Source organism: Hymenobacter gummosus (assembly GCF_003970915.1).
GTDB lineage: Bacteria > Bacteroidota > Bacteroidia > Cytophagales > Hymenobacteraceae > Solirubrum > Solirubrum gummosum.
Map to the genome: position 1 here is coordinate 565,813 of NZ_RXOF01000002.1, position 54,868 is coordinate 620,680.

At 66.2% G+C, this 54,868-nt stretch carries 51 protein-coding genes (2 of these 51 running past the window's edge); 26 read left to right on the forward strand and 25 right to left on the reverse strand.

Annotated features, from left to right (window positions below; all coding sequences use genetic code 11):
- The 3 genes from EJV47_RS05805 to acs all read left to right on the forward strand — a co-directional run.
- Positions 1-3, forward strand: the end of a protein-coding gene (locus EJV47_RS05805) for a M28 family peptidase (RefSeq protein WP_243651025.1). It extends 921 nt beyond the left edge of the window; the window shows 3 of its 924 coding nt (coding positions 922-924); the start codon falls outside the window, past its left edge; it ends in the stop codon at positions 1-3.
- A 384-nt stretch (positions 4-387) separates the two neighbouring features.
- The gene (locus EJV47_RS05810; protein ID WP_126692182.1) at positions 388-1,878 is read left to right on the forward strand and encodes an MFS transporter; all 1,491 of its coding nucleotides are present in this window, start codon (positions 388-390) and stop codon (positions 1,876-1,878) included.
- A 445-nt stretch (positions 1,879-2,323) separates the two neighbouring features.
- Entirely contained in the window at positions 2,324-4,243 is a 1,920-nt protein-coding gene (acs, locus tag EJV47_RS05815; protein ID WP_126692183.1) for an acetate--CoA ligase, read from the forward strand.
- A gap of 227 nt (positions 4,244-4,470) precedes the next feature.
- Here acs and EJV47_RS05820 read toward each other — a convergent pair whose 3' ends face one another.
- The 3 genes from EJV47_RS05820 to fahA form a co-directional block, all read right to left on the reverse strand.
- The gene (locus EJV47_RS05820) at positions 4,471-5,010 is read right to left on the reverse strand and encodes a hypothetical protein (RefSeq protein ID WP_126692184.1); all 540 of its coding nucleotides are present in this window, start codon (positions 5,008-5,010) and stop codon (positions 4,471-4,473) included.
- A gap of 26 nt (positions 5,011-5,036) precedes the next feature.
- Entirely contained in the window at positions 5,037-6,191 is a 1,155-nt protein-coding gene (locus EJV47_RS05825) for a zinc-dependent alcohol dehydrogenase (protein ID WP_126692185.1), read from the reverse strand.
- 345 nt (positions 6,192-6,536) lie between these two features.
- Positions 6,537-7,814 carry a fumarylacetoacetase gene (gene fahA / locus EJV47_RS05830; RefSeq protein ID WP_126692186.1) on the reverse strand — a complete coding sequence of 426 codons (1,278 nt, stop codon included), beginning with the start codon at positions 7,812-7,814 and terminating at the stop codon, positions 6,537-6,539.
- 216 nt (positions 7,815-8,030) lie between these two features.
- On the opposite strand from fahA, the gene EJV47_RS05835 reads away from it, so the two are divergent.
- Both EJV47_RS05835 and EJV47_RS05840 read left to right on the forward strand, forming a co-directional pair.
- The gene (locus tag EJV47_RS05835; protein WP_126692187.1) at positions 8,031-8,528 is read left to right on the forward strand and encodes a GNAT family N-acetyltransferase; all 498 of its coding nucleotides are present in this window, start codon (positions 8,031-8,033) and stop codon (positions 8,526-8,528) included.
- A 48-nt stretch (positions 8,529-8,576) separates the two neighbouring features.
- The gene (locus EJV47_RS05840; RefSeq protein WP_126692188.1) at positions 8,577-8,960 is read left to right on the forward strand and encodes a hypothetical protein; all 384 of its coding nucleotides are present in this window, start codon (positions 8,577-8,579) and stop codon (positions 8,958-8,960) included.
- 79 nt (positions 8,961-9,039) lie between these two features.
- Here the strand turns inward: EJV47_RS05840 and EJV47_RS05845 are convergent, their stop codons facing one another.
- Both EJV47_RS05845 and EJV47_RS05850 read right to left on the reverse strand, forming a co-directional pair.
- Positions 9,040-9,369, reverse strand: coding sequence for a NifU family protein (locus EJV47_RS05845; protein WP_126692189.1), 330 nt, complete (start codon positions 9,367-9,369; stop codon positions 9,040-9,042).
- Positions 9,370-9,534: 165 nt separating this feature from the next.
- A complete protein-coding gene (locus EJV47_RS05850; RefSeq protein WP_126692190.1) occupies positions 9,535-10,635 on the reverse strand; it encodes an Mrp/NBP35 family ATP-binding protein in 1,101 nt (366 codons plus the stop codon).
- Positions 10,636-10,995: 360 nt separating this feature from the next.
- On the opposite strand from EJV47_RS05850, the gene dnaG reads away from it, so the two are divergent.
- Positions 10,996-13,107: a DNA primase gene (gene dnaG / locus EJV47_RS05855; protein WP_126692191.1), complete on the forward strand. Its 2,112-nt coding sequence runs from the start codon at positions 10,996-10,998 to the stop codon at positions 13,105-13,107.
- A 91-nt stretch (positions 13,108-13,198) separates the two neighbouring features.
- Here the strand turns inward: dnaG and EJV47_RS05860 are convergent, their stop codons facing one another.
- Positions 13,199-13,726, reverse strand: a complete 528-nt coding sequence (locus EJV47_RS05860) for an Imm26 family immunity protein (protein WP_207895834.1) — start codon at positions 13,724-13,726, stop codon at positions 13,199-13,201.
- Positions 13,727-13,739: 13 nt separating this feature from the next.
- A complete protein-coding gene (locus tag EJV47_RS05865; protein WP_126692193.1) occupies positions 13,740-14,903 on the reverse strand; it encodes a metallophosphoesterase in 1,164 nt (387 codons plus the stop codon).
- A gap of 177 nt (positions 14,904-15,080) precedes the next feature.
- On the opposite strand from EJV47_RS05865, the gene EJV47_RS05870 reads away from it, so the two are divergent.
- The 4 genes from EJV47_RS05870 to EJV47_RS05885 all read left to right on the forward strand — a co-directional run bounded on the left by EJV47_RS05870 (position 15,081) and on the right by EJV47_RS05885 (position 19,698).
- Positions 15,081-16,100: a potassium channel family protein gene (locus EJV47_RS05870; RefSeq protein ID WP_243651026.1), complete on the forward strand. Its 1,020-nt coding sequence runs from the start codon at positions 15,081-15,083 to the stop codon at positions 16,098-16,100.
- A gap of 308 nt (positions 16,101-16,408) precedes the next feature.
- Positions 16,409-17,641: a glycosyltransferase family 4 protein gene (locus EJV47_RS05875; RefSeq protein ID WP_126692194.1), complete on the forward strand. Its 1,233-nt coding sequence runs from the start codon at positions 16,409-16,411 to the stop codon at positions 17,639-17,641.
- Positions 17,638-18,813 (forward strand): glycosyltransferase, encoded by a 1,176-nt coding sequence (locus EJV47_RS05880; protein ID WP_126692195.1) that lies wholly within the window; start codon positions 17,638-17,640, stop codon positions 18,811-18,813. The genes EJV47_RS05875 and EJV47_RS05880 overlap by 4 nt, the downstream gene beginning before the upstream one ends.
- 258 nt (positions 18,814-19,071) lie before the next feature.
- On the forward strand, positions 19,072-19,698 hold the full coding sequence (locus EJV47_RS05885; RefSeq protein ID WP_126692196.1) for a helix-turn-helix domain-containing protein: 627 nt from the start codon (positions 19,072-19,074) through the stop codon (positions 19,696-19,698).
- Between the two features lie 11 nt (positions 19,699-19,709).
- On the opposite strand, the gene EJV47_RS05890 is transcribed toward EJV47_RS05885, so the two are convergent.
- A complete protein-coding gene (locus EJV47_RS05890) occupies positions 19,710-20,237 on the reverse strand; it encodes a DUF6896 domain-containing protein (RefSeq protein WP_126692197.1) in 528 nt (175 codons plus the stop codon).
- A gap of 218 nt (positions 20,238-20,455) precedes the next feature.
- Between EJV47_RS05890 and EJV47_RS05895 the strand changes: the two genes are divergently transcribed.
- Positions 20,456-21,712, forward strand: coding sequence for a bifunctional 3,4-dihydroxy-2-butanone-4-phosphate synthase/GTP cyclohydrolase II (locus EJV47_RS05895; protein ID WP_126692198.1), 1,257 nt, complete (start codon positions 20,456-20,458; stop codon positions 21,710-21,712).
- 85 nt (positions 21,713-21,797) lie between these two features.
- On the opposite strand, the gene EJV47_RS05900 is transcribed toward EJV47_RS05895, so the two are convergent.
- Positions 21,798-23,825, reverse strand: coding sequence for an FG-GAP-like repeat-containing protein (locus EJV47_RS05900; RefSeq protein ID WP_126692199.1), 2,028 nt, complete (start codon positions 23,823-23,825; stop codon positions 21,798-21,800).
- Positions 23,826-24,014: 189 nt separating this feature from the next.
- Between EJV47_RS05900 and EJV47_RS05905 the strand changes: the two genes are divergently transcribed.
- Positions 24,015-24,809 (forward strand): hypothetical protein, encoded by a 795-nt coding sequence (locus tag EJV47_RS05905; protein ID WP_126692200.1) that lies wholly within the window; start codon positions 24,015-24,017, stop codon positions 24,807-24,809.
- A 46-nt stretch (positions 24,810-24,855) separates the two neighbouring features.
- Here the strand turns inward: EJV47_RS05905 and EJV47_RS05910 are convergent, their stop codons facing one another.
- The 7 genes from EJV47_RS05910 to EJV47_RS05940 form a co-directional block, all read right to left on the reverse strand.
- Entirely contained in the window at positions 24,856-25,347 is a 492-nt protein-coding gene (locus tag EJV47_RS05910) for a hypothetical protein (RefSeq protein WP_165903631.1), read from the reverse strand.
- An 83-nt stretch (positions 25,348-25,430) separates the two neighbouring features.
- Entirely contained in the window at positions 25,431-26,195 is a 765-nt protein-coding gene (locus EJV47_RS05915; RefSeq protein WP_126692202.1) for an ABC transporter permease, read from the reverse strand.
- A 144-nt stretch (positions 26,196-26,339) separates the two neighbouring features.
- Positions 26,340-27,242, reverse strand: a complete 903-nt coding sequence (locus EJV47_RS05920; RefSeq protein ID WP_126692203.1) for an ABC transporter ATP-binding protein — start codon at positions 27,240-27,242, stop codon at positions 26,340-26,342.
- A 289-nt stretch (positions 27,243-27,531) separates the two neighbouring features.
- The gene (locus EJV47_RS05925) at positions 27,532-29,292 is read right to left on the reverse strand and encodes a M14 family metallopeptidase (RefSeq protein ID WP_126692204.1); all 1,761 of its coding nucleotides are present in this window, start codon (positions 29,290-29,292) and stop codon (positions 27,532-27,534) included.
- Positions 29,293-29,549: 257 nt separating this feature from the next.
- Entirely contained in the window at positions 29,550-29,825 is a 276-nt protein-coding gene (locus EJV47_RS05930; RefSeq protein ID WP_126692205.1) for a hypothetical protein, read from the reverse strand.
- A gap of 12 nt (positions 29,826-29,837) precedes the next feature.
- Entirely contained in the window at positions 29,838-30,272 is a 435-nt protein-coding gene (locus EJV47_RS05935) for a DoxX family protein (RefSeq protein ID WP_126692206.1), read from the reverse strand.
- 120 nt (positions 30,273-30,392) lie between these two features.
- Positions 30,393-31,043 carry a hypothetical protein gene (locus EJV47_RS05940; RefSeq protein ID WP_126692207.1) on the reverse strand — a complete coding sequence of 217 codons (651 nt, stop codon included), beginning with the start codon at positions 31,041-31,043 and terminating at the stop codon, positions 30,393-30,395.
- A gap of 197 nt (positions 31,044-31,240) precedes the next feature.
- Here EJV47_RS05940 and surE point away from each other — a divergent pair, with 197 nt between their 5' ends.
- Complete coding sequence (surE, locus tag EJV47_RS05945) at positions 31,241-32,116, forward strand: 5'/3'-nucleotidase SurE (protein ID WP_126692208.1); 876 nt, start codon at positions 31,241-31,243, stop codon at positions 32,114-32,116.
- 77 nt (positions 32,117-32,193) lie between these two features.
- Here the strand turns inward: surE and EJV47_RS05950 are convergent, their stop codons facing one another.
- Together EJV47_RS05950 and EJV47_RS05955 are read right to left on the reverse strand one after the other, a co-directional pair.
- A complete protein-coding gene (locus EJV47_RS05950) occupies positions 32,194-32,466 on the reverse strand; it encodes a hypothetical protein (protein ID WP_126692209.1) in 273 nt (90 codons plus the stop codon).
- A gap of 58 nt (positions 32,467-32,524) precedes the next feature.
- A complete protein-coding gene (locus EJV47_RS05955; protein WP_126692210.1) occupies positions 32,525-32,773 on the reverse strand; it encodes a hypothetical protein in 249 nt (82 codons plus the stop codon).
- A 258-nt stretch (positions 32,774-33,031) separates the two neighbouring features.
- Between EJV47_RS05955 and EJV47_RS05960 the strand changes: the two genes are divergently transcribed.
- The 5 genes from EJV47_RS05960 (at position 33,032) to EJV47_RS05980 (ending at position 38,684) form a co-directional block, all read left to right on the forward strand.
- The gene (locus tag EJV47_RS05960; RefSeq protein WP_165903632.1) at positions 33,032-33,574 is read left to right on the forward strand and encodes a histidine phosphatase family protein; all 543 of its coding nucleotides are present in this window, start codon (positions 33,032-33,034) and stop codon (positions 33,572-33,574) included.
- Positions 33,575-33,581: 7 nt separating this feature from the next.
- Positions 33,582-34,769, forward strand: coding sequence for a hypothetical protein (locus tag EJV47_RS05965; protein WP_126692212.1), 1,188 nt, complete (start codon positions 33,582-33,584; stop codon positions 34,767-34,769).
- A gap of 194 nt (positions 34,770-34,963) precedes the next feature.
- Positions 34,964-36,157 (forward strand): RsiV family protein, encoded by a 1,194-nt coding sequence (locus tag EJV47_RS05970; RefSeq protein ID WP_126692213.1) that lies wholly within the window; start codon positions 34,964-34,966, stop codon positions 36,155-36,157.
- A 97-nt stretch (positions 36,158-36,254) separates the two neighbouring features.
- Complete coding sequence (locus EJV47_RS05975; protein WP_126692214.1) at positions 36,255-37,115, forward strand: universal stress protein; 861 nt, start codon at positions 36,255-36,257, stop codon at positions 37,113-37,115.
- 177 nt (positions 37,116-37,292) lie between these two features.
- The gene (locus EJV47_RS05980; RefSeq protein WP_126692215.1) at positions 37,293-38,684 is read left to right on the forward strand and encodes a M20/M25/M40 family metallo-hydrolase; all 1,392 of its coding nucleotides are present in this window, start codon (positions 37,293-37,295) and stop codon (positions 38,682-38,684) included.
- Between the two features lie 97 nt (positions 38,685-38,781).
- Here EJV47_RS05980 and EJV47_RS05985 read toward each other — a convergent pair whose 3' ends face one another.
- Entirely contained in the window at positions 38,782-39,225 is a 444-nt protein-coding gene (locus tag EJV47_RS05985; protein ID WP_126692216.1) for a hypothetical protein, read from the reverse strand.
- 193 nt (positions 39,226-39,418) lie between these two features.
- Here EJV47_RS05985 and EJV47_RS05990 point away from each other — a divergent pair, with 193 nt between their 5' ends.
- Together EJV47_RS05990 and EJV47_RS05995 are read left to right on the forward strand one after the other, a co-directional pair.
- Complete coding sequence (locus EJV47_RS05990) at positions 39,419-39,982, forward strand: 2'-5' RNA ligase family protein (protein WP_126692217.1); 564 nt, start codon at positions 39,419-39,421, stop codon at positions 39,980-39,982.
- 82 nt (positions 39,983-40,064) lie between these two features.
- Positions 40,065-40,736 (forward strand): hypothetical protein, encoded by a 672-nt coding sequence (locus EJV47_RS05995; RefSeq protein ID WP_126692218.1) that lies wholly within the window; start codon positions 40,065-40,067, stop codon positions 40,734-40,736.
- An 86-nt stretch (positions 40,737-40,822) separates the two neighbouring features.
- On the opposite strand, the gene EJV47_RS06000 is transcribed toward EJV47_RS05995, so the two are convergent.
- A complete protein-coding gene (locus EJV47_RS06000; RefSeq protein WP_126692219.1) occupies positions 40,823-41,698 on the reverse strand; it encodes an OmpA/MotB family protein in 876 nt (291 codons plus the stop codon).
- Between the two features lie 180 nt (positions 41,699-41,878).
- On the opposite strand from EJV47_RS06000, the gene EJV47_RS06005 reads away from it, so the two are divergent.
- The 3 genes from EJV47_RS06005 to EJV47_RS06015 all read left to right on the forward strand — a co-directional run bounded on the left by EJV47_RS06005 (position 41,879) and on the right by EJV47_RS06015 (position 45,205).
- Positions 41,879-43,666 (forward strand): S8 family serine peptidase, encoded by a 1,788-nt coding sequence (locus EJV47_RS06005; RefSeq protein WP_126692220.1) that lies wholly within the window; start codon positions 41,879-41,881, stop codon positions 43,664-43,666.
- 52 nt (positions 43,667-43,718) lie between these two features.
- Positions 43,719-44,462: a hypothetical protein gene (locus EJV47_RS06010; RefSeq protein ID WP_126692221.1), complete on the forward strand. Its 744-nt coding sequence runs from the start codon at positions 43,719-43,721 to the stop codon at positions 44,460-44,462.
- Between the two features lie 137 nt (positions 44,463-44,599).
- Complete coding sequence (locus EJV47_RS06015; RefSeq protein ID WP_126692222.1) at positions 44,600-45,205, forward strand: hypothetical protein; 606 nt, start codon at positions 44,600-44,602, stop codon at positions 45,203-45,205.
- A 598-nt stretch (positions 45,206-45,803) separates the two neighbouring features.
- Here the strand turns inward: EJV47_RS06015 and EJV47_RS06020 are convergent.
- Positions 45,804-47,156 carry a M23 family metallopeptidase gene (locus EJV47_RS06020; protein ID WP_165903633.1) on the reverse strand — a complete coding sequence of 451 codons (1,353 nt, stop codon included), beginning with the start codon at positions 47,154-47,156 and terminating at the stop codon, positions 45,804-45,806.
- Between the two features lie 595 nt (positions 47,157-47,751).
- Between EJV47_RS06020 and EJV47_RS06025 the strand changes: the two genes are divergently transcribed.
- Both EJV47_RS06025 and EJV47_RS06030 read left to right on the forward strand, forming a co-directional pair.
- Positions 47,752-48,603 (forward strand): hydroxymethylglutaryl-CoA lyase, encoded by an 852-nt coding sequence (locus EJV47_RS06025; protein WP_126692224.1) that lies wholly within the window; start codon positions 47,752-47,754, stop codon positions 48,601-48,603.
- Between the two features lie 290 nt (positions 48,604-48,893).
- On the forward strand, positions 48,894-49,631 hold the full coding sequence (locus tag EJV47_RS06030) for a (Fe-S)-binding protein (protein WP_126692225.1): 738 nt from the start codon (positions 48,894-48,896) through the stop codon (positions 49,629-49,631).
- Positions 49,632-49,843: 212 nt separating this feature from the next.
- On the opposite strand, the gene dapA is transcribed toward EJV47_RS06030, so the two are convergent.
- The gene (gene dapA / locus EJV47_RS06035; RefSeq protein WP_126692226.1) at positions 49,844-50,731 is read right to left on the reverse strand and encodes a 4-hydroxy-tetrahydrodipicolinate synthase; all 888 of its coding nucleotides are present in this window, start codon (positions 50,729-50,731) and stop codon (positions 49,844-49,846) included.
- Positions 50,732-51,018: 287 nt separating this feature from the next.
- Between dapA and EJV47_RS06040 the strand changes: the two genes are divergently transcribed.
- Positions 51,019-51,960, forward strand: a complete 942-nt coding sequence (locus tag EJV47_RS06040) for a polysaccharide deacetylase family protein (protein WP_126692227.1) — start codon at positions 51,019-51,021, stop codon at positions 51,958-51,960.
- 77 nt (positions 51,961-52,037) lie between these two features.
- Here the strand turns inward: EJV47_RS06040 and EJV47_RS06045 are convergent, their stop codons facing one another.
- The 3 genes from EJV47_RS06045 to ligA form a co-directional block, all read right to left on the reverse strand.
- A complete protein-coding gene (locus EJV47_RS06045) occupies positions 52,038-52,475 on the reverse strand; it encodes a rhodanese-like domain-containing protein (RefSeq protein ID WP_126692228.1) in 438 nt (145 codons plus the stop codon).
- A 23-nt stretch (positions 52,476-52,498) separates the two neighbouring features.
- The gene (locus EJV47_RS06050; protein WP_126692229.1) at positions 52,499-52,882 is read right to left on the reverse strand and encodes a rhodanese-like domain-containing protein; all 384 of its coding nucleotides are present in this window, start codon (positions 52,880-52,882) and stop codon (positions 52,499-52,501) included.
- Positions 52,883-52,963: 81 nt separating this feature from the next.
- Positions 52,964-54,868, reverse strand: partial view of an NAD-dependent DNA ligase LigA gene (gene ligA, locus EJV47_RS06055; RefSeq protein ID WP_126692230.1) — the 3' portion only. 141 nt of this gene lie beyond the right edge of the window; 1,905 of the gene's 2,046 nt are visible here — the last part of the coding sequence; its start codon lies off the right edge, out of view — the gene reads right to left on this strand; the stop codon is at positions 52,964-52,966.

A 54,868-nucleotide genomic window follows, 5' to 3' on the forward strand; every position in this document is an offset into this window, starting at 1 on the left:
TAGCACACCATCCGTCATCCTGAGCGCAGCGAAGGACCCTCCTCACACCCCGCACCGCCGCTGCCTGCGAAGCACAAACGCTTTTCAGTAGCCCCAGAAGCGCCGTCGCTAATGTCCTGACGTTAGTAGCGACTCTTTTATCGTTCTGGCCGATTAACGTCTGCACATTGGCATCAGCGGCGGTGCGGGGTGTGAGGAGGGTCCTTCGCTGCGCTCAGGATGACGGCCTCTTAGATGACGACTTTGTAATCGAAGTGCTTTAAAAACCCAAAGCGCAACCGTTTCTGATAGGTTTAGAAGCCCCAAATAGGAGAGTACAGGCGGGTTTGGCGCCGGGCGCGTGTACATTGGTGGGCACGTCCTGTACCCACCAAGCCCCCGCTTCCTATGCATTCCCAGCTCCCGCACCGCGCCCCGGCCACCGAGGCCCGGGCCGCCGGCCCCGCACCGGCTCCCGCCGCCCACGACAACAACGCGGTGCCCGTCGGAAAAATCTGGCAGGTCATTACCGCGTCCTCCGTCGGCACCGTCATCGAGTGGTACGACTTCTACATCTTCGGCTCGTTGGCGGCCATCATCGGGCCGGTCTTGTTCGGCACCGCGGGCAAGCCTGAGGATACCCTGCTCGGGGCGCTGGCGGTGTTCGGGGCGGGCTTCGTGGTGCGGCCCTTCGGGGCGGTGTTCTTCGGCCGCATCGGCGACATGATCGGGCGCAAGTACACCTTTCTGCTCACCCTGCTCATCATGGGCGGGGCCACCGTCGTGACGGGCCTGATTCCGAGCTACGACTCCATCGGCGTGGCCGCCCCGCTTATCGTGCTGGTGCTGCGGCTGCTGCAGGGCCTGGCCCTGGGCGGGGAGTACGGCGGGGCCGCCACCTACGTGGCCGAGTACTCGCCCGATAAGCGGCGCGGCTACTTCACCAGCTACATCCAGATAACGGCCACCGCGGGCCTGGTGCTGAGCATCCTGGTTATCGTGCTGACCAAGAAATCCATGTCGGACGCCGCCTTTAAGGACTGGGGCTGGCGCGTGCCCTTCCTGCTTTCCGCGGCGCTGATTGTGGCCTCGTACTACATCCGCCGCAAGCTGCACGAGTCGCCGCTCTTCGCCAAGGCCAAGGCCGAGGGCCGCACCAGCCAGCACCCGCTGCGCGAGTCGTTTATGAACCCGGTGAACCGCCGCCTGGTGCTCATTGCGCTGTTCGGGGCCACCATGGGGCAGGGCGTGGTGTTCTACACCTCGCAGTTTTACGCCTACTCCTTCATGCAGAGCACCCTCAAGCTCGACCTCATCGACGCCAGCATCGTGCTGGTGGCGGCTATGGTGCTGGCTACGCCCTTGTTCGTGTACTTCGGCGCGCTGTCAGACCGCATCGGCCGCAAGCGCATTATTATGACGGGCATGTTCTGCGCGGCCCTGTTTACCGTGCCCCTGTTCTACGGCCTGCAGGCCTACGCCGGCCCGCTCACCGAGGTGACGCCCGCCACCGTGGACGCCGCCGGCAAAGCAGTAGCCGTGCAGAAGGCCCTCACGCCCAACCTGCCCATGATGACCGCGCTGACCTTCTGCCTGGTGTTGTTCGTGACGATGGTCTACGGCCCCATTGCCGCCTACCTGGTGGAGCTGTTCCCGACCAAAGTGCGCTACACCTCCCTCTCGGTGCCCTACCACATCGGCAACGGCGTGTTCGGTGGCTTCGTGCCGCTGGTAGCCACCTGGATTGCCGTGTGGGCCAAGGCCCAGCCCGAAGGCTCGTTCTGGCAGCAGCACGCCAGCCTGTCGGGCCTGATTTACCCGGTGCTGATTGCGGCGGTCTGCTGGGTTATCGGCACCGCGCTGATGAAGGACGTGCGCAACGTGCGGATTATGGATTGATGCGGCACAAAGCTCCGTTCCGCGCTCCTGACCTGGTCGTCACCGCTACATCCGGCAACTTCCAACGACCGAAACCATCTGAATGGCGGTGGAAATGCTCTTATAAGCACTGGAAACCGATAAAGAAGAACGAAAACGTTCTAAGAAGTGGCGGCAAAGGACGTATAAGCGCCGAAAATCATCTTAGAGGCGGCGGAAACGGACAAAGAAGCACCGGAAACCGGCTCAGAAGCGCCGGAAACAGACGTAGAAGCACGCAGGACTAACAAAGAGCCGGTTCAGGCTTGAAAAGAATCGGGCCGGGTGAGCTGGGAAGCTGCTCGGCTCCGCGAATCGGCGCCAGCGCCCCGCCGCTGCGACTCCCGCACCACATTCTGCGACAATCCGACAACCGGGGCGCGGCGGCTTTTTCGTAAACTGCCGCCCGAATACCAACCAATACCCCATGCCAGCCAACCACCCGCGCATCCGCTCCTTCGAAGACTACCAGACGGCCTACCGCCGCAGCGTCGACGAACCCGACGCTTTCTGGGCCGAAGTAGCGGAGCCCTTCACCTGGCGCCGCAAGTGGGACTCGGTGCGCGGCGGCGAGTTTTCGCCCGCCGGCCGCAGCACCTGGTTCGACGGCGCCCGCCTCAACATCACCGAGAACTGCCTGGACCGCCACCTGGCCCAGCGCGGCAACAAGCTGGCCATCATCTGGGAGCCCAACGACCCCAAGCAGCGCCATTTGCGCCTCACGTACCGCGAGCTGCACCAGGAAGTGTGCAAATTCGCCAATGTGCTGCACAACCTGGGCGTGGAGAAGGGCGACCGGGTGTGCCTGTACCTGCCCATGATTCCGCAGCTGGCCGTGGCCGTGCTGGCCTGCGCCCGCATCGGGGCCGTGCACTCGGTCGTCTTCGCTGGCTTCAGCAGCACCGCCATTGCCGACCGCGTCAACGACGCTGAGGCCGCCTTCGTCATCACCGCCGACGGCCTGAACCGCGGCCCCAAGCAGATTCCGGTGAAGCGCGTGGTCGACGAGGCGCTGGCCCACTGCCCCACGGTGCGCAAGGTGCTGGTGGTGGAGCACCTGGGCTGGCCCGTGCAGATGCAGGAGGGCCGCGACGTGTGGTACCACGAGGAAGTGGAGGGCGTGGCCAAAACCTGCCCCGCCGAGGAAATGCAGGCCGAAGACCCGCTGTTTATCCTCTACACCTCCGGCTCGACGGGCAAGCCCAAGGGCGTGGTGCACAGCACCGCTGGCTACATGGTCTGGGCCGACTACACCTTCCGCAACGTGTTTCAGGTGGAGGAAAACGACGTGTACTGGTGCACCGCCGACATCGGCTGGGTCACGGGGCACTCGTATTTGCTCTACGGTCCGCTGCTGGCCGGCAGCACCTCGCTCATGTTCGAGGGCGTGCCTACCTACCCCGACGCCGGCCGCTTCTGGGAGGTGATTGACAAGCACTCGGTCACCATCTTCTACACCGCGCCCACCGCCATCCGCTCCCTCATGGCCGCGCCCCTCGACAACGTGCTCAGCTACTCGCTCGATTCGCTGCGGGTGCTCGGCTCGGTGGGGGAGCCCATCAACGAGGAAGCCTGGCACTGGTACCACACCCACGTGGGCAAGGAGCGCTGCCCCATCGTGGACACTTGGTGGCAGACGGAAACCGGCGGCATCATGCTCTCGGCCCTGGCCGGCATCACGCCCAGTAAGCCCGCCCACGCCGGCCTGCCCCTGCCGGGCGTGCAGCCGGTTCTGCTCACGCAGGAAGGCCAGGAAATCGAGGGCAACGAGCAGGAGGGCTACCTGGCCATCAAGGCCTCCTGGCCGGCCGTCATCCGCACCACCTGGGGCGACCATGAGCGCGCCGAGCAGACCTACTTCCGCCCGTACCCCGGCACCTACTTCACCGGCGACGGCGCCCGCCGCGACCAGGACGGCCTCTACCGCATCATCGGCCGCGTCGACGACGTCATCAACGTGTCGGGCCACCGCTTCGGCACCGCCGAAATCGAAAACGCCATTAACCAGAACCCCCACGTGGTGGAATCGGCCGTGGTGGGCTACCCCCACGACGTGAAGGGCCAGGGCATCTACGCCTACGTCATCCTGCAAAACGGCGTGCCCGACAAGGAAACCGAGCGGCAGCACATCGAAGCCAGCGTCATCGAAACCGTGGTGGCCGAAATCGGCAAAATTGCCCGCCCCGACAAGATTCAAATCGTGTCGGGCCTGCCCAAGACGCGCTCCGGCAAAATCATGCGCCGCATCCTGCGCAAAGTAGCCGAAGGCGAAACCAGCGCCCTCGGCGACACCACCACCCTGCTGGACCCGGCCGTGGTCGACGAGATTATCCAGGGCCGGAAGTAAGCGGTAGCACTGGTAGTCATTGCGAGCGAAGCGCGGCAATCGTTCCTCCAGTAGTAGAAACGCCACAACTGGCAGACACCGCAAACGGCACCGCCTGAAACCAGAGTCACTTGGTTTCGGGCGGTGCCGTTTTTGGGTCGTAGGTATTTTGCCGGCAGTGCTACTGGAGGAAGGATTGCTTCGTCCTTCGTCCTCGCAATGACTGCCAGTGCGGCCGGCAGTCGGACCTACTCCTCGTAGTACGCCCCGCGGTAGTGCTTCTGCCGCTTGGCTTTCTTCTTGCCCCCGTCGGCCGACAGCCACAAGACCAGCCCGCCGGCCACGGCCGTGAAGGCGGCCAGGCGCAGCACCAGGCCGGTGCGGTCGTGCTTCCAGGAGGCGTTGTAGCCCTTTTCCTTCCAGATGTTGGGGAATTTGCCGTGGGCAATGTCCTCGATGATGCCTTCCACCACGTTCACGCGGTCGGCCAGGATGAGCGGCAGCCAGTGGTTGTACTCATTCTCGCTCCAGCGGAAGGCCCAGCGGCGGATCATACCGCTCAGGCCCACCGGGGGCGAGGCAGTGCCAAATACGGCCGAGAGGTTGGGCCGCTCGATGGAGTGCAGCACTTCCACGTCGGCGGGCTGCTGGGTGGGCCGCTCCCAGGTGTAGCCCTGCTGCTCCACGTCGGTGCGGTTGGGCTTCATGGGGTAGGTCGGGTCGTTCTGCGGGTCGGCGTCGATGCCCCAGCCCGGCACGGATTTCGGGTCGATAACGTGCTTTTGCATGGTGTTTCGCGGGGTAGGGTGGAAGGTTAGCGGGCCGAGTCCATGACCAGCACCGGCTTGATGCAGTTGTCGAGCTTGTCGGAGAACAGGCGGTAGCCGTCGGCCACTTCCTCCAGCGGAATGCGGTGGGTAATCAGCTCCTTGGGGCGGATGACGCCGTTCTGCACGTGCTCGATCAGGCGCGGCAGCAGGCGCTTCACCGAGGCCTGGTTGGCCCGTAGGGTCAGGCCCTTGTTGAGCACGTTGCCGATGGGCACCAGGTTATCCGTCGGCCCGTACACGCCCACGATGCTCACGATGCCGCCCTTCTTCACCGAGTTAATGGCCCAGTGCACGGCCGTAGCCGAGCCGGCCTGCACCAGCAGCTTGCGGCCGGTAATGGTCTGCAGCACGTCGCCGGCGGCCTCGGCCCCCACCGCGTCGATAACGCAGTCGGCGCCCAGCCAGTCGGTTTGCTTCTTGAGGAACAGCACCGGGTCCTGCATGTCGGTCTTGAAGTTGTAGACCTCGGCCGGGGCGTAGTGCTTCACGAACTCCAGCCGGTAGTCGACGTGGTCGAGCACGATGACGCGGCCGGCCCCGAACAGCCAGGCGCAGCGGGCGGCCATAATGCCCACGGGCCCCGCGCCGAACACCACCACCGTGTCGCCGGGCTGAATGCCGGCCATTTCGGCGGCCTGGTAGCCGGTGGGCACCACGTCGGTGAGCAGCACCGCGTCGTCGGGGTCCATGCCCTCGGGAATCACCGTCGGGCCGAAGTTGGCGTAGGGCACGCGCACGTACTCGGCCTGCCCGCCGTGGAAGCCGCCGGCCGTGTGCGAGTAGCCGAAGATGCCGCCCACGGCCGTGGCCATGGGGTTCGACTCGTGACAGTTGCCGAACAGACCCTGCTGGCAGAAGCTGCAGCGGCCGCAGGCAATGTTGAAGGGCACCAGCACCATGTCGCCCACCTTGAGCTTGGTCACCTCGGAGCCTACTTCGACCACCTCGCCGATAAACTCGTGGCCGAAGGTGGTGCCCACGCGGGTGTCGGGCACGTTGCCGTTGTAGAGGTGCAGGTCGGAGCCGCAGATGCAGGAGCGCGTCACCTTGACAATGGCGTCCTCGGGGTGCTTGATTTCCGGCATGGGTTTTTGCACGGCGCGGACCCTTTTCGGGCCCCGGTAGTCCATGGCTAGCATAATGGTCGGGTTTTGGTTGGAAGAAGGAGACAGTACATACAGCCAGCCGGAGCGGTCCACATGGCCCCCACCGACTGCTATCGGCATCCACTTACTACTGTCTCCACCACGGGTGGTTATTGCCGAGCTGCCCCCTCTTCGCCTGATTTACGTGTTTACCCAGGCTTTATTAGGTGTAAATACGGTCGGTAAAGGTGGCCTAAGCCGAACGACCAGCCGACTTACACAAGGATGGTAAACAAGGTTAGGAAATGAAAAAGCAGCTGGTAAACCAGTTTACCGGCAAAGGAAAAACGGCCTCAGCGGGGAGCTGAAGCCGTTTTTGCTGAATATAATGAGTCTGCTCTATTCCGCCGGCAGCACCGTGCCGCGCACCTCCCCGAAGCCGATGCGCAGCGGCCCGCGCTGGCAGAAGCCGCGCATCACCACCGTGTCGCCGTCCTGGATGAACTTGCGCTGCGAGCCGTCGGCCAGGGTTAGGGGCTTGGTGCCGCGCCAGGTCAGCTCCAGCATCGAGCCGTAAGAGTCGGGGGCGGCGCCGCTGATGGTGCCCGAGGCGTACAGGTCGCCGATTTCCAGCGGGCAGCCGTTGGAGGCGTGGTGCGTCAGCTGCTGGGCCATGCTCCAGTACATGTCCTTGTAGTTGGTGCGGCTGATGACGGTTTCCTCGCCGCCGGCCGGGGCCAGGCTCACTTCCAGCTGAATGTCGAAGTTGTGGGCGCCGGGCTGCTGCAGGTAGGCGAGGGGCTCGGGCTCCTGTTGGGGGCCGGCCACCCGGAAGGGCTCCAGCGCGTCCATGGTCACCACCCAGGGCGAGACGCTGCTGCCGAAGTTCTTGCCCAGAAACGGCCCCAGCGGCACGTACTCCCAGCTCTGCAGGTCGCGCGCCGACCAGTCGTTGAACAAGAGCAGCCCGAAGATGTGGTCCTCGGCGTCGGCCAGCGGCACCGTCTGGCCCAGTTGCGTGGCCTGCCCCACCACCATAGCCACTTCCAGCTCAAAATCCAGCTGCTGCGAGGGGCCGAAGGTCGGCACCTGGGCATCCGGCGCCTTGCGCTGCCCGTTGGGCCGGCGGATATCCGTCCCGCTGGCCACGATGCTGCTGGTGCGCCCGTGGTAGCCGATGGGAATCCAGCGCCAGTTGGGCAGCAGGGCATTATTCGGGTCGCGGAACATGGTGCCCACGTTGGTCGCGTGCTCGATGCTGCTGTAGAAATCGGTGTAGTTTTGGGGCTTCACCGGGCGCAGCAGCTGCACCTCGCGCTGGCGCAGCAGGCAGGTGCGCATGGCCTCCTCGTTGTCGCGCAGCTCCCCGTTGTCGTGGCGCAAGAGCTGACTCACGCGCTGGCGCACGGCCCGCCAGGCCGGCCGCCCCAGCTTGATAAAGGCATTGAGGGAGCGGCGGCGGAACACCTTGGGCTGGGTGGGCAGGTCCAGCCCGCGGAAAAAGCCGAACTGACTTACCGCGTACAAATCCAGCACGTACTCGCCGATGGCCACGCCCACGCGGGTGCCCCGCTCCTCGGTGTAAAACACGCCGAAGGGCAGGTTCTGGAGGGGAAAGTCGCTGTGGGGCGGAATATCAATCCAGGAGTGCAGGGCGGGGTCGTTGGGGTTGGCCATGTGCGGAAAGCGGAAGGGTGGTGTGCGGGCAAAGGTAGAAGCAGCCCGCTAAATCCTGGCGTCATGCCCCCGAACTTGCCGCTTGACTGAGCACCGCGACTTGCCTATATTGGGCAACTGCCCTTAAATCGAGGTGGCGTTTTGAGTTTCGGCATGGCAGATGCTGGTGCCACTTCCCTTGAGGATTAATGGCCAGTCAACTTCACCCTCAGAAATATGTCGGCTTTTACGATTCGGAATGCTCACGATGACGATTTTGACCGCATATTCGAGCTGTGGCTGGAGAACCAGGCAATGGCCATTGGCCAGGCTATTGAGCAGAATCAGATAGCAGCGTTCAGGGCTGAGTTACTGCATACGTTTTCGCGTAGCCATTCGCATTATTACGTGGCCGTATCCGACGACAATAACATTATTGGCTGGCAATCCTTGACTCCGCTATTCAGCAACCCGGTTATGGATTCTCACATTTCCCAGTCGAGCACTTACGTGGATAAAGCCTTTTTTAGGCTGAATATTGCCCATGCATTGTTTGAGCATGCGTATCGGGCTGCGAAAAATAGTGGCATCAGTCATATTTATGGCTGGGTGCAGCCCAATAACAAGGCTATCCATGAAATAGCCAGTCACTTCAAGCACTACAAGCATTCAGTGCCGGGCTCCAGCAACGGGAAGGTGCCAGAGTTTAATCTATACGTAGTGGTGGTTGAATAATTAGGTTGATCAGCGCTAATTGAAGTATAAGTCAGTGCTCTGCCCGTGATGAATGATTTGGCCGCCAAGCAAAGCAGCTGGATTGGGATGCGCCAATTCTACCAAGAGCTGATTGAAAAGTATCATTGGCAGCAGGAACCAATGATTGTCCTGTTGGATCAATTGCGGCAAGCAAAATTTCATGAAAAATTCTACGCCAGTGGCTCCCACGAAGCAGTAGGTGTATCCACGGCCGCGGAGTATTTGCAGCGGCTGGTAAACAACATGGTCTACATCGTCTATAACCCGGCTGCAGATAGATTTGAACTCCATTACCAGCAGGGGCAGGGCAATACTAAGCGCACGGAAACGTGCGCACCGAAGTTTATTGCTTCTCGGTTCGAGGCAATTGAGAGTTGGTTGCGCGGGCTTGATACGAGCGGAACCGAATAAGCCCCAAACCACCGCGCCCCGCCTCCGCCGAAACCGGCAGAAGCGGGGCGCTGCTGTTCGTTCTTAGGAAAAACGACCTTTAGTTGGGCGTCGCGACGGGGTGGGGCGGCTGCGGCCGGCCTTCCTGCCCGGCGGGCTGGTTCATGGTGGCCACGTTCACGGCCTCCACGGCGCTGATTTCGGGCACGGCGCGCTTCACCGATTCTTCCACGCCGGCTTTCAGCGTCATCGGCGACATGGGGCAGGTGCCGCAGGCGCCGAGCAGCTCCAGGCGCAGCACCATGTCGGCGGTAATGTCGAGCACGCGTACGTTGCCGCCGTCGGCTTCCAGGTAGGGCCGGATGCCGTCGAGGGCCTTTTCGATGCGCGGGAGCAGGGGATGTTCCAGAACAGGGGCGGTTGCAGACATACTTGTAAGACGCGTGGCGGAGCGGCGAAGTTCGGAAAAGGACCTCAGATGTGACGGATGCAGGAACGGATGAAACAAACAAAAGGGCTCTACGGGCTATCAAGCCGGGAAAATTAGTTGCCTGCTCGTCCGTGCTAGCCGTTCCTGCATCCGTTCAATCCGCGGTCAGGATTTTACGTCGACCACCTGGGTGCGCGGGGCCACGTTGTTGCGAATCGACACGGCGCGGGCTACCGACTCGGCCAGCTGCTCGAAGATGGGGGCTACCGGCGACGTGGTTTGCAGCACGGCCGGAATGCCCTGGTCGCCGTTTTCGCGGATGCCCTGCACCAGCGGAATTTCGCCCAGCAGCGGTACCTCGTGCTTCTGCGCCAGGGCCGCGCCGCCGCCCTGCCCGAAGATGTAGTACTTGTTGTCGGGCAGCTCCTGGGGCGTAAACCAGGCCATGTTCTCGATGATGCCGAGCACCGGCACGTTGATCTGCGGCTGCCGGAACATCTGCAGACCCTTCTGCGCGTCGGCCAGGGCTACTTTCTGCGGCGTGGTCACGATGACGGCGCCCGTCACGGGCAGGGTCTGCACCAGCGTCAGGTGAATGTCGGAGGTGCCGGGGGGCATGTCGAGCAGCAGGTAGTCCAGCTCGCCCCAGTCCACCTCGGTGATGAACTGCTTCAGCGCCGACGAGGCCATGGGGCCGCGCCACACGATGGCCGACTCGGCCGGGGCCAGGAAGCCGATGCTCATGATTTTGACCCCGAACCGCTCGATGGGCTCGATGAGGTTGCGGCCGTCTTCGGTCTGGAACACGTGCGGGCGGGAGTCCTCCACGCCGAACATTACCGGCATCGAGGGGCCCGAAATATCGGCGTCGATGAGGCCGACTTTGGCGCCGGAGCGGGCCAGGGCCACCGCCAGGTTCGCCGTGACGGTGCTCTTGCCCACGCCGCCCTTGCCCGAGGCCACGGCAATGATGTTCTTGACGCCGCGCAGCACGTCGCGGTTCTGGCGCATGGTCGTCACGCGCGAAGTCATATTCACCGTCACCTGCGCGTCCTTATCAACCATGGTATGAATGGCGCGCACGCAGGCATTGTGAATCAGCTCCTTGAGGGGGCAGGCGGGCGTGGTCAGCACGACGGTGAACGAAATGTTCTGCCCGTCGATCTGCACGTCCTCAATCATATTGAGCGTGACGAGGTCCTTGCCCAGATCGGGCTCCTCGACGTAGCTCAGGGCTTTTAGTACTGCTTCTTTCGTGATGCTCATGGCAAACTGGGGGCGGCCAGTGCGGGGCCACCATCCGGCAAAGATAACCCCGAAACGGGGCGCGGTGGTGCCCCAAAACCGGAAAAGGCGCCGGCAGGTTTGGCTGGCGGCTGGTTGGGAAACGGCTGGCGCCGGTTTAGCGAGCAAAGCGAGTGTAACCGGTGCCGGATATAAAGCAGGTTTCCAACCTGCGTGGACCGTCGCCGTGTCGGCCCCGGCTGCTTGTCCGGGCGCTACCCGCAGGCTGAAAGCCTGCTTTATGACGGGCACCGGTTACACTCGCTTTGCTCGCTAAACCGGCGCCAGCAACCATCCCGGCCGCCTCGTTCGTACCTTCGCGGTCCGTTTTGCTTTTGTGCCGTGGCCCTCATCCCCAAAGAAACCATTGACCAGGTCCTCCACTACGCCGACATCGTGGAGGTCGTGGGCGACTTTGTCTCGCTGAAGAAGAAGGGCCAGAACCTGTGGGCCTGCTGCCCCTTCCACCACGAAAAGTCGCCTTCCTTCTCGGTGGCGCCGGCCAAGGGCATCTACAAGTGCTTCGGCTGCGGCAAGGCCGGCGACGTGGTGCGCTTCGTGATGGACATCGAGTCGGTGAGCTACCCGGAGGCCATCAAGTGGCTGGCCAAGAAGTACGGCGTCGAAATCAAGGAGGAGGAGCGCACCCCCGAGCAGCAGCTGGCCCAGAACGAGCGGGATTCGCAGTACATCGTATCCGATTGGGCCAAAAACCGCTACAAGACCCTGTTGCGCGACTCCGAGGAGGGCGAAAGTATCGGCTGGGCCTACCTCAAGGAGCGCGGCCTGAACCAGCAGACCATCGAAACCTTCGAGCTGGGCTACTCGCTCGATAAGTGGGACGACGTGCTGAACTCGGCCCAGCAGGCGGGCTTCGACGTGAAGTACCTGGAGAAAACCGGCCTCGTGATTAAGCGCGAGGAGGACGGCCGGCGCTACGACCGGTTCCGGGGCCGCGTCATGTTCCCGATTCACAACATTTCGGGCCGCGTCGTGGGCTTCGGGGCCCGCACCCTGCGCCGCGACGAAAAGGCCGGGGCCAAGTACCTGAACTCGCCCGAGTCGGAGATTTACCATAAATCCGACGTGCTCTACGGCCTCTACCAGGCCAAGCAGGCCATCCGGCAGGAGGAGCTGTGCTACCTGGTGGAGGGCTACCTCGACGTTATCAGCCTGCACCAGGGCGGGGTGAAGAACGTGGTGGCCTCGTCGGGCACGTCGCTCACCGAGGGCCAGATTCGCCTCATCAGCCGCTACACCGATAACGTAACGGTGCTCTACGACGGCGACGCGGCCGGCATCCGGGCGGCCCTGCGCGGGCTCGATATCATCCTGGAAAACGGCCTGAACGTGCGCGTGGTGCTCTTCCCCGACGGCGACGACCCGGACTCCTACATCCGCAAGGTGGGGGACCAGCGTTTCCGGCAGTTCGTGGAGCAGAACAGTCAGGACTTCATCAGCTTCAAGACCCGGCTGGTGGCCCGCGACGCGGCCAACGACCCGGTGAAAAAGGCCGAGGCCATCCGCGAGGTGCTGCAAAGCATTGCCAAGGTGCCCGACCCGCTGAAGCGCCAGGTATTTCTGCAGCAGACGGCCTCCACCTTCCACATCGACGAGCAGGTGCTCATCGATGCCTACAACAAGCAGGTGAAGCAGGCCGCGCCCGGTCCGCGCCCCGGCGGTGGGCAGGGGGGGAGCAGTGCCGGCGCCGGCCGCAGCGGCGGCAACAGCGCCGCCGGGCGCCCGGCGGGCAACAGTGGTAGCAGCGCCGCGGTGCAGCCCGGCGGCCAGCTCACCGGCCTGACGCCCCAGCCCGCCGCCCGCCCCACCAGCCCCGGCTACGACGACGAGCTACCGCCCGAGGCCTACGGCTTCGTGGAGGACGAGGGCGAGGAACCCACGGGCGACGCCCTGGACACCGAGCCGGTGCCCGACCTGCAGAAAACCTGCGAGCGGGAAGTGGTGCGCCTGATCTTGAACTACCCCGCCCAGCCCTTCACCGACGGCGTAACCGTGGCCGAGTACCTGCTGAGCCAGGTCGACGAGACGCCCTTCCGCACGCCCATATACGCCGATTTGCTGCACCTCTGCAACGAGGCCGTGCAGGCCGGCCGCTTCCCCGACGCCCGGGAGCTGGTGCGCCACGAGCGCGGCGACATCCGCGCCGCCATTACCGACATGGTGACCGAGCTGCACGAGCTGAGCCCGAACTGGATAACCCACCAGATTTACGTGCCCCGGGAGCTGGATCAGCTGCAGGTGGCCTGCGAAAACGCCATCCTGCGCCTGAACAAGTGCAACGTGGAGCGCGAGCTGACCGAGTGCCTGGCGACCATGAACGCACTCAACCCCAACCAGGTGGAAGAGTACCTGGCGCAGATGGCCATCTTCAAGAGCCTCAAGCAGCTGGATATGCAGCTGGCTGGGCTACTAGGCACGATTATTTCGCGGTAAGGGCGGCTCGGTTGGCCGTCATTGCGAGGCGTAGCCGAAGCAAGCCTTCCTCTCGCGGCACGACGACAAACTGGCAGAAGCAGAAGGCTACTTAGCTGTGTCCAAAATGCTTTTCGGCCAGTAGGTAAATGAAATTATAGCCCCAAGTCGATTGCACCGGTAATGCTTCTGACTGTTCAACCTTCCTGATGCCCTCCGGGCCGCTGATATATTTCCAGGGGTGTTCCTCCGGGTAGCTGGCGCGCACTTCTTGATAACCTTGCATAACCACCGCTCCGGGCTGCCAGCAGCTTTGGGCCACCGTGAATGGGAGCTGCAATTGGTCCAGTTCAAGTGGCCGGCAACCCAGAATCATCGCGTTGCGTGCGGTGATGGTCTTGATGTGAGTCAAGCCCTGTTCAATAATGCGGCTGCCTGCAATTCTTTCAGCTGTTGGCGGGTTGTCGCCGACCCAGTCCATCAGACCGGCGTAAAACTCGCGTAGCTGCTTTTCCTCGGTAGGCGGAACGTCGAGTACCCGGCCACAGGCAAACCGGCCTGATGTAAGCGAAATAGACCAGAATTGACCTGGAAGCAGGCTGCGGTTCGATTTGGGTGAAAAGGGATATGTCGTCTTCATATCGGCTAACAAACTACAACCCCTGCTTCCGCCCCTTGTCATCCACCACCGACAGCTTGCCGCCCTCAATCCACAGCGCCTGCATGAAACCCTTCACCGTGTGCTCCTGGTGCGGCAAATCGATGGCCACGACCTGCCCGGCGTAGAGCGGCGTAATTTCCTCCACGGGCGTGTGGGCAATGACCATGCGGGTGGCCCCGTACTGCCGCAGCACCGCCGCTACGTGGGCAGCCGGGGCTTTTTCCTGCGCGAGGCCGCGGTACCAGTCGGGGCTGAGTTCGGGGTTGCGGGCCAGCTTCTCGGCCGGGCTGAGGCCGGTGGTGTCGGGCGCGTCGAGGCTGCGGCGGGTGAGGGCGTTGAGCTGCGTGAGCGGCAGGCGTAGGGCGGCTACTTCGGGGCTGAGGCCGCCGTGCACGAACAAGGTCGGGCCGATGCGCTCCACCACGTTCTTGGTGCGCAGCCAGCGGCCCAGCTCGGTGTCGGCCGTGTACCACTGCTCATAGGGCACCCGCAGGGAGTCGGCGTTGACGCGGTATTTGCGGCGCAGGTAGCGGTAGTGGCCGGTGAGGTTCATCACCTCGTGGTTGCCCAGAAGGAAATGCACTTTGCCGCCCGCCTGGGCGGCTTCCGCCTCCAGCTTGTAGAGCAACCACAGGCACTCAGTCACCTGCAGGCCGCGGTCGAACATGTCGCCCACAAACACCAGGTGGCCCTGGCCGAAGGTCCAGCGGGCTTGCTGGTTTATCACGCCGCTGCCCTGTAGCAGCAGTTGCAGGCCTTTGAAGTTGCCTTCGATGTCGGATACCACCAGCATCTTGTCGGCGGCCGGGTACTCGGCGGGCTCGGGGCCGAAGGCGTGGCGCGGAAAGCGGAACCGCAGGCCGGTTTCCTGCACGAAGCAGCTCAGCGAGTCATCGGGGCGGCGCAGGGTGTCGGGCTGCACCACGCGGCCGGCGCCGAGCGGTACGATGCGCCGCCGGACGGCCGAGCCGTCGGGGAGGTAGTGCAGCAGTGGGCCGTCGGGGGAAAAGCCCGACTGGTCGGGCTTTTTGTGCTTGATGGAAAAGCCGGGGAAAAACACCACCCGCTCATTCACGCCAAAGTACACCAGGGCCAGCCCCACGCCCAGGTAAAGCAGATATAGGCCCAGCAGAGCCAGGATAATACGTTTGCGCATCAGTCAAAAAACATGGCGGCTGGCAGCCGGAGTAGCCGCCCAATTAGTAGGCAAGGATAATGCTTCGGGCTGCCTCCCACCAAGCGGCCGGGTTGAGTGATTGATTGGCGGGATAAATACGGACGCCCGCTTCCGCACAAGCCCCGCCGCCCGCTACCTTCGCCTCCACTCGCAGCTATGTGGAAACGCGCCAACCTCAGCCGGCTCATGCTGGCCATCATCCTGACGGTGCTCAGCCTGGGCATCGGCATGGCCGGCTTCATGCTTATCGAGGGCTACAGCTTCCTGGAGGCCTTCTACATGACGATTATCACCGTCAGTACCACCGGGTTCGGGGAAGTGCGGCCCCTGTCCGGCGGCGGGCGGCTGTTCGTCTCCATTTACATCATGTACAACCTGGTGGTGGTGGCCTACCTCGTGTCGGTGCTGACCCAGTATCTGTTTGACGGAGAGCTGCGCAACCTCTTGAAGATGTTTATGACCGATCAGGAAATCCGCCACATCCAGGGCCACGTCATCGTCTGCGGCTTCGGGCGCAACGGCAGCAAGGCCTACCACGAGCTGCGCGCCAACGGAGCCAAAGTGGTTATTATCGAGCAGAGCCAGGAGCTGATGCGCGCCCTGGCCGACACCATCGGCGACACGGTGCCGGTGGTCTTCGGCGACGCCACGGCCGACGAGACGCTGCGCCAGGCCGGCATCGAGCGGGCCCGGGCCTTGATTTCGGCCCTGCCCAAGGACGCCGACAACGTGTTCGTGACCCTGACGGCCCGGGAACTGAACCCGCAGCTGAAAATCATTGCCCGCGCCTCCCTGAAAACCTCCGAGAGCAAGCTGCTGCGCGCCGGGGCCGACTCGGTGGTGATGCCCGATGAAATCGGCGGCTCGCACATGGCCAACCTGGTGATGCGCCCCGAGGTTATCCGCTTCCTGGAAATGATCAGCGGCCTGGGCCCCAACCGCCTGCGCCTGGAAGAGCTGGCCTACCACGACCTGCAGCCCGAGCTGCGCGGCCGCTCCATTCGCGAGCTGGACGTCCGCTCCCGCACCGGTGCCACCGTCATTGGCCTGAAGGACCACGCCGGCCAGTTCCAGGTCAGCCCCGCCGCCGATTTCCGCCCCGCCGAGGGCGACGTGCTCCTGCTGCTCGGCACCGACGAGCAGATCATGGCCGTGGTGCGGGAATTGAGAAGGTGATTGTGGGATGAGTGGATGAGTAGGTGATTGGGTAAAAAGCACGTCATCCTGAGCCGAAGGCGAAGGACCTTCCTCGCACCCTGCACCAGCTAATAAGCGCAGCCACCAACGCCCAATCGTCCGGGCAAGGTGGCTGCGCTTTACCGTTTAGCTGATTTGCGTCTGCTCGATGACATCAGCGGCGGTGCAGGGCGCGAGGAAGGTCCTTCCTTCGTCAGGATGACGTTCTGGTTGATGCGGCTGCTGTAAGCCACCTAATCACCTCCTATTATCTTTGCGGTCCACCCGACGACTAGCCGCTCCGGTCCGTGAACGTTCTTCAACTTTGCCCCCGCGTCCCGTATCCGCCCACCGACGGCGGCGCCATTGCCATGTACGACGTGACGGCGGGCCTCGTGCGCGCCGGGCACCGCGTCACGCTGCTGGCGGCCAACACGCCCAAGCACCGGCAGGCCACCGACGCGCTGGCTCACCTCGGGCCCACTCTGCGCCTGGTGCTGGTCGACGTGGACACGGCCCTTTCGCCGCTCAAGGCCCTGCGCAACCTGCTTTTCAGCCCGCACCCCTACAACGTGGAGCGTTTCATGTCCGACGCGCTGGCCGACAAGCTGGCCGAGCTGCTGACGACGGAAACCTTCGACGTGGTGCAGATGGAAGGCACTTTTGTGGCCTGGTACGTGGACGTGGTGCGGCGCGTGGCCCCCGAAGTGCCCACCGTGCTGCGGGCCCACAACGTGGAACACGAAATCTGGGACCAGCTGGCCCAGGGCGAGCGGCAGCCGCTCAAGGCCCGCTACCTGCGCCACCTGGCCCGCCGGCTCAAAAAATTTGAGGCCCACTACCTGCCGCGCTTTTCGGCCGTGGCCGCCATTACCGAGCCCGACCAGCGCCGCCTGCGCCAGCTCGGCTGCCCCGAGCCCGTCACGTTCATCCCGGCCGGCGTCGACCTGACGCGCGTGCAGCCCGACCCCGCCATCAAGGCCCAGCCCAAAACCCTGTTCTTCCTCGGCTCCCTCGACTGGCGTCCCAACCAGGAAGGGCTGGAGTGGTTTCTGCAGCACGTCTGGCCCGGGGCCAAAAAGCGCCACCCCGAACTGCAGCTGCACGTGGCCGGCAAAAACATGCCCGACTCCATCAAGCAGCTGCGCCTCGACGGGGTGCAGGTGCACGGCTTCGTGGAATCGGCACCGCGGTTTATGCAGCAGTACGAGGTGATGATTGTGCCGCTGCTGTCGGGCGGCGGGATGCGCGTCAAGATCATCGAGGGCATGGCCCTGGGCAAGTGCATCATCAGCACCGGCCTGGGCTCGGAGGGCATTGCCGTTAAGCACCTGCACGACATTCTGGTCTGCGACGACGCCCAGCAATGGATGGAGGTGCTCAGCTGGTACTGCCACGGCGAGTTCTGCTACAAGGGCGTGGGCGAGCAGGCCCGGCGCACCGCCCAGCTGCTGTACGACAACGAGCAGGTGGTCCAGCGCTTCGTGGAGCTGTACCAGCGCGTGGGTGCGGGCCAGCGCGTAGCTTTGCCCCCCCGATGAAGCTGCTCGTCCTGCTGTCCCGCTTTCCGTACCCGCTCGACAAGGGCGACAAACTCCGCGCCTTTCACCAGCTGCGCCACCTGGCCCGTCACTTCGAGGTCTGCCTGTTTGCCCTCTCCGACGAGGACGTGACGCCCGAATCCTACGCCGCCGTGGCGCCGCTGTGCCGGGGCGGCCTGCACGTGCACCGGCTTCAGAAACCCGGTATTGCGCTGAACATGGCCCTGGCCGCTGCCCAGGCCCGGCCCTTCCAAGTCGGCTACTTCCACGATAGCGCCGCCCAGCGCCGCCTGGCCCAGGTAGTGCGCGAGTTCCGGCCCGAGCGCGGCTACTGCCAGCTCATTCGCATGGCCGAGTACGCCCGCCCGCACGCCCGGGCCGTGCCCTTCACGCTCGATTACATGGACGTGTTTTCGACCGGCATGCAGCGCTGGGCCGACAAAGCCCCGGCCTGGCAGCGCCCGGTCATGGCCCTCGAAGCCCGCCGCCTGCAGCACTACGAGGCCCGGGCCTTCGACTGGTTTCGCCACCACACCATCATTTCGGATCAGGACCGGCAGCTTATAGCCCACGAACACCGGCAACGCATTCAGGTGGTGCCCAACGGCATCGATACCGAGTTTTTCCGCCCCGAAGCCGTGGCGGCCGACGACACGTTTGAGCTGGTGTTCTGCGGCAACATGGCCTACCACCCCAACGTGGAAGCCGCCGTGTGGCTGGCCGAGGACATCCTGCCCCAGGTGCGGCGCCGCCACCCCCAGGCCCGGCTGCTGCTGGCCGGCACCACGCCCGCGGCCCGGGTGCTGGCCCTGCAGTCCGACAGCGTCAAGGTCAGCGGCTGGCTGCCCGATATCCGCACGGCCTACGCCGCGGCGCGGGTGTTCGTGGCGCCCATGCGCACCGGCACCGGCCTGCAAAACAAGCTGCTCGAAGCCATGGCCATGGGCCGCCCCAGCGTAACCACTCCGCTGGCCAACAACGCCCTCGGCGGCACGCCCGGCCAGCACCTGCTCGTGGGCGCCGACACGGCCGCGCTGGCCGACAGCGTCTGCCAACTGCTCGACCGTCCCGCGGAAGCCGCCGGCCTGGCCGCCCAGGGCCGCGAGTTCGTGCGCGAGCGGTACACCTGGGAAGGCACCACCGAGCGGCTGGCGGGGCTGCTGATGCAGTAGGCCTGCGCGTGGTGCCCCAACGCGTAAAGTCGGGGCACCACTACGTTTAAGCTGCTACTTCCGCGCCTGTCAGCAGCCCGGCCAGTACCTCCGCAGGGAGGAATTAGTAGCAAACAATTTTATTTCTGGCTGTTTGCTACAGCTGTGTAGCAAACGACTTTATTTTTTGCCATTTGCTACAAAGCTGTAGCAAACCAGTTTATCTTCGCTTGTTTGCTACACGCCGGCGCTTTGGTCCGGGCACTATCAGTTGCTTCTATGCCTCGTCCTTCAGCACCTTCAGCAGCACTGGCCGCCGCCGTGCGGGCGCATTTCGGCCTCACGCAGGCCGAGCTGGCGCAGTTTGTGGGCGTGAGCCGGGCGCTGCTGGGCCACGACGAAGCCGGGCGGCGCGTGCTGCCCGAGGCAGCCGCGCACCGACTCTGGGTGCTTGCCCGCTTTCTGCCTCCGCCCGATGGGCAGGGGCCGCCCGCCCCGGACTTCGCCGATGAGTCTGGCGCGGCCGCCGAAGCCCCTGATGCCAGGGTACTCGAAAAGCGCCGCAAGCGGCTCCGCTTCTACATCATCAAGGCCCGCTTCGAGCTGGACCAGCGCGGTGGCCGGGCCCGCGGCTACGCCCGCCGGCAGTGGGCCCTACACACGCTGCGCCCCCTGCTGGCCACCCCCGACGAGCCCGGTGCCGATGGCCGGCTGCGGTGGCTGGGTGCCACGCCCGATGCCCCCCGCGACTTGCATTGGCTGGACGGACTAACCATCCGTACCGCCGCCACGGCGGAGCCCCTCACGGCCACCGAGCGGGCCCTGCGCCAGGCCCGCCTACGCGGCCTGGAAGCCGAGCAGGCGGCGCTGGATGAGCTGCTGGGCAACCAGGAGCCGCCACAGTAGCTGCGCCCGGCTCAGTACAGCTGGTAGCAGAACCTGTCTAGTTGCGCCAGCAGCGCCGGCTCATCACCCAGCGGTACCGCATTGGGACTGAAGGTGGCCGGCTGCGGGTTGTGCCAGTCGGTGGCGAAGCAGAAGCGGGGGTAGTCCACGTCGGGCTGCACCAGCACGCCGGCCCGCGCCAGGGCCTCCATACCAGCTTTCAGGGCCAGAAACAGCGTCGTGGAGTTAGTCGCCGGGCCATGCAGCTGCTCGTAATAGTCCTGCACGAAGCCGGGGTCCAGCATATCGACGCGGGCCGCTTCGTGGCGCTCATCAAAGCCGAAGTCGAAATCCACGCAGTGGCCGTCGGGTAGCCGCACCAGGCAGCCGCTGCCGTGAAACTCGTAGCGTGCCCGGCCGGCCGGGCCCAGCGGGCCGCTGCGGTAAATGGCCAGCAGCGTGGTGCTGAAATCGTGGCGGCGCATCAGCGCTACGGCCTCTAGTACGGCGGCCTGGTACCGGCGAAGCAGGGCCACGAGTTCAGCAGTGGAGAAAGACATGGCACGAAGATAGGAGCGAGGCTAACAAGTGTTCGGCTGGCTACCGCCAACGATTCCGCCCGGGCTCTTAACTTTACAGCGCCGCTGCCGGTTGTCAGCGGGCAAAGTCGGCGGGACGGTCGTTCCGGGGCCTTGCCACTGGGTTGCGCCGTCCACAACCGAAGGACAGCGGAGCTAAAATCCGTGCAATCCGTCAAATCCGCAAAAATCCGTGATTCATGCTTGACCCCATCGAAGACGCCATTGCCGACATCCGCGCCGGCAAAGTGGTGGTAGTAGTGGACGACGAAGACCGCGAAAACGAGGGCGACTTTATCTGCGCCGCCCGCTGCGCCACGCCCGAAGTCATCAACTTCATGGCCACCCACGGCCGCGGCCTGGTGTGCGCCCCGCTCATCGAGGACCGCTGCGAAGAGCTTGGCCTGGAGCTGATGGTGGGCCGCAACACCGCCCTGCACGCCACTCCGTTCACCGTGTCGGTGGACCTGCTGAAGAACGGCGTGACCACCGGCATTTCGGCCTCCGACCGCTCCAAGACCATCCTGGCCCTCATCGACCCCGAGACCAAGCCCGAGGAACTGGGCAAGCCCGGCCACATCTTCCCGCTCAAAGCCCGCAAGGAAGGCGTGCTGCGCCGCGCCGGCCACACCGAAGCGGCTATCGACCTCTCGCGCCTGGCCGGTTTCGAGCCCGCCGGGGTGCTGGTCGAAATCCTGAAGGAGGACGGCGAAATGGCCCGCCTGCCCGAGCTGCGCGAAATTGCCGACAAGTGGAATCTGAAGCTGATTTCGGTGCAGGACCTGATCAAGTACCGCCTCAAGCAGGAAAGCCTCATCGACCGCGAAATTGCCGTGCAGCTGCCCACCCAGTGGGGCAACTTTGAGCTGGTGGCTTACACCCAGCGCAGCAACGGCGCCCAGCACCTGGCCCTGGTGAAAGGCGACATTTCGGGCCCGGAGCCCGTGCTGGTGCGCATGCACTCCAGCTGCGTAACCGGCGACATTTTCGGCTCCTGCCGCTGCGACTGCGGCCCCCAGCTGCACAAGGCCATGGAGCAGATTGAGCGCGAGGGCAAGGGCGTGCTGGTGTACATGAACCAGGAAGGCCGCGGCATCGGCCTGCTGAACAAGCTGCGCGCCTACAAGCTGCAGGAGCAGGGCCGCGACACGGTGGAGGCCAACCTGGAGCTGGGCTTCGGCATGGACGAGCGCGACTACGGCGTGGGCGCCCAGATCCTGCGCGATTTGGGCCTCTCGAAAATGCGCCTGCTCACCAACAACCCCCGCAAGCGCACCGGCCTGATCGGCTACGGCCTCGAAATCGTGGACACGGTGGCCATCGAGGTGGCGCCCAACGCCCACAACGAGCGGTACCTGACCACCAAGCGCGACAAGCTGGGCCACACCATCCTGACCAAGGACCGCGGCCCGCACCCGGCCCAGGCCGCCGCCGAGCTGCTGTCGTCGGCGGAGTAGTCCGGCGGCTGAGTCGACCGGCCCAGGCACGAAAAAGCCCTCGTTCGCGCGCGAACGAGGGCTTTTTTGCTAGGCGCAGAAGCGGCTACTCCACCAGCAGGCGTAGCGTACTGCTTTGCGTGGCGGCCTGCAGCTTCAGCGTGTAGAGAGCCGGCGCCAGGCCCGTCAGGTCGATCGGGGCCTCGCCGTTGGCGCCGGGCACGAGGCGGGTGCGGCGTACGAGCTGGCCCAGCGGGCTGTACAGCTCCGCCACTACCGGGCCGGTGCCGGCGGGCAGCTGCAGCCGGGCGCGGCCGGTAGCGGGGTTGGGAAATACCGTGGCCGGCAGCGTGGCGGCCGCGCGGCGGCTGGCTAGCACCAGGGCAAACCGGCCACTGGTAGCCGTGCCCGTGGGCGTGACGACGCTGATGAGTCCGTGGGGCACGCCCGCCGGCACGCTGAAGGTGATGGTGCCCGCCGACGTGACGGTGAACGGTACGGATACCCCGCCGACGAGCACGGTGGTGATGCCGGTTAAGTTGGTGCCCGTGAGCGTGACGAGCGTGCCCGGGGCGCCGCTGGCCGGGCTCACGTTGGTAATGGTCGGGGCCGTGGCCAGGGGGGAGTTGAGGCGCAAGCTGATTTCGCTGCGGCGGAAGTAGTCGCCCGTCATGACAAAATCTACTGTGCCGTCGTTGTTGACATCACCGGCGGCAAACAAATTAGACCACATACTTTGCCGCTGGGGGGCAGAATATGCGTGCTGCCCTTCGTTGATTTGGAGCATGACGAAGGAGCTGGATGAAGCTCCGTCGGTTCCTTCTATCATGTCAAGCCGACCGTCCCCATTGATGTCAGCCAGCACGATATTATTGACGTATTGGTAGCCGCTTACCGGCAGGTTACCCCCGGCCGTGATGCCGTTGCCAAACGTGCCCTGCCCCGTGCCCGGGTACACCTTCACGTACCCGCGGACGGTGGGATTGAGCCCGTAGTTCCAGGGAAAATTGGGCATGACCAGATCGATGATACCGTCGCCGTCCATATCCCCCAGGGCAAGTTGGGAAACGGGGTAGGAGTTGTTGACGGGAGCGGCCGACACCCAGGGGCTAAAAGTACCCTGCCCCGTCCCCAGGCAGGTAGAGATGCCCGTACTCGCACCCGGATAGAAGGAGTAGGTCAGTAAATCCAGCTTTCCGTCGTTGTTGAGGTCCTGAACGTAGAAGTTGCGCGTTTCCGGCATCGTGGCCACGAGCAGAGGCGAGGCAAAACTTCCCCGCCCGTCGCCCAGCAGCACGATTACCGCATCCAGGGTCGTACCCGTCGCCGCCTGCCGCAGGTAAAGCAAATCCTGGTGCCCGTCGCCGTTGACGTCGGCCGTGCGGGGGTGCCGGGCCTTGCGGCCCGCCGCCACGACGGTGGGCGCGGCGAAGGTGCCGTTGCCCGCCCCCAGCGACAGGGTGACGCCGTAGGCATCGTCGCCGGAAACAGTAACTAGGTCCAGGTGGCCGTCGTTGTTGAAGTCACCCAGGGCCGCGCCCTGGGGCGAGGTGCCCGGCACCAGCTGCTGCCCCGCGGTGGAGAAGGCGCCCTGGCCATTTCCCAGGTATAGCAAGCCGAAATTGGCCCCACCATCGGTTACCACCATATCCAGCCAACCGTCCTTGTTCACGTCGCCAAGGATAGGAGGAATGCCCGGCATACTCGTGCCAGCACCACTGTACGACCCCCCAGCCGTGAAGGTGTAGGTGGCCGGGCCGCCCGCCACCTGAAAGCCCATGACTTGACCGCTGCCCAAAGGCGCACCGCCGGTGCCCTGGACCGTAGCTGGAATGGTGAGCATGAGCTGCTCGCCGGGCAGCAGGGCCTGCGTGGGCTGCAGGCTGAGCGTGGCGGTGCCGTCGCCGCTGGGGGTGGCGGCGAGGGCGCCGCGGCTCGGGCTGCTGAGGCGCAGCCCGGCCGCCCCCGTCACGGCCTGTGAGAACGTAGCGTTGAGGGGACTCAGGCGCCCGACGCCGGTATTCGACCGAACGGGGCTGGTGCTGACCAGCGTCGGGGCCTGGCTCCAGCCGGGCGCCGGCAGCAGCAAGGCCCCGCCGAGCAGAAAACGGGCAATACGAGTAGCAGTGTGCATAGGTGAAAGCGAAAACAAGCGTTTGAATCAAAGAAAAACGGCGCGGCGCCCACGGCCGGAGGTGTCGCGGCCTGCCGAGCCATGGGGGCTTAACGCTACGTGCCAAGCCCGGAAAGATGACGCAACAGGCCTGATAATCCGGGGAAAGGTAACGTCAATCCCCGAATTTCTATATACATTATCAGGGCTATGAAAGCCTACATTCGGCGTGCCTTGGTAGCCGGCTTGCTGGTCGGCGGGCTGGCGGGCGGGGCGGCGGCGCAGCGCCCCCTGGTGCAGCAGTTTGCCGGCAGCCTGGTGCTGCTGACTTCCGGCGACACCCTGCGCGGCCCGCTCACCCTCTACACCGACCGCGACCTGCTGCTGGTGCAGCAGCCCGACCAGACCATCCGCACGGTGGCGGCGGGGGCGGTGGCGGCCTTTGCCGTGCGCGGCGAGCAGGCCCGCCCCGGCGACTATTTCGAGCAGACGCAGCTGCTGCCCGAGCCGCGGCGCAGCGCGTATTCGGGCGGTGGCCCGGGCGCGGTGCTGCCGCCCCGGCGGCCCCCGCTGCCCGAGGGCGCCACGCGCGTGTTTCGCTGCTTCCGCTGGAACCGCGGCTACGAGTACGCCGATTACCGCTCGCCGGCCTTCTTCGAGCAGCTCAGCGCCGGGCCGGTGCTATTGCTGCGGCGGCAGTCCTTGGTGGAGCGCCCCGTCGCCGCCACCGACCCCATGTTTCTCTCGGCCTACCCCGCCGGCGGCCTGCCGCGCGGCACGGTGGGCTACTACATCACGGCCCGCAGCGCGTTTTTTCTGGGCACGCCCGAGGGCGAGGTGGTGGCCCTGCGCAACCCGCGCCGCCACTTGCTGGCTTACTTCCGGGCCGAAGCCGGGCAGCTGGAGCAGTACGCCCGCCAGCATCGGCTCAGCTTCCAGGATTCCGGCGACCTGGCCCGCCTCGTGACCTACGCCAACGCCCTGCGCACCGGGCAGGCGCCGTAAGCTGCCGCCCCAGGGCGGCAGAACCAGGGCCAGCCGGCCAGAGCGGCTACTTCTTGTTGCAGCCGCAGCTCCAGGTCTGGGTGCTGCCGCCCGCGGCCCCGAACTCGATGTCGAGCTGGGTGGCTTTGTCGGTGGTGGTGAAGGTGGTCTTGGGCGGGCCGTGCTCGGCGAAGTAGCCCGTAATCCAGCTGATTTGCCGGGTGGCCGTGTCGTAGGTGTATCGGCCCACCACGCCGCCACCGTCGAGGTAGCGGTAGGTGCCGTTGGCGTTGAGCTGAATGGTGCCTTTGGGAATAAAATTCATGCGCCGGGAAGCGGCGTCGAAGGCATTGAGGGTGCAGAGGTAGTCGCCGTAGGCCAGCTGGGCATTGGCCACGGGAGCGGCGCCGAAGCTGCCGGCTTTGGCGGCCTCGGTGCGGGCCTGCAGGGCGGCGGCGGCGCGGGCGCGCACGGCAGCAGCTTCGGCCTCGGCGCGGGCCTGGGCGGGTGATACGGCGGCCGGCGCCTGCGCGGCAGCGGCCAGGGGAAGCAGCGCCAAAGCGGCACTGGTAAGCAGAGTAGTCAGACGCATACGCATCGGTGGCGGCCGAAAAAGCAGCCGCCGGAGGGCAAAGGTAAGGGCTACAGGTCGCGGATGCGCAGGAGCAGGGCGCTCAGCAGCCAGAAAAGCACGGCGTAGCCCAGGGCCACGGGCACCGCCTCGCCCGGCAGCAGCGCGCCGCTGGGCCCGAGCACGGTGTCGAGCGTCTGGGCGAAGGGCGAGGGCGTGAGAATGTCCAGGGCCTTCATGGGCAGAAACCGGTCGATTTCGTCGGGCAGGAAGTAGCGAATCAGCCGCTCCAGCACCCACACGTACAGCAGCAGGGCCACGATGGTGGGCGTGCTGCGGCGAATGAGCACGGCCAGCAGGGCGGCCAGGGCGAGGTAGCCCAGCAGCTGGGCCGCGTACAGCAGCAGGGGGCGGGGCGCGGCGGCCAGGATGTCAGCTGCGTTGGCCCCGGAGCGCGTTAGCCCGAAATACAGCCCCACCGCCAGCACCGACAGCAGCGCCCAGCCGGAGAGCAGCAGGGCTACCAGCAGCTTGTCGAGCACCAGCTGCTCGCGCGAGGCCCCGTCGATAACCTGCTGGCGCAGGGTACGGTACTGAAACTCATCGGTGATGAGCATGATGAGCAAAAAGGCCGGCAGCAAGGAGAAGTAGCTGGCCAGGTATACCAGGTTGGTCCACAGCCCCGGCAGCGCGTACAGGGCCTGCCCCAGCTGCTGCCCGTTCACGTTGACGCCGCCCGCGCCGGCCGCCGTGGCTGCCAGCAAGGCCGTGAACAGCAGCAGGATAATCCAGGCCGTGCGGTAGGGTAGCAGCTTGCGAAGTTCGGTGCGAAACATTCTTAATTAATAATTAAGAATGAAGAATTAATAATTGTGGCTGTGGCTGCATTGGCGGCACAGAGGCGGCTGGTAGTGTGCATACAAGGAGGAGAAAGCAGGTTCGAGGAGGAAGGCCGAGAAGCAATTCTTAATTACTCATTCTTAATTATTAATTATCTGCAAGAACTGCGTTTCCAGGCTGCGGCGCTCGGTGCTGAGGTGGGCCAGCACGAGGCCCTGGGCAAACAGGGCGCGGTTCAGCTCGGCGGGGGAGTGGCCGGGGGCCAGGGTGAGGGTGCAAGTGCCGTCGGGAGCCAGCTGCACGCTTTGAGCAAAGGGCACGGCCAGCAGGGCTTGGTGGAGCTGCTGCGGGGCGGCGTCGGGGGCCAGGCGCAGGTGCACGCGGTCGGTAGCGGCGAGGATGTCGGATACGGCACCGGCGGCGCGCAGGCGGCCCTGGTGGAGCACGGCGGCGTGGGTGCATACTTTCTGCACTTCGTCGAGCAGGTGGCTGGCCAGGATGATGGTGCGGCCCTCGGCGGCGAGGCGCTGGATGAGCCCGCGCACGTCGGCAATGCCCTGCGGGTCGAGGCCGTTGGTGGGCTCGTCGAGCACCAGCACTTCCGGCTCGCCCAGCAGGGCGGCGGCCAGGGCCAGGCGCTGCTTCATGCCCAGCGAGAAGCCCCGCACCGGCTCGTGCTGGCGCCCGGCCAAATCCACCAGCTCCAGGGCCCGCGCTATGCCGGCCGGGGAGGTGCGCTTGGTGTCGGCGCTGATCTGCAGGTTTTGGCGGGCCGAGAGGTAGGGAAAGAAGTTGGGCGTTTCAAGCAGGCTGCCCACCCGGCGCCGGCTGGCGGCCGTGGGCGCGGCGCCGAACCAGCGCACCGTGCCGCCCGAGGCGTGCAGCACGCCCAGGGCAATGCCCAGCGTGGTGGTTTTGCCCGAGCCGTTCGGGCCGAGCAGGCCGAACACACTGCCGGCGGGCACGCTCAGCGAAAGGTCCTGCACGGCGGTGGTGCGGGCGTAGCGCTTGGTCAGGTGCTCAATGTCGAGAATGGCGGGCATGGGGCAATTATCAATTAATAATGAGCAATGAGCAATGATCAGTAGTAGCCGCCCAATTTCCGTCTACAGCCGCAGCGCGGCGCCATGTTGGTAGAGAACCGGCTGCCAGAACGGTTTTGAGCTGCAGCGCAGCGGCATGGCAAAGGAGCCGCGTGGACGTCAGTAACCTCAGCAAGACCATGCCGCTGCGCTGCAGCTCGGCTTGTTGTTTTCCAGTTGGGGCGCTACCAACATGGCGCCGCGCTGCGGCTGTAGCTGCAAGTTCCATGACACCACTGCGAACTGCTCATTATTCATTTCTCATTACTAATTGCTCATTACCCGTGAGCCGTAGCACCGGGTAGCGGCGGTAGCCCGGCTCCGAGTACTCCGAGCGGCGGTACACCCACTCCAGCTGGGCCTGGGCGTCCTGGGCGAATTTTGGGTCGGCTTGCTTCTTTTCTTCCAGCTGCCGGCGCAGCTCGGGCTGCCGGCGCAATACCTCGGCGGCCAGATCCTCGAACACGTAGGGGGAGAAGTGCTCCTTGCTCTGCAGCACGCTGTCGAAGAAGCCCCAGGCGAAAAAGGAGTCCACGGCCTGGGGCTCCAGGGTTTCCATGAGGTAGCGGGCGGCGGGCTGGTCGAGGCGGGCTACGTAGTCGCCGCGGCGCAGCAGCTGGGGCTGGCGCACCGCCCGCAGCTGCACCTGGCTATGCACGTAGTGGCCCTCGAAGGGGCGGGGCGTGGTCTGGAAGTCCTCGATGTAGCGGGCTTCCACTTCCACCGTGGCGTCCTGGGTGAGGCGCCGGAGCTGCACGCCGTTGCGCTGCAGCCGCTCGATAATGGTTTCCCAGGCCTGCGGAATCAGGTAGGCGGCCGGCTTTTCGGCCGTCACGCCCGGGCGGTAGCCGTTGTAGTACTTCACCGGGCGGGTGTAGGGCGCGGCGCGGTCGTAGTACTGCCGGGGCAGGCCGCTCACCTCGCTGGGCTTGCTGCGGCTTTCGTAGCCGCGGAACTGCAGCGTTTCCACCTGCTGCTTATCCAGCTGCCAGGTCAGCGGAAACAGCGTCTGGGCGAGCAGCTGCCGGTCGGCCTCGGCGCGGGCGGCCCCGAGCGCCTCGGCGTCGCGGTGCACGAAGCGGATAACCTCGTCGAGCAGGGCGTAGGTGGACTCCACCCGCGGCCGGAAGGCTTTCAGCATGTGCGTCTCGGGCATGAAGCCGATGCAGTTGAACAAAGCCGCGTAGCCGGTGGAATAGCGCGGCGAGTCCGAGAAGCCGATCAGGCCGCTTTCGGGCGTGGGGCCGTCGAAGTCCACGTAGGGCGTCATCGGCCACTTGCGCTTTTCCATGCCCTGGTACAACGCGGGCAGCAGGCGCTGCTGCAGGTACTGGCCCAGCACCGGGTGCAGCTTGTCCTTCTGCGAGGCAATGAGCGTCATGGTGTACTGGTAGTCGGCCCCGTTGGAGGTGTGCGTTTCCACAAACACCTCGGGCCGCCACTGCTGAAACAGTTTGGCAAACGAGCGGGCGTTGCGCGTTTCCTGCTTGATGTAGTCGCGGTTGAGGTCGTAGTGCCGGCCGTTGCCGCGGAAGCCGTACTGCTCCGGGCCGTTCTGGTTGGCGCGGGTGGTGGCGTTGCGGTTGAGCATCCCGTCGACGTTGTACACCGGCACCACCACCAGCGTGAGGTTTTCGAGCTGCGCCCGGAGCTTTTTCTGCTGCAGGTAGTCGCGCACCAGCATCATGGAGGCGTCGATGCCTTCCGGCTCGCCGGGGTGGATGCCGTTCTGAATCAGCACCACGCGCCGGTTTTTGCGCCGCACCGAGCTGGGGTCCGCGTCGCCGTCGAGCGACACCACCACTTCGTGCAGCGGCTCCCCGCTGTCGGTGGGCCCGACTTCGCGCAGGGTCACTTCGGAGTAGGCCGCGTCGAGCTTTTTATAGTAGGCAATGCACTCGGCGTAGGTGGCAGTGGTGTTGCCGTTGCCCCGCTCGAAGGGCGTACGCCAGTCGGCTTGGTCGGGCGGGGTGGAGGTGAGGGCGGCGGTGAGCATGAGGGTGAGCAGCATGAAGTGGGGCGTATTCGGGCCGGCAAGATGCCACGAAGCGGCGGAACTGCGCGGGAAGTCGGGCTTCAGGCATAGTTCCCGCACAGTTCCGCCGCTTGCCCGCAGGCGCGCATCCGGGCCGCGAATCGGCCGCGCCTGCGGGCGTTTGGGGTAATGATAGTCGTGCTAACGGCGCGTTGCAAACGCGCTTCCAGTGGGCACGCGTCGCAGACGCGCGCCAGCCAGCTGGTCAGTAATGAGCCGACTCCGAAACCCGCTTACTCCCCCAGCAGCACAATCATCCCGGCGGGCTGATCGGCCGGAATGCGGGCCTGAATGGCCGCCAGCAACGGCACCGGGTAGCCGGCCGCCGGGGCCATATTCATCAGCCGCTGCCACTGCGCCGGGTGCAGACGGCCCTTGCCGTACGGGTCAGCCGTTACGCCGGCTGCCTGGCTGAACCGGTACAGCAGCTCGGTCAGCTCGTGGGTAATTTCCAGGCTGCCGAGGTGGGTGCTGTCGTGGTAATGCTGCCAGTAGACATCCAGGGCCATTGCTCCTTCGGATTAATACCGCCGCCGGCTGGGCGGAAACACCTGCTGGTCGACGCTGTACTTGCCCGGGCCGATGAACAGCAGCCCCAGGAACACGATGCCGCTTTCCACGGCGTGGGCGTAGCCGCTGAATCCGTCGCCGGCGGCCAGGTGCGAGACGGTGGCCACCAGCATGGTGGCCAGCAGCGCCCCGCAGGCCCAGCGAAACAGCAGCCCCAGGGCCAGGAGCTGCCCGCCGATGGTTTCGGCCACGGCCGCCAGCAGGCCCCAGAACGTGGGCGCAAGCGAGATGCCCAGGTGGCGCATTTCGCCGCCCAGCGCGGCCCACTTTTCCGGCCCGCCCATGAGCTTGGGGTAGCCGTGCAGCACGAACATCACGCCCAGGCCCAGGCGCAGCAGCAGCAGGCCCAGGTCGGCGTAGCGGTAACGGTTTTCGAGCAGGGGCATGGCGGCGGGCTAGGTGTGGGGTGAGGGCAGTCGGGGCAGGTGCCAGCCGACGGGTGCGGCCGGCCCAGCGTCGCCAAAGTACACAAACGGTTGCGTATTCGCACCGCCAAAAGCCAAGTGCTACTGGTAAAGTATAATGCCGGTAATGCGCGTGGCGGGCGGAATGTCGTCCTTGCGCAGCAGCCGGTCCAGGGGCAGCCCGGTCTTGTCGAGCACCCAGGTCATGCCCACCCGCTCCGACACGGCCACCAGCCGCCCCTCGGCCCGCTCGATGGTCTGCACTCCGTAGGCGCGGCGGGCCTCGCCGAAGGTGCTGCCCACCCCGATGCCCTCGGCCGTGCGGTAGCGCGCGTCCTGCAGCTGCGCGCGCCAGAGCCGGTTGCCGTTGCCGTCGATGGCCGTAACCATTTCCAGCAGCAGGGGCGGGGTGCCGGCGGGCTGGCCCTCGGGGCGGTACTCGTACACCGGGTAGTCGATGCCCTCCAGGCTGCGGGTGCTGGCGCGCCGGGTGCTGGGCGGCAGCAGCGCCAGCAGGTCGGCCTCCTTCATGTTGAGGCGCAGCGGCCCCACGTAGCCGGGGCGCAGCAGCAGGCTGGTATCCGCGGGAGCCGAACGGGGGGCGGCCGCCGCGGTATCGGCGGGCGGAGCGGGGGTTGCGGCCGGAGCGGGGGCGGGGGGCGCCGGGGCTTCGGCGGGCCGCTCGGTGGGGCCGCAGGCCGCCAGCAGCAGGGCCAGCGCGGCGGCCGGCAGGAGGGAGGAAAGGCGTAGCATGGCCCAAACCTACTTGGGTTGGCGGATTTTGGTTGGGCGCAGCGCCCCGGCCGGCGGCCGAACTGCTAGCTGCGGGCCGACTTTCTTTCCCGCCAACCCTCACCCAAGCGCCGTTCCATGCGTTAAACCCCTCCGTTCTGCTCTGCGGTCTACCTTTGCCCGCGTATCCCCGATTGTCAACCAACGCCCCGTTGCCCGTGAGTGCCGAAACCGCTGCCCCGCCCCTGATTCTGATTTCCAACGACGACAGCATTGCCGCCCCCGGTATTGCGGTGCTCATCCGGGTGATGCGCCGCCTGGGCGAAGTGGTGGTGGTGGCCCCGGCCGCCCCGCAGTCGGGCATGGGCCACGCCATTACGCTCAGTGAGCCGCTGCGCCTCGACCGCAGCCCACTGTTCGAGGGCATCGAGGCCTACACCTGCTCGGGCACCCCGGCCGACTGCGTCAAGATTGCCAAGCACCTGGTGCTGAAAGGCCGCCGGCCCGATTTGGTGGTGTCGGGCGTCAACCACGGCTCCAACGCCTCGGTAAACGTGATTTACTCGGGCACCATGTCGGCGGCGCTGGAAGCGGCCATCGAGGGGCTGCCGGCCATCGGCTTCTCGCTCTGCGACTTCTCGCACGAGGCCGACTTCTCGCACGCTGAGCCCTGGATTGAGCACGTGGCCCGCGAGGCGCTGACCAAGGGCATTCCGGCCGGCACGGCCCTGAACGTGAACATTCCCAAGAAATCGGCCGACCCCATCGTGGGCGCGCGCGTCTGCCGGCAGGCCCGGGCCAAGTGGCAGGAGGAATTCGACACCCGCCAGGACCCCTACCACCGGCCCTACTACTGGGTGCTGGGCCAGTTTCTGAACGAGGAGCCCCAGGCCGAGGACACCGACGAGTGGGCCCTGGCCCACAACTACGTGAGCATCGTGCCCTGCCAGTACGACTTCACCCACCACGCCGGCCGCCAGCAGCTGCAGCAGGCCTGGGCCCTGCAGGTGCCCGGCCGCCCCACGCCCGCCGAGCCCGCCCAGCCCAAGCCCGTCAGCCCCGGCGACTACGGCCCGGCCAACCCCCAGGGCTAATTCCACGCCCCAGAAAAAGCGCCCCGACCAGCCGGCCGGGGCGCTCTGGTTATGCACCGGAAATCAACGGGGCCAGCTTACTGCTGGGTCTTGCTCCGGGTGGTTGTGGTCGACGACTTAGTTTGCGTGGTGCCGCTCGGGGTGGTGTGCGTCATCGTGCGGTGGTGCTGCGTGGCCGATTTGTACTGGCCCGAGGTTTTGGTCTGCCCGCTCGGGGTGGTCATAGTCTTGGTGCGGGTCGACGTCGAGCCGGTTTTCGTCGTGGTAGTCGACTTGACGGGCGTGGTCTGGGCCGGGGCGCTGGCGGCCGTCAGCAGGGCGGCGGCCAGCAGCAAAAAGTACTTATTCATGGCGGTGTGGGAAAGAGGTGTGCCCCTTCAACGCAGCTGCCCGGCCGCGGGATGCGGGCTACTGCTCCACGGTTTGGGTGGTCGTGGAGGTTTTCTGTAGGTCGCCCTTCTTCATCATCTTCTTGGTATCCTTGGCCTCGCGCTTGGGCACGCCGGCGTCCTTGGCGGCCTTCTTCTCCACTTTGCCGGCCTTTTTACCAGTCATGGTGGTCGAGGTGGTGGTAGTGGTGGACGTAGAGGGGGTGGTCTGGGCCGAGGCGGCGGTGGTCAGCAGCGCGGCAACGGCCAGCAACAGGTACTTTTTCATGGTGTGGAAAGGGTTTTGGAAAAGAGCAGGGCGGCCAGCCGGGCCGGGCAGGTGAAGCCCGGGGAGCAGGCGTCGGCGCCGGAGGCGTAACTTGCCCGCCGCCGGCCGGCAGCCCTTACGCCTGTACGCCCGTCCTTTCGTTCGCGTTGTCGGGCTTGCGGCCGGCCCGGCCGGCGGCGCCGCGCAGCCAACCCGAACGGCCCGGCCGCTGTAAGTAGCCCTAACCAACCTCATCCGCTTCCGCCTCCTATGCCCCCGATGCTTCGTCTGCTCGGCCTGCTGCTGCCCCTGCTGGGCGTCCTGGCCTTCGTAGCCCCCGACTCTGCCAAGCCCAAAGCCATAACCGTGTACGTGGTGCGCCACGCCGAAAAAGGCGCCCTGCTCGACCCGCAACAGCCCAACGAGCAGCCCCTGAGCGAGGCGGGCCTGCTGCGCGCCGGCGAGCTGGCCCTGACGCTGCGCAAGGCGCCCATCGTGGCCGTGTACAGCACCGATACCAAGCGCACCCGCGACACCGGCACCCCACTGGCTACGGCCCGCAAGCTCAGCATCGAGCCCTACAAGTCCGACGCGCCGGGCCTGGCCGCCCTGGCCACGCGCATCCGCCAGACCCCGCCCGGCAAGGCCGTGCTGGTGGTGGGCCACTCCAACACGGTGCTCGAAACCATCGAGGCCCTGGGCGCGGTGCGGCCCGTCAAAGCCATTGCCGACAACGAGTTCAGCTACCTGTTCGAGGTGAAGCTGCCGGCCAACGGCGGCCCGGCCACGGCCACGGTGCGCCGCTACGGCGCGGTGAAATAACCCTCGGATGCTACCCAACTACTGCCGCCGGCTGCCCCTCGGGCTGCTGGCCCTGAGCCTGCTGGCCGCCTGCGAAACCCGCCGCCCGGCTACCGAGCAAGCCGCTTCTGCCCCCGCCACTACCGACTCTGCCGCCGTGATAGATTCAGCCCCCGCGGCGCCGCAACCGGCTCCGGCGGCGCCTCTCACCGGCTACCACCGCTACGTGGGCACCGTGGGCAAGGCCCCGGTGGTGCTGGAGCTGACCATCAGCCCGCCCGACGCAGAAGAAAAGGAGTGGCGCCTGTACGGCACGTACTACTACGAGCGGCAGGGGGCGCCGCTGATTCTCAGTGCCGCCGGCGCCTACCAGCCCGGCCAGCCCCTGGCCCTGAAAGAGGAAACGCCCAAGCCCGACGAGCCCGCCGAAACCCTGCCTTCGGGCCGCTGGCGGGCCACCCAGGCGGCCGGCCCCGTGCTCAGCGGCACCTGGGAAAGCCCCGACGGCCGGCGCCGCCTGCCGTTTTCGTTGCGCGAAGACTACGCCGGCGCCCTGCGCTACGAGCTGCTGACGGAAAAGGCGGCAGGCCCGCCCTGCCCGCCCACCGAGGACCAGGCCGGCCCGCGCCGGCCCGAGGCGGAGCGCACCTTCCTGCACCTGCTCGGCCCCGATACTCTGCAGCCGGCCCTGCGCGCCCTGCAGGCGCCCTTGCCCGAGCAGCGCCGCAACCAGCTGGCCGTGGAGCTGGACGGGGTCGACTGCGAGGGTACCTTCGGTTTCTACGGCGGCGTGGAAGTAGCCCTGAACGGCTACGGCCTGCTGTCGGTGGTGACGAGCGAGGGGGAGGATTCGGGCGGGGCTTACCCCAACAGCGCCGAGGAGCTGACCACCTACGACCTGCGCACCGGCCGCGCCCTGAAGCTGGCCGACTGGCTGCAGCCCGGGCAGGAGCCGGCCCTGCGCCGCCTGCTGCAGCAGAGCCTGCGGGCCCATCCCTACGCCAGCAGCCTCGGCCTGGAAGCCGCCGACCTGAGCAAGGCCGATTTGGCCGGCCTGGGCTTCGACAGCGAAGGCGTCTACTGCCTGCTCGGCGACTTCGGCGCCCCACACGCGGTGCAGCGGGTGCCGGTGGTGGTGCCCTACCGGGCGCTGCGGCCGCTGCTGCAGCCCGGCTCGGCGGTGGCGCGCATGCTCCGGCAGCGCGGGCTGTGGTAAAGGGCGCTGTCTGGGTTTTGCGCAAAAAAGCTCTGGCCGAAGCTGGCTCAGCGACGTGGTTTCGGATATACCTCGGATTTACCTACCCTCTGTCTTCGCCGAAAGGAGCGTAGTAGGGAAGTGCAAAAACCGGCTCGAAATGAGTTTAGGCCGTGGCCGCCCGCTGCGGCCGTGGTCATACCTGTAAGTGTCTTATGCTGATAATGCGTTGCTGGCCGCTGGCCGGCTGCCTGCTGCTGGCCGCGGCTTGCGAATCCCGCCGCCCCACTACGGAAACGGCCACCCCGCCCGCTCAGGCGGGTAAAACCACTATTGCGGCCGATTCGGGCGCTACGGCGGCGGATTCGGCGGCTGGGGCCCCGAAGCCGGCGGCACCGGACTCAGCCGCCGCCCCGGCCGCGCCGGTAGTGCAGGCCTGGCGCCGCTACGTGGGCACGGTGGGTACGGCGCCGGTAGTGCTGGAGCTGGAAACGGTTGGTTCGGCTCCGGTGCAGGGCCATTATTTCTACCACCGAGGGCGCGGGGGGCGGCTCATGCTGCACTCCAACCGGACGCGCCCCGGGCAGCCGCTTACCCTGCAGGAATCCGACCAGGACCGCGCGACGGGCCGCTGGCAGACCCGGCAGCCGCTCGGCCCCGTGCTCAGCGGCACCTGGTACAGTCCCGACGGCCGCCGCCAGCTGCCGTTCCGGCTGCGCGAGGACTACACCGACGGCGTACGCTACACCATCAACACGTACAGCCGCCAATTTGAGTCGGCCGACTGCGCGCCGGGCGAAGAGCAGGTGTCGGAGGCGCAATGGGACGAGCTGCGCCTGCGGCCGCCTGTATCGGCGGCGCTGGGCCGGGTGAAGCGTCACTTCGACCAGCTGGAGCACATGGCCGAACCGTGCATCGATTCGAAAGAAACGGTGGAGGTGACCTACAACGCGGATTTTCTGCTGTCGGTCGAGCAGTTTCACCACGAATTTGCCGCCGGCACGCCGCACCCCACCGGGTATTACAGCTACGCCACCTTCGACCTGCGCACGGGCCGGGCGCTGCCCCTGGCCGAGCTGCTGCGCCCCGATTTCGAGCTGCCCCTACGCCGGCTGCTGAGCGCCCGCCTGCGCACCGACCCCGGCTACGCGGATTTCTACCAGGGCGAAATCGAGGGGGACTCCACCCAAACCCGCTGGCCGCTCGGCCCCGACGGCCAGCCCCTGGTTTCGCTGCCCCACAGCGGCTACTACCTCACGCCCGCCGGCGTCGGCTTTCAGTACAACATGTACGAAATCGGCCCTTACGTCATGGGGCCGCAGCTGGTGGAGCTCAGCTACCGGGACATCCGGCCGCTGGTGCGCCCCGGCTCGGCCCTGGCTAGGCTGCTGCAGCGCCGCGGCCTGTAGCGGCCTGACAAACATCAGCTTTTGGGCTGAGCGTTGTCATCGGGGGGCGGGGGCAGGGAGGGCACCTTTACGGCGTACTCCAAACGCTCCCGCTACCATGGACACCCTCGTCGTACTCACCAACCTTTCGCCGGCGGCCGAGCGCGCCCGCCGCTACGCCGCCCGCCTGGCCGGCCCGCTGGGCGCCCGCGTGGTGCTGCTGCACGTGTACCAGCCGCCCGTGCTCAGCCCCGATACCGGCCTGGTGATGGGCAGCGCCGGCTACTACGACCGGGAGCAGACCGACACCGCCCTGCAGGCCCTGGCCGCCGACATGCCGGTACCCGCCACCGCCGAGGTCATCGACGGCGCCTTTGCCGACGGCCTGAGCGCGGCCGTGCGCCGCTACCAGCCCCTGCTGCTGGTGCTGGGCCTCACCAGCACCGAGCATTACTTCGACGCGCTGCTGGCTAACCGCGCCCTGCCCTTGCTGCGCCACAGCCCCTGCGCGGTGCTGCTGGTGCCCGAAACGGCCGCCCTCACGCCCCCGCACCGCGTGGTGCTGGGCGTCGACGGGGAGCCGTTTGCGGTGGGGCCGGCCGCCGCCGCGGTGCTGCACGAGCTGCTGCGCACCTGGCAGGCCCAGGCCACGCTCACCTACACCAGCACGCCCGCCAGCAGCCTGAGCCGCAACGAGGTGCTGCGCGCGGTGCAGCGCAGCGGCCTGCTGCCCGCCGCGGCCGAAATCGACTTTCACCAGCCCCTGGCCGATACGCCCGAACAAGGCCTGCTGCGCACCGCCGCGGCCCGGCAGGCCAATCTGCTGGTGCTCATGGCCCGGCGCCGCAGCTTTCTGGGCCAGCTGTTTCACCGCAGCGTCACGGCCCGGGTGGCGCGCCAGGCCTCGCTGCCGGTGCTGCTGCTGCCCGTAGCCGATGCCGTGCCCGAAGCCGCCCCGGCCGCCGTGGTGGCGGGCTGAGCGGCCCATTGTGCTCCACCGGCGCCCGCCGCTGCCGAGCCGGCCGTTTGGCCGCTCGCGGCGGCGGGCGTTTCTTTGCGCCCGACCCCCGGGCCGGGTGCCTGCGCAACCCGCGGCGGCCGGCCGGCGTCTCTGACTGCCGCGCCCGGTTGGGGGCGGCCGATTTTCACTTGCTCCATGCTCCACCGCTTCCGCTCCGCCGCGGCCGGCCTGCTGCTCAGCGCAGCCCTGGCCGTGCCCGCCCAGGCCCAAACCGCCGCCAAAACCGACTCCCTGAACCTGCGCAAGCTCTACGACGAGGCCCTGCTGCGCGGGCAGAGCTACGACAACCTGCGCTACCTCTGCCAGAACATCGGCGCCCGGCTCAGCGGCTCGCCCCAGGCCGAGCAGGCCGTGCAGTGGGGCAAGCAGACGATGGAAAAGCTGGGCTTCGACCGGGTGTACCTGCAGGAGGTGATGGTGCCGCACTGGGTGCGCGGGGCCAAGGAAAAAGCTTCCTTCAAGGCCGGCAAGGGCAAAAGCCAGGACGCGGCCGTGTGCGCCCTCGGCGGCTCTATTGGTACGAACGGCAAGCTCAAGGCCAAGGTGGTGGAAGTGCGCAGCTGGGACGAGCTGGCCAAGCTGCCCGACGATAAAGTGAAGGGCCGCTTCGTGTTCTTCAACCGCCCCTTCGACGACCGGCTCATCGAGCCCGGCGCGGCCTACGGCGGGGCGGTGGACCAGCGCGGCCGCGGGCCCATCGAAGCCGCCCGACGCGGGGCGGTGGGGGCCCTGGTGCGCTCCATGACCTCGGCCCAGGACGACTACCCGCACACCGGCACCACCCGCTACGACGACAAGGTGACCAAGGTGCCGGCCGCGGCCCTGAGCACCCTGGCCGCCAACCGCCTCAGCGCCGCCCTCAAGCAGGACGCCGACCTGGAATTCGAGCTGGAAATGGCCTGCCAAACCCTGCCCGACGTAAAATCCTACAACGTGGTGGGCGAAGTCAAGGGCTCGAAGTACCCCGACGAAATCATCACCGTGGGCGGGCACCTCGACAGCTGGGACCTGGCCCAGGGCGCCCACGACGATGGCACGGGCTGCGTGCAGAGCATCGAGGCCCTGCGCCTGCTGCTGGCCACCGGCCTGCGCCCCGAGCGCACCGTGCGCGCCGTGCTCTTTATGAACGAGGAAAACGGCAACCGCGGCGGCACCAAGTACGCCGAGCTGGCCAAGGCGGCCGGCGAAAAGCACCTGGCCGCTATTGAGTCCGACGGCGGGGGCTTCACGCCGCGCGGCTTCAGCGTGGAGGCTAATGCGGCCACCGTGGCCAGGCTGCAGCGCTGGGCCCCGCTGCTGGCGCCCTACCACGCCGACGGCATCGGCCCCGGCCACGGCGGCACCGACATCGGCCCGCTCAAGGGCCAGGCCCAGGCCCTCATCGGCTACGACGGCGACTCCCAGCGCTACTTCGACCTGCACCACACCGCCGCCGACACCTTCGACAAGGTGCACCGCCGGGAGCTGGAGCTGGGCGGCGCCGGCATGGCCGCCCTCATCTACCTGCTGAGCAAGTACGGGCTGTAAGTCAGCTGGATAAACACGAAAACAAGTCGTGCCACTTTCTGCAAAAGAAAGTGGCACGACTTGTTTAAACACCTAATTAGTGGTTGCTGGCGGCTGCTTAATTGGGGTAAGTCTGGTAATTCAACTTAGCGGCCTCCTCGATTTCATCGTCAATTTTAGTGTCAAACTTGAAGGAGAAGAGAAACCACTTGTCGTTGGCTTTATAGAACTCGAACGTGAAGCGTAGCGGCTGCCGGTCGTATTTGATCAGGTAGGAGCGCAGCACAAAGCTGTTGGCTATTTTTCTGGTGACGATGGGCTCGTAGCCGTAGAATTTACCCACGTAGTCCGGAGTCAGTTTACCGATTTCGCCTTTCAGGTTCTCAACAGCATCCTTCTTGCGGCTTACCCAAGGGTTGGTCGAGTACAGATTTTCCACCGCTTGTACAGGTGACTTCGAATATTCCTTGAAGAATTTATCGATTAGGGAATCGGGAGTGTCCTGCGCCTGCGCTAAAGTGGTGCTGAACAGCAGAAAAAGGAATGTGAAAAGGAGTTTCATGACTTTTGATTTTAGTACAGCGGTTTTGCAAAATTAGGATTGTAGGCTCGATCAGTACTACCATCGTTTCCTTTATCCCGGGTCAGGTCGCCTATTTCGAAGGCCACTCCGTTGGGGACTGGTGGCTGCGCATCCGGGAGCAGCCGAGGACTGACAACTGGCCTTGACCAGCCCGTTTGCGTAGGCCGGGGAAATGGCAGAACCCACTCCGCAACCCGCCCTCTACCTGCTGGCCACGCTGCCGCCCGAGCCAGTCCTTGCCGACGTCTGGGCCCTGAAGCAGGAAGTCCATCGCCGCACCGGCTCCCGCAACGCCGTGCGCCTGCCCCCGCACATCACGCTGATTCCGCCTTTCCGCCTCGTGCCGGCCGATTTCGAGCCCCGCGCCCTGCCCGTGCTGGCTGATTTTGCCGCCGCGCAGCCGCCCGTGCAGGTAAGGCTGCGCGACTTCGACTGGTTCGGCGACCGGACGCTGTTCGTGCGCGTGGTAGAGGCCGAGGCCCTGCAGCAGCTACACGCCGCCCTGCAGGCCCGTTGCCGCGCCGCGCTGCCCGAAGTGCCACGGGAAACGCGCCCCTTCACCCCGCACATGACCCTGGCCACCCGCGACTTGCCGCCGGCCCAGGTGCCGGAGCTTAAGGCTAACTTTGCCGCCCGCCGCTACGCGGCCACCTTTTTGGTTACCACCCTGACGCTGTTTCGCCACGACGGCCGGCAGTGGCAGCCGCGGCAGGAGTTTCCGTTGGGCGGCGGGTAGGCTCTGGTTGATTAATGAAACTTAATGCTAATCCGCGCAAAGCCGGGCACTAAGTTTGCGTCCGCTCCCTAAAACGCTACTTATGCTGCTAAAATACTCCCTTGGCCTGGTCTGCGGCGCGCTGCTGCTGGGCGCCTGCCAGAAAGAATCCGAAGCCCCGGCCCCCGACATTACCATCGTCAGTCAGCCGGCCCGCCTGGCGCCCCTGGAAATGGTGAATTTCCGTTTCACCGTGCAGGCCGCCGCCGAGCTGGGCAGCATAGCCATCCGGCACGTAGTGCAGAACGCGACGGTAACCAAAAAAGAAGGCTTTACCACGCCCACCAGCGACGACCTGACCTTCAGCCACGATACCGGGATGGAGTCGGTGGGCAAGACGCTGCGCTACGAAATTCAGGCCGTCGATGCCAACAACCGCCAGGCCACCAAGACGCTGGAAATTCCCGTCGACTCCTCGCAGCTGACGCTGCAGGTACTGCTGCCGGGTGGGCAGAACGCCCTGGCGGCCGGGGTAGCCACGCCGGTACGCTCCGTGCTGACCTCCACCACCTTGCTGATGAACCTGCACGTGAAGCGCGTGCTGCGCAACCAGCAGGAAGAAACCGTGGATTACTTCAACAACCTGCAGCTGCGCACCCCGAAGCTCTACGACCATACGCTGACGCTCACGCCCGACGCCAACGTAGCGGCCTATAAGTTTATGGCGGAAGACTGGGCCGGCAAGCGGAAAACCATCGTGCTGCCCGTGCAGTAGCCCCGCTCCGCTGCAAGCAGCAAACCGCCCCGGCGCCTTTCCTGAGAGAGGCGCCGGGGCGGTTTGGCATTGGAGACGCGCTGGGCTTAGTTCTGCTCCAGCAGCTGAAACAGCTCGTCGAGCTTGGGCGTGAGAATGATTTCGGTGCGGCGGTTCAGCGCCTTGTTCGGGGCCGTGTCGTTCTGGGCCACGGGCAGGTACTGCGAGCGGCCCGAGGGCGTCACCTGGCCCGGCGCCATGCCCGCCTCGGTGAGGATGCGGGTAATTTCGGTGGCGCGCAGCACTGATAAATCCCAGTTGTCCTTCATGCCGGCCGTGCCCGTGCGGATGGGCACGTTGTCGGTGTGGCCCTCCACCAGCACGTTCACGTCCTGGTTGCCCTTAAGGGCGGCGGCCAGCTTGCGCAGCGCGTCCTGCCCGCGCGGGTCCACCTTCGTGGAACCCGATTTGAACAGCAGCTGCTCCGACAGGGACACGTACACCTTGCCGTTTTTCAGGTTTACCTGCAGGTCCTGGGCGTTGAAGCCCAGCAGGGCGTCGGCCACGCGCTTGCGCAGGTTCTGCACGGCCGCGTCCTTCTCGGCCAGCTTGCGCTGCAGCTCGGTCAGGCGCTGCTCCCGATCCTTGAGGTCGGCCGACAGCTGCGAGTTCTGGGCTTCGCGGTTGCGCAGATCGGCCGAGAGCTGGGAGTTCTGCGCCTCGGCCCCGCTCAGGTTCTGGTTGAGCTGGTTGACCTGCTGGCTGCGCGAGGCCAGGCGCTGGCGCAGCTCCTCCTCGGTGCGGGCCTTGTCCTGCTGCAGGGCGGTTTTTTCCACCTGCAGCTGCTCGCGCGACTTGCTCAGCTCGGCGTTCTGCTGCTGCAGGGCGGTGTATTTCTTCTGCGACACGCAGCCGGGCGCCACCACGGCAGCGGCCAGCAGCGAAGCGGCCACGAGGCCGCGCGAAATCAGGGTGTGAGTCATGGGGTGTGGTCGGGGGAATGAGGTAGGCGAAAAGCCCCCGCGGCGGGGGCGGTTTGGGCCGGGTTACGCAGCCCCGCGGCGCTGAGTTCTAATCCGGGCGTCCCGCCGGTGGGGCCGGGAGCCCCCAGATTCCAACTTCCCGCCGTACTTTCGGCTCCGTTTTTCTGCTTGCTCATCCCGGTGCTCGTTCGACTGATTTCTGCTGGCCTGCTGGCCCTGGCCGCCCTACCGCTGCGGCCCGCGGCGGCCCCGCGCCCGGCCGCCCCAGTTCCGGTTTCGGCCAAATACTGGGTGTTTCTGCGCGACAAGCAGGGCGTCCGGTTCGATGCGGCCACGTACTTCAGCCCCGAGGCCCGGGCCCGCCGCCGCCGCCAGCACCTGCCCGCCGCCGACCTCACCGACTACCCCCTGCGTCCGGATTACCTGCAACAGGTGCAGCAGCGCGTCGATTCGGTGGCCGGTACCAGCCGCTGGTTCAACGCCGTGGCCTGCTGGGCCACGCCCGCCCAGGTAGCCGCGTTGCGCCGGCTGCCCGGGGTGCGGGCCGTGGAGCCCATGCGCCGACTGCTGGCCCAGCCCGCCGCCCGCCCGGCCCCGCTCGTGCTGCTGCCCGACAGCACCCCGCACCTGACGGCCGCCGAGCGGCAGCTGGCCCAGCGCCAGACGCGCACCCTGGGCGGCGACGTGCTGCGCCGCCAGCAGCTCGACGGCCGCGGCCTGCGCATTGCCGTGCTCGACGTGGGTTTCAGCGGCACCGACCGGCACCCGGCCCTGGCTCATTTGCTGAGCGAAAAGCGCATCGTGGCCACCCGGGACTTCATGCGCCGGCGGCCCGAAGTGTACCGCGGCGGCTCGCACGGCACCGAGGTACTGGCCTGCCTGGCCGGCCGCCTCTCCGACGGCACCCCGCTGGGCCTCGCGCCCCGGGCCGAGTACCTGCTGGCCCGCACCGAGCTGCTGAGCCGTGAAACCTACGCCGAGGAAGAAGCCTGGCTGGCCGCCGCCGAGTGGGCCGACCGCCTCGGGGCCGATATCATCAACTCCTCCCTGGGCTACACCGATACCCGCTACTTCCGCGAGCAGATGGACGGCCGCACCAGCCTGGTGGCCCGCGCCGCCAACCTGGCTGTGCGCAAGGGCATGCTGGTGGTGTGCGCCGCCGGCAACGACGGCGACGACGACCGGTGGCGCCTCATCGGCACGCCCGCCGACGCCGACTCGGCCCTGGCCGTGGGCGCCCTCGACCCCGACAACTGGCTGGCCACCGAGTTCAGCTCCCGCGGCCCGGCCACCGGGGGCCGGCGCAAGCCCAACGTGGCCGCTTTTGGGGTGGTGATGACCGCCGCCCCGCGCGGCGACGTGCAGGAGCTGGAAGGCACGTCCTTCGCGGCGCCGCTGGTGGCCGGGCTGGCCGCCTGCGTGTGGCAGCAGCAGCGCGGGCTCAAGGCCATGGAGCTGTTTGAGCGCCTGCAGCGCTCGGCCACGCTCTACCCGTACTTCGACTACGCCCACGGCTATGGGCTGCCGCAGGCCGGGCGCTGCCTGCAGGCGCCGGTAGTGGTGGCGCCCACCCTCGATATCCGCGCCGCCGGGGCCGATGTGCAGGTCGTTATCCGGCCCGAGGCCACGCTGGCCCTGCGCCCCCTGCCGCTGTTTGCCGACTCGGTAGCGGCCGTGGGGGCCCTGGCCGAAAGCAGCCGCAACGCCCCGGCCGTGCCGCGCCCGGGGCGGGAGCGAAGCTCGGCCCTGCGCCCGGCCGCGGCCGCCGAAGCCCAGCTGCCGCTGCCCCTGCCGTACCCCGACTACTGCTACTGGCACCTGGCCGATGCGCGGGGCCGCCTGCGCCGCTACGAGGTGCTGGAAGTGTCGCAGCGGGCGGTGCTGCGCCTGCCCGCCGGCAGCTGGAGCAGCGGCGACCTGCTGCGCGTGCACTACCGCGGCTACACCGCCGAGTACCGGCTGCCGTAATTGGGAAATAGGTAGCAGGTAGTGGGTATTTGGTAATCAGTAATCGGACGGCATGAAGGCAACAGCTACGCGCTTTTGGGGAAAAACGGCACTACGCTGGAGCGGCGCGCTGCTGCTACTAGCGGCGGGGCCGGCCTGGGCCCAGCGGCCCCTGCTCAGCACCGAAGTGGCCGAGGACACCGCCCGGCAGAACTACGGCCCGCACCGCCGGCACTTCCGGCACCTGTTCGCCAGCTACACACCCGTGGTGGGCCAGCCCGACGGGGAAGCCGCCGAGCTGCGCCCCTGGGCCTCCAGCGAAATGGCCGTGGGCCTGCGCGAGAAGCTGCGGCTGACCCGGGTGCTGGCCGTCGGGGCCGATGCGCGCTACGTGTACCAGCGCTACAGCCTGGCGCAGAACGAAACCAAGCGCCTGCCCGATGCCACCCTGCACCACCGCGAGGCCCTGGTGCTGCACCGCCTCGATCTGGAGGGCTGGCTGCGGCTGCGCTTTGGGCGGCAGGGCAACACCGTGGGCCGCTACGTGGACGTGAGCGGCTGGGGCGGCTGGGTGGCCGGCACCTCGCACCACGCCGAGGACGAGCCCAACAGCGCCCGGGCCCGCCGGGTGCGCGTGACGGAAACCGGCCTGCCCTACCTGCGCCGCTGGACCTACGGGGCCGGGGCCCGCCTGGGCAGTCAGCGCCTGGCCCTCACCGCCCGCTACCGCCTCAGCGACACGTTCCGGAAGCCCTGGCAAAGCCTGTACCCCGAGCTGCCGCGCCTCACGCTGGGCCTGGAAATCGGGCTGCTCTAAGCTTGGCCGGCGCAACCGCGGCGGTATCCTTGCGTACGGGGCAGAAAATGCCTTGCGGCGGTGTAATATTGGCGGCCGTTTGCCCGCCGGCCTCGTCCGCTGCGTATAAGGCGTACTCCCCGCAGATTCCACCTCCCATGAAACACATATTGCTTCCCGCGGCGCTGCTGCTCTTGCTGGCCCAGTCGTCGTGCGTGACGACGGACCGCGAAGTCGGCACGTCGAACAACCCCGAGCGGGTATACACCCCCAAGCCCGAGGCCGAGCGCAGCCGTCTCACCAGCCGCACCGTGCTACGCACCGTGCAGGCCCAGCACGCCTTCTCCGACCGCGGCAGCAAGGACCGGTTCGTGCTGCTGCTGCAAGGGCCCAAAATCATCGACGCCAACGCCCGCTTCCTCATCATCTCGGCCAAGGGCGATACCCTACGCAACGAGGTCATTCCGGCCAAGGCCCTCATCAACGAGCGGACCCTGCAGGAAGACCCGCAGGCCGCCTCGGTCCGCAGCCGCGAAATGGCCATTCTCCAGGGCATGAACAGCTTCTTCGCCGAAGACAAGTTCACCTCGCCCGCCATTCCGCGCACCGTCACCGCCGCCCCCGAAGGCAGCGACCCGGCCGGCTGGAGCGCCGTGCAGGCCGATAACCGCGCCGTGGGCTTCGACTACGTCGACGCCTCGGGCCGCGAAAAGCGCATTGCCTTCGCCAAAAAGCTCAACAAGGCCGTCGTCGTGGCGGATTAGGGTGTTGAATGGCTAAATGGCTTGATGGGTAAATGGCTGGTCGTTCTGACGGCCGCTTACCGCAGCCAAGAACGCGAAAACGGCCCTTCCCGCGCGGGAAGGGCCGTTTTGTTTTGATACCAGTAAGACCAGCAGGGCTCCTGGCTATTCAGTTATATTGGACCAGTTGAGTCTTATTCTCGGGAAATAAATAATGGGCAAGGAACAGTTTGTCCCGCTGCTAACCACATTATGGTTGGGCGGGTTGTTTTTCTGGCTAATCAAGGGGTTTAGAGGACCCTACTCAGCCATGATCGATGACCAGTACCGCCGGCGCAACTTCATAGCGGGCTATTTGCTGCGGATTCTTTTCCTGGTGGCAATAGTCGGGTTAGCTTTTCGGACGCTGTGAATCGTCAAGTCCAGGCAGGTAGCTATAAGAAGGGCGTGCAGGTAGGGAGTAAGCGGGTTCAGAAAACAGCCAATTCGTCATGCAGAGCGCCACCAAGCATCTTGCGCGCGAATGGCCGGCAGCAATTCCTTTGTTCGATCAAGAAAATGCTTGTGGAAGTCAGCACGCGAGATGTCTCGACAGGCTCGACATGACGTTCAACCCCAATCACCCCAGCCGCAGCCAGCCCACGCGGCCGGCGGCGTTGCGCACCAGCTGGTAGCCGCTCCACTCGCCCAGCACGGCTACGCGGGCTTTGGCGGGCAGGGTATCAAGCGGGGCGGCGGTAGGGGCGGGGTGGCTGAGCAGGTCGGCAGTGGCGGGCAGGGCCTCGCGGCGCAGGGCCTCGGCCGACACGGCTTTGGCGGGCACGTAGCCCAGGCGGCCGTTGGGGGCCTGCACCCGCAGCCAGTCGGCGGTGGCCCCGACGACCAGCAGCGGGGCGTTTTTGGGCAGGGCGGCGGGCTGCTTTTTCTGGGCTATCGGGGCCGGTTGCAGGGCGGTGCGGGCCGCGGTCAGGCGCACCCACTGGCCCAGGCGCTCGGCCGGGGTGCGCGGGGCGGCCGGCTCCTTATCGGCGCGGCGCACGAAGGGGTAGGGGTCGACGGCGCCGCGGCCGCCGCGGTAGATGCCGAAGTGCAGGTGCGGCGGGGTGGTGCGGGCGTTGCCGGTGTTGCCCACCAGCCCCAGCGTGTCACCGATTTTGACGAGCTGCCCGGGCTGCACCAGCTGTTTGGAGAGGTGGGCGTAGTACAGGTGCTGCCCGCGGGTGTCGCTCAGCCACACCACCAGCCCGCCCCGGGGCGTGTCGCCCACGCGCGAAATCATGCCGGGCGCGGCAGCCACCACGGGCGTACCCTTGGCGGCGAAGATGTCGATGCCCTCGTGGCGGCGGGCGCCGTTGTCGCGGTCGGCACCCCAGAACGAGCCGGCGGCCGCGTCGCTCTTGCCCTGCACCGGGAAGGCCAGCGAAGGGTCGCGCTGAATGCGGATGGTAAAGCGGCCGGGGCGCAGCAGCTCAGGCTGCACGCGCAGCAGGTGCTGCCGCGAGTCCTCAGCCACGTAGCTGAAGGAGCGGGCGGCAGTATCAGCCGAGGCCAGGGGGCGCGGGCTGTTGCTGCTCGGGTCCAGCTCGAAGGCGTCGACGAACACCCGCACGTCGGCCGTGGCGGGCTCCACGGTCAGGGTGATGTTGATTTTCTCGCCCTCGCGCACGGCGTAGCGGTAGGAGGCAGCAAAGGCCGCGTCGGCCCGGAAGATGCCGGTTTCGCGGAAGGGCAAAGTCACCACCAGCGAATCCTGCAGAGCGCGCTCGGCCGCCGCCAGCCAGTCGCGGCCCAGGGCGGTCTGGTCCAGGCCCGACTGCCGGAGCTTGCGGGCGTAGGCCTCGTGCGGGGTGCGGGGCTGGCTGAAGATGCCCTGCAGCGTCTGCTGCTTGCCGCAGGAAACCAGGAAAAAGGCAAATAGGAGGGAGGATAAAAGCCAACCCAGGGGCCGGCGCGTCGTCATCAGTTGGCGCATACCCAGGCAGAACACCATTCGGCGGGCCTTTCGTTCGGCCCGCGGGGGCGCTGCTGAGCCGCTGCAGACGCCGGGCTGCCGCCGTCGGGCGGCGTGCCTGCGCCGCAGCCCGCCTCCGCCCGACGGCGAGGCCTCACCAGCAGTCCGCAATCCTCGGATAAGCGCCTGACAGCCTTCGGTAGGCCCCCGGCTGCTTTCGTTACCCGTCCGGCTACGGCCGATACGTACCCGCGTCCTTCAGCTACCGGCCCGCGCGCCTCCGGGACTGCAACGCGAGCATTTGATACATCAACAAGAGCATCCGATACGTCAGCGCGAGCAAAAATAAGCTTGCCGCGAGCCGTAGAAACCCTTCCGCAAATGGTAGGAACCTCGGCGCGAGTGGTAGGAACATCAGTGCGAGCAAACTTGCCCCTCCCGGACGGGCGCGGTCCGGCGGCGGAAGCCCGCTGGACCTGCTTTGCCGGCCGGCTGTGTGCGCCGGGCGGGGCCGGGCAAACGCAACGGCCCGGCGGCGGTTATACGGTGGGGCGGCCGGGCCATCCGCCCGGCCCTTCTACCTTTGCCCCGTTCCCCATTTCCCCGCTCCCCACCCATGAAGCTCATCGAATGCCCCCGCGACGCCATGCAAGGCTGGACGGACTTTATCCCGACGGAAACCAAAACCGCCTACCTCAACCAGCTGCTGCGCGTGGGCTTCGACACGCTGGACTTCGGCTCCTTCGTTTCGCCCAAGGCCATTCCGCAGCTGCGCGACACGGCCGAAGTGCTGGCCGGCCTGGACCTTTCGACCACCAAAACCAAGCTGCTGGCCATCGTGGCCAACCTGCGCGGGGCTGAAACGGCCGCGGGCTACCCCGAAATCCGCTACCTGGGCTTTCCGCTGTCGGTGTCCGAAACCTTCCAGCAGCGCAACACTAATAAGAGCATCGCCGAGGCGCTGGAGGAAGTGGCCCGCATGCAGGAGCTGTGCCAGCAGCGCGGCAAGGAGCTGGTGGTGTACCTCTCGATGGGCTTCGGTAACCCCTACGGCGACCCGTGGAACCCCGAGGTGCTCGGTGACTTCACCCGCCGCCTCGACGCGCTGGGCATCGGCATCGTGGCCCTGTCCGATACCATCGGCGCCTCTACGCCCGAAACTATCGTGCCGCCCTTCCGCGAACTGACGGCCGCTTTCCCGCGCATCGAGTTCGGCGCCCACCTGCACACCACCCCGCAGAGCTGGCGCGAGAAGGTGGAAGCTGCCTTCTCGGCTGGCTGCCGCCGTTTCGACGGGGCCCTGGGCGGCATCGGCGGCTGCCCCATGGCCGCCGATGAACTGACCGGCAACATGGCCACCGAAAACCTGGTGCTCTACCTGCAGGAGCAGGGCGTGCCCACCGGCCTGGACATGCCGGCGCTGGCCGAGGCCCGGCGGATGAGCGCGGCGGTGTTTGCGGGGCACTAAGAACGTCGATGAAAGAACGTTCATAACCGAACGGCATTAACCAGAACGTCATCCTGAGCAGAGCGAACCGAAGGAAGGCGAAGCCAAGGACCTTCCTCGCGCCACGCACCGCCGGCCAAGTCCTGGCGCAGAAGCTAATTCGTACCTACCGAAAAGCGCAGCCACAAGCGCCCCGAATGGGTAGTGGCTGCGCTTTTCGGCTGGTGCAGGGTATGAGGAAGGTCCTTCGCTGCGCTCAGGATGACGGTAGATTGTACCTTGCGCCCGCCGATACTACCTAGCCTGTTGCCATGCCCGCCGCCCTCGTTGACCTTTTCATCCCCTGCTTCGTCGACCAGCTCTTCCCCGACACCGCCATGAACATGGTGAAGGTGCTCGAAGCCCTCGGCTGCCAGGTGAATTATAACCCTGCCCAGACCTGCTGCGGGCAGCCCGCCTACAACGCCGGCTACCGCCAGGAAAGCCAGCAGGTAGCCGAGAAATTCCTCACCGACTTTGCCGGCCCGGCCGAGCGGTACGTGGTCGGGCCCTCGGCCTCCTGCGTGGGCATGGTGCGCAACCACTACGGCGAATTGCTGGAAGACTCGCCGCGCTGCGGGGAGTTTCCGGCCCTGCAGCGCCGGGTGTTCGAATTCACCGAGTTCGTGGTGGGCGTGCTGGGCGTGACGGAAATTCCCGGCGCCCGGCTGCCCGGCAAGTACACCTACCACGACTCCTGCTCGGCCCTGCGGGAGTGCCAGATTCGGGAGGAGCCGCGGCAACTGCTCGACTCCGTAGCCGGCCTGGAGCGCCTGGAAATGGCCGAAACCGAAACCTGCTGCGGCTTCGGCGGCACTTTCGCCGTGAAGTTCGAGCCGATTTCGGTAGCCATGGCCCAGCAGAAAGTGGAGCACGCCCTGGCCACCGGCGCCGAATACCTCGTCAGCACCGATACCAGCTGCCTGATGCACCTGGACGCCTACATCCGCAAGGAGCGCCTGCCGCTCAAGACCCTGCACGTGGCCGACGTGCTGGCTAGTGGGTGGTAGAACGGTTCGGATGGCAGTCATTGCGAGCGAAGCGTGGCAATCGTTCCTCTAATAGTAGAAACGCTACAACTGGTAGAAACCGCAAACGGCACCGCCCGGAACCTGCGTCTATGGTTTAGGGCGGTGCCGTTTTCGGTCGTAGGTATTTTTCCGGCGGTGCTACTGGAGGAAGGATTGCCGCGCTTCGCTCGCAATGACTGCCAGGGCTACCGTTACAGCAGCGCCTTGATGCGCGCCCGCAGTCCCTCCGAGGCCTCCAGCAGCGGCAGGCGCACGGCGCCGGGAATCACCCCGAGCAGCTCCAGCGCAGCTTTCACTCCCACGGGGTTGGCTTCCTCGTACATCAGTGGGTTCAGGGGCAGCAGCTCGAACAGCAGCTTGGAGGCGGCGGCGTAGTCGCCCGCGAGGGCGTGGCGGGTCATGTCCGAGAACTTGCGCGGGAAGGCATTGGCCAGCACCGAAATAATGCCCACGCCGCCAAAGGAGATGAGCGGGGTGGTGAGCATGTCGTCGCCGGAGATGAGCAGGAAGTCGGCGGGCTTGCCGGCAGCAATCTGCATGCACTGCTCCACGTTGCCGCTGGCTTCCTTGGTGCCGATGATGTTGGGGTGCTGGGCCAGGGTCAGCGTGGTTTCGGCGGTGATGTTGGAAGCGGTGCGGCCGGGCACGTTGTAAAGGATAACCGGCACCGGGGCCACGTCGGCCAGGCGCTGGTAGTGGGCCACGATGCCGCGCTGGGTGGGCTTGTTGTAGTAGGGCGAAGCCGACAGGATGGCCGTAATACCTTCGAGGTCAGTGCCTTGGATGGTGCGCTCCACGGCGGCCGTGTCGTTGCCGCCGATGCCGTAGACCAGCGGCACTCGGCCGGCGACGTGCTCCTTGGCCACGCGCAGGATTTCGGCCTTTTCCGCCGCGGTCGTGGTCGGCGACTCGGCCGTGGTGCCGTTGATGACAATATATTCCACCCCGCCGTCGATGACAAAATCGAGCAGGCGGCGCAGGGCGGAGTAGTCGACGGAAAAATCGGTGGGGGAGAAGGGCGTAACCAGGGCGACGCCGGTGCCGTGAACCGCAGGTCGACGGGAGTCAAGTTTGTGCATGAGGGGCCGAATCCGTTAGTTTTGTGGGAAGAACCGGCCGCGCGAAGGTACGAAGGCGGACGTTGAACGTCGTCGGACCTGCGTGAGGGCAATTCGAACGTCATGTCGAGCGAAGTCGAGACATCTCGCTTGGGTAGTAATTTCTCCGTTGAACGAGCGGGTTACTATTCGGGCATCAGCACGCGAGATGTCTCGACTTCGCTCGACATGACGTTCAACTTGTAAACTGTCGGTTTCTATCCTCTGACTTTCCTTTCCAGGCCCCGGTGGCCGCCTCTTTCCCCCGCATGTCGCAACGCTTTTCTACTCTACTGCTGGGCACCGTCGCCCTAGCCGCCGGCCTAGCCGTGTCGTCCTGCAACACCGAAAAAGCCTCGGCTTCCGAAACTGAAAACCCGGCCGCCGCGGCCGAAGCCATGTCGGGCGCCGCCGCTACCGCCGCGGAGGAAAAAGCCGCTACCCCGGCCGACGTCACCACCACCGCCCCCGACCCGAGCAGCATCCCGGCCTCGGCCGTGGGCAACGCCGCCGCCATCCTGGCCCGCCCGCAGGTGCCCATCCTGTGCTACCACCAGATCCGCGACTGGCGCGCCAAGGACTCCAAGGGCGCCAAGGACTACATCGTGCCGGTGGAGAAGTTCAAGGAGCAGATCAAGATGCTGGCCGACTCGGGCTACCACACCATCCTGCCCGATCAGCTCTACGCCTACCTGACCACCGGTGCCAAGCTGCCCTCCAAGCCGGTGATGCTCACCTTCGACGACACCGACCTCGACCAGTTCACCGTGGCCAAGCCCACACTGGATAAGTACGGCTTCAAGGCCGTGTACTTCATTATGACCGTGAGCCTGGGCCGGCCCAACTACATGAGCAAGGCGCAGGTGAAGCAGCTCTCGGATGAAGGCAACGTCATCGGCTCGCACACCTGGGACCACCACAACGTGAAGAAGTACCAGGGCCAGGACTGGGTGACGCAGATTGAGAAGCCCACCAAAACCCTGGAGGAAATTACCGGCAAGGACATCAAGTACTTCGCCTACCCCTTCGGCCTGTGGAACCCCGAGGCCATTCCGCAGCTCAAGCAGCGCGGCATGGTGGCCGCCTTCGTGCTGGCCGAAAAGCGCGACCAGCAGGACCCGCTGTTCACCATCCGCCGCATCATCGCCTCAGGATACTGGAGCCCCAAGACCCTGCACAACAGCATGGTGCAGAGCTTCGACGGCAAGTAAGGTCCGCAGTGGCCCTTCATAAGACCGAAAAGCCCCGGCCGCTCACACGGCCGGGGCTTTTTGTGGTTCCCGCCGGGCTATTCTGTTGGAACTCCAGCGCTGAGCAGCGCCGCGTACGGCTCAGCGGTAAGACAATAAACCTTGCCGAGTTTGCCCAGCACTGCGCCCACCTCATTGCTTTGACTGGCCGAAGACCCGTAAATCAGATAAAGCTGCTTGGCCTTGAAACGCGGCACGGCCGGCCGAAACTGGTCGAACGATTCGTAAGGGAAGTTGCGTGCCCCCCGTACGTGGCCGCTACGAAACTCACTTGCCGAACGAACATCGATAACGACTACCCCGCGCTGCTGCGCCAGGCGCAGGCTGAGCGCGAGTGGAACCGGCGTGACAAACCGCCCAGAGCTGTTGAGTAGCAGGCGCACACTGTCAGCCGGCACGGGCTTGGGTGCCTGGGCCGGGGCAGCGAAGGGCAGCAGCACCGCGCCAAACAGTAGCGTGGCAGCCTTGGTCTTCATCCGCTGAATCTTCCGCGTGGGTCTTACTCCGCGGCCAGCCCGCCGGCTTTCAGGGCCTCGAAGCCGCCGGCGTTGACCACGTTTTTGAAGCCCTTCTGCAGCATCAGCGTGCCGGCCTGGGTCGAGCGGTTGCCCGATTTGCAGTAGAGCACGTAGGTGGCGGTCGGGTCGAGCTTGGCTACCTGGTCGGCGAAGTCGGTGGAGAGGAAGTTCACGTTGCGGGCGCCGCGCAGGTGGCCGGCGGCAAACTCGGCGGGCGTGCGCACGTCGAGCAGCACCGTGCCGGACTTGGCCAGCTGCTGCTGGGCCTGCGGGGGCGTCAGGGTCGGGGCCGTCTGGGCCTGGGCGCAGACGGCCGCGCCGAGCAGCAGGGCGAGGGACAACAGGGAGGGTAGAAGCTTTTTCATAGCGGTGGTAAAAAGACGGGACGCGTCGTTAAGGTAAACAACGCGCCCCGCCCATAACGTGCCGGCTGGCATTAAATTTTGCTACAACCCGCCGTCCGACACCATGGCCAGCAGGTCCGTTTCGCCGATGATGGGCACGTTCAGCGAAGTAGCCTTTTCGCGCTTGGCCGGGCCCATTTTGTCGCCGGCTACCAGGTAGCTCAGTTTCTTGCTAATGGAGCCCGTCACCTTGCCGCCGTTGCGCACAATCACCTGCTCCAGCTCCTCGCGCGAGTGCTGCTCAAACACGCCCGACAAGACGAACGTGAGCCCGTTAAGCCGGTCACTGAGCGGCTGCGGGGCCTCGCCGGTGAGCTGCATCTGCACGCCGGCGGCTTTCAGGCGCTCCACCAGCTGGCGGTTGGCCTCGTCCTGGGCCCAGGCGGCCACGCTTTCGGCAATGACGCCGCCCACCTCGGGCACGGCGGCCAGCTCCTCCACCGAGGCCGCCAGCATGGGGGCGATGCTGCGGTAGTGGGCGGCCAGCTTTTCGGCCACCGTCTCGCCCACGTAGCGGATGCCCAGGCCGAAGAGCACCCGGTCGAAAGGCACTTCCTTGCTCTGCTCCAGGCCGGCGTACATGCGCTGCACCGATTTTTCGCCCAGGCGGTCCAGGTTCACCAGCTCCTCGCGGCGCTGGGGCAGCTCGTAGAGGTCGGCCGCGTCGCGCACCAGGCCCAGGTCGAAGAAGCGGCCCACGGTTTCGGCGCCCAGCCCGTCGATGTTCAGGGCCTTGCGCGAGACGTAGTGCTCCAGCTTGCTCTTGAGCTGGGGCGCGCAGCCCCGCTCGTTGGGGCAGCGGAAGTGGGCCTCGCCCTCGGGTCGTACCAGCGCCGTGCCGCAGGCCGGGCAGGCCGTGGGGTACACGACAGGCACGGCGTCGGCCGGGCGGGAGGGCAGGTCGACGCCGGTGATTTTGGGAATGATTTCGCCGCCTTTCTCCACAAACACCAGGTCGCCGATGCGCAGGTCGAGGGCGGCAATCTGGTTGGCATTGTGCACCGAGGCGCGCTTGACGACGGTGCCGGCCAGCGGCACCGGGTCGAGCAGGGCCACCGGGGTGACGGCGCCGGTGCGGCCCACCTGGTAGATGATGTCGCGCAGGCGGGTGCGGCCGGCTTCGGCGGGGTACTTGTAGGCAATGGCCCAGCGCGGGCTCTTGGCCGTGAAGCCCAGCAGCTCCTGCTGGCGCAAGTCGTCCACCTTAATCACGATGCCGTCGGTGGCCACGGGCAGCTCGAAGCGCTTCTTGTCCCACTCGTGGATGTAGCTGAGCACCTCGTCGATGCTGCCGCACAGGCGCCAGGTGTCCGACACGGGCAGCCCCCACTGCTTGAGGGCGCGCAGGGCGGCGCTGTGGGTGGGGAAGTGGCGGCCGGTGCTGAGGAAGCTGTAGGCATAGAAGCGCAGGCGGCGGGCGGCCACCTGGGCCGAGTCCTGCAGCTTCAGGGTACCGGAGGCGGCGTTGCGCGGGTTGGCCAGCAGGGCCTCGCCGTTCTGCTCCCGCTCGGCGTTCAGGTCGTTGAACACCGACAGGGGCATGAACACCTCGCCGCGCACCTCAAAATCGGCCGGGGCGGCCTGCTCGGCGTCCTCGCGCAGGTGCAGGGGCAGCGTCTTGATGGTGCGCACGTTGCTGGTCACCACGTCGCCGCGGGTTCCGTCGCCGCGCGTCACACCCTGGGTCAGCTGCCCGTGTTCGTAACGCAGCGACATGGCCACGCCGTCGAACTTCAATTCGCAGACGTACTGGTACTCGGCGCCTTCCAGGCCGCGCTGCACCCGCTCGTCGAACTCGCGCAAATCGGCCTCCGAGTAGGTATTGGCCAGGCTGAGCATGGGGAAGCGGTGCGCCTGCGTCGGAAACTGCTTGGTGATGGTGCCGCCCACGCGCTGGGTGGGCGAGTTGGGCTGGGCGTACTCGGGGTACTGCTTTTCCAGCTCCTG

Excerpts from the sequence above, each read along its gene's own strand:
- EJV47_RS05810 (WP_126692182.1), top strand. The coding sequence starts at position 388 with ATGCATTCCCAGCTCCCGCACCGCGCCCCGGCCACCGAGGCCCGGGCC.
- acs (WP_126692183.1), top strand. The coding sequence starts at position 2,324 with ATGCCAGCCAACCACCCGCGCATCCGCTCCTTCGAAGACTACCAGACG.
- EJV47_RS05820 (WP_126692184.1), bottom strand. The coding sequence starts at position 5,010 with ATGCAAAAGCACGTTATCGACCCGAAATCCGTGCCGGGCTGGGGCATC.
- EJV47_RS05825 (WP_126692185.1), bottom strand. The coding sequence starts at position 6,191 with ATGCTAGCCATGGACTACCGGGGCCCGAAAAGGGTCCGCGCCGTGCAA.
- fahA (WP_126692186.1), bottom strand. The coding sequence starts at position 7,814 with ATGGCCAACCCCAACGACCCCGCCCTGCACTCCTGGATTGATATTCCG.
- EJV47_RS05835 (WP_126692187.1), top strand. The coding sequence starts at position 8,031 with ATGTCGGCTTTTACGATTCGGAATGCTCACGATGACGATTTTGACCGC.
- EJV47_RS05840 (WP_126692188.1), top strand. The coding sequence starts at position 8,577 with ATGAATGATTTGGCCGCCAAGCAAAGCAGCTGGATTGGGATGCGCCAA.
- EJV47_RS05845 (WP_126692189.1), bottom strand. The coding sequence starts at position 9,369 with ATGTCTGCAACCGCCCCTGTTCTGGAACATCCCCTGCTCCCGCGCATC.
- EJV47_RS05850 (WP_126692190.1), bottom strand. The coding sequence starts at position 10,635 with ATGAGCATCACGAAAGAAGCAGTACTAAAAGCCCTGAGCTACGTCGAG.
- EJV47_RS05860 (WP_207895834.1), bottom strand. The coding sequence starts at position 13,726 with ATGAAGACGACATATCCCTTTTCACCCAAATCGAACCGCAGCCTGCTT.
- EJV47_RS05865 (WP_126692193.1), bottom strand. The coding sequence starts at position 14,903 with ATGCGCAAACGTATTATCCTGGCTCTGCTGGGCCTATATCTGCTTTAC.
- EJV47_RS05870 (WP_243651026.1), top strand. The coding sequence starts at position 15,081 with ATGTGGAAACGCGCCAACCTCAGCCGGCTCATGCTGGCCATCATCCTG.
- EJV47_RS05880 (WP_126692195.1), top strand. The coding sequence starts at position 17,638 with ATGAAGCTGCTCGTCCTGCTGTCCCGCTTTCCGTACCCGCTCGACAAG.
- EJV47_RS05885 (WP_126692196.1), top strand. The coding sequence starts at position 19,072 with ATGCCTCGTCCTTCAGCACCTTCAGCAGCACTGGCCGCCGCCGTGCGG.
- EJV47_RS05890 (WP_126692197.1), bottom strand. The coding sequence starts at position 20,237 with ATGTCTTTCTCCACTGCTGAACTCGTGGCCCTGCTTCGCCGGTACCAG.
- EJV47_RS05895 (WP_126692198.1), top strand. The coding sequence starts at position 20,456 with ATGCTTGACCCCATCGAAGACGCCATTGCCGACATCCGCGCCGGCAAA.
- EJV47_RS05900 (WP_126692199.1), bottom strand. The coding sequence starts at position 23,825 with ATGCACACTGCTACTCGTATTGCCCGTTTTCTGCTCGGCGGGGCCTTG.
- EJV47_RS05905 (WP_126692200.1), top strand. The coding sequence starts at position 24,015 with ATGAAAGCCTACATTCGGCGTGCCTTGGTAGCCGGCTTGCTGGTCGGC.
- EJV47_RS05915 (WP_126692202.1), bottom strand. The coding sequence starts at position 26,195 with ATGTTTCGCACCGAACTTCGCAAGCTGCTACCCTACCGCACGGCCTGG.
- EJV47_RS05920 (WP_126692203.1), bottom strand. The coding sequence starts at position 27,242 with ATGCCCGCCATTCTCGACATTGAGCACCTGACCAAGCGCTACGCCCGC.
- EJV47_RS05925 (WP_126692204.1), bottom strand. The coding sequence starts at position 29,292 with ATGCTGCTCACCCTCATGCTCACCGCCGCCCTCACCTCCACCCCGCCC.
- EJV47_RS05930 (WP_126692205.1), bottom strand. The coding sequence starts at position 29,825 with ATGGCCCTGGATGTCTACTGGCAGCATTACCACGACAGCACCCACCTC.
- EJV47_RS05935 (WP_126692206.1), bottom strand. The coding sequence starts at position 30,272 with ATGCCCCTGCTCGAAAACCGTTACCGCTACGCCGACCTGGGCCTGCTG.
- EJV47_RS05940 (WP_126692207.1), bottom strand. The coding sequence starts at position 31,043 with ATGCTACGCCTTTCCTCCCTCCTGCCGGCCGCCGCGCTGGCCCTGCTG.
- EJV47_RS05950 (WP_126692209.1), bottom strand. The coding sequence starts at position 32,466 with ATGAATAAGTACTTTTTGCTGCTGGCCGCCGCCCTGCTGACGGCCGCC.
- EJV47_RS05955 (WP_126692210.1), bottom strand. The coding sequence starts at position 32,773 with ATGAAAAAGTACCTGTTGCTGGCCGTTGCCGCGCTGCTGACCACCGCC.
- EJV47_RS05960 (WP_165903632.1), top strand. The coding sequence starts at position 33,032 with ATGCTTCGTCTGCTCGGCCTGCTGCTGCCCCTGCTGGGCGTCCTGGCC.
- EJV47_RS05965 (WP_126692212.1), top strand. The coding sequence starts at position 33,582 with ATGCTACCCAACTACTGCCGCCGGCTGCCCCTCGGGCTGCTGGCCCTG.
- EJV47_RS05970 (WP_126692213.1), top strand. The coding sequence starts at position 34,964 with ATGCTGATAATGCGTTGCTGGCCGCTGGCCGGCTGCCTGCTGCTGGCC.
- EJV47_RS05975 (WP_126692214.1), top strand. The coding sequence starts at position 36,255 with ATGGACACCCTCGTCGTACTCACCAACCTTTCGCCGGCGGCCGAGCGC.
- EJV47_RS05980 (WP_126692215.1), top strand. The coding sequence starts at position 37,293 with ATGCTCCACCGCTTCCGCTCCGCCGCGGCCGGCCTGCTGCTCAGCGCA.
- EJV47_RS05985 (WP_126692216.1), bottom strand. The coding sequence starts at position 39,225 with ATGAAACTCCTTTTCACATTCCTTTTTCTGCTGTTCAGCACCACTTTA.
- EJV47_RS05990 (WP_126692217.1), top strand. The coding sequence starts at position 39,419 with ATGGCAGAACCCACTCCGCAACCCGCCCTCTACCTGCTGGCCACGCTG.
- EJV47_RS05995 (WP_126692218.1), top strand. The coding sequence starts at position 40,065 with ATGCTGCTAAAATACTCCCTTGGCCTGGTCTGCGGCGCGCTGCTGCTG.
- EJV47_RS06000 (WP_126692219.1), bottom strand. The coding sequence starts at position 41,698 with ATGACTCACACCCTGATTTCGCGCGGCCTCGTGGCCGCTTCGCTGCTG.
- EJV47_RS06010 (WP_126692221.1), top strand. The coding sequence starts at position 43,719 with ATGAAGGCAACAGCTACGCGCTTTTGGGGAAAAACGGCACTACGCTGG.
- EJV47_RS06015 (WP_126692222.1), top strand. The coding sequence starts at position 44,600 with ATGAAACACATATTGCTTCCCGCGGCGCTGCTGCTCTTGCTGGCCCAG.
- EJV47_RS06020 (WP_165903633.1), bottom strand. The coding sequence starts at position 47,156 with ATGCGCCAACTGATGACGACGCGCCGGCCCCTGGGTTGGCTTTTATCC.
- EJV47_RS06025 (WP_126692224.1), top strand. The coding sequence starts at position 47,752 with ATGAAGCTCATCGAATGCCCCCGCGACGCCATGCAAGGCTGGACGGAC.
- EJV47_RS06030 (WP_126692225.1), top strand. The coding sequence starts at position 48,894 with ATGCCCGCCGCCCTCGTTGACCTTTTCATCCCCTGCTTCGTCGACCAG.
- dapA (WP_126692226.1), bottom strand. The coding sequence starts at position 50,731 with ATGCACAAACTTGACTCCCGTCGACCTGCGGTTCACGGCACCGGCGTC.
- EJV47_RS06040 (WP_126692227.1), top strand. The coding sequence starts at position 51,019 with ATGTCGCAACGCTTTTCTACTCTACTGCTGGGCACCGTCGCCCTAGCC.
- EJV47_RS06045 (WP_126692228.1), bottom strand. The coding sequence starts at position 52,475 with ATGAAGACCAAGGCTGCCACGCTACTGTTTGGCGCGGTGCTGCTGCCC.
- EJV47_RS06050 (WP_126692229.1), bottom strand. The coding sequence starts at position 52,882 with ATGAAAAAGCTTCTACCCTCCCTGTTGTCCCTCGCCCTGCTGCTCGGC.